Source organism: Methylomonas sp. LW13, assembly GCF_016865255.1.
Classification (GTDB): Bacteria; Pseudomonadota; Gammaproteobacteria; order Methylococcales; family Methylomonadaceae; genus Methylomonas.
Genome location: NZ_CP033381.1, coordinates 4,728,310 through 4,785,133 on the forward strand (window position 1 = coordinate 4,728,310; position 56,824 = coordinate 4,785,133).

At 52.4% G+C, this 56,824-nt stretch carries 56 protein-coding genes and 1 tRNA gene (1 of these 57 cut by a window edge); 15 read left to right on the plus strand and 42 right to left on the minus strand.

Annotated elements, in window-relative coordinates; translation table 11 throughout:
• Positions 1 to 326 precede the first annotated feature (326 nt).
• Complete coding sequence (locus JL719_RS21455) at positions 327 to 1,208, minus strand: LysR substrate-binding domain-containing protein (protein WP_033157721.1); 882 nt, start codon at positions 1,206 to 1,208, stop codon at positions 327 to 329.
• 348 nt (positions 1,209 to 1,556) lie between these two features.
• Here JL719_RS21455 and JL719_RS21460 point away from each other — a divergent pair, with 348 nt between their 5' ends.
• Positions 1,557 to 2,333, plus strand: a complete 777-nt coding sequence (locus JL719_RS21460) for an ATP-binding protein (RefSeq protein ID WP_033157720.1) — start codon at positions 1,557 to 1,559, stop codon at positions 2,331 to 2,333.
• A 118-nt stretch (positions 2,334 to 2,451) separates the two neighbouring features.
• Here JL719_RS21460 and JL719_RS21465 read toward each other — a convergent pair whose 3' ends face one another.
• Positions 2,452 to 2,991: a response regulator gene (locus JL719_RS21465; protein WP_033157719.1), complete on the minus strand. Its 540-nt coding sequence runs from the start codon at positions 2,989 to 2,991 to the stop codon at positions 2,452 to 2,454.
• 94 nt (positions 2,992 to 3,085) lie between these two features.
• Positions 3,086 to 4,375, minus strand: a complete 1,290-nt coding sequence (locus tag JL719_RS21470; protein WP_033157718.1) for an ATP-binding protein — start codon at positions 4,373 to 4,375, stop codon at positions 3,086 to 3,088.
• 394 nt (positions 4,376 to 4,769) lie between these two features.
• Between JL719_RS21470 and JL719_RS21475 the strand changes: the two genes are divergently transcribed.
• Genes JL719_RS21475 through JL719_RS21500 form a run of 6 tightly spaced genes read left to right on the plus strand, consistent with a single transcriptional unit; the run spans position 4,770 to position 12,486 of the window.
• Positions 4,770 to 6,407, plus strand: coding sequence for an ASKHA domain-containing protein (locus JL719_RS21475; protein WP_033157717.1), 1,638 nt, complete (start codon positions 4,770 to 4,772; stop codon positions 6,405 to 6,407).
• On the plus strand, positions 6,407 to 7,072 hold the full coding sequence (locus tag JL719_RS21480) for a cobalamin B12-binding domain-containing protein (RefSeq protein WP_033157716.1): 666 nt from the start codon (positions 6,407 to 6,409) through the stop codon (positions 7,070 to 7,072). Before JL719_RS21475 ends, JL719_RS21480 begins: the two co-directional genes overlap by 1 nt.
• Positions 7,069 to 8,097 carry a uroporphyrinogen decarboxylase family protein gene (locus JL719_RS21485; RefSeq protein WP_033157715.1) on the plus strand — a complete coding sequence of 343 codons (1,029 nt, stop codon included), beginning with the start codon at positions 7,069 to 7,071 and terminating at the stop codon, positions 8,095 to 8,097. Before JL719_RS21480 ends, JL719_RS21485 begins: the two co-directional genes overlap by 4 nt.
• On the plus strand, positions 8,094 to 8,714 hold the full coding sequence (locus JL719_RS21490) for a DUF1638 domain-containing protein (protein ID WP_033157714.1): 621 nt from the start codon (positions 8,094 to 8,096) through the stop codon (positions 8,712 to 8,714). The genes JL719_RS21485 and JL719_RS21490 overlap by 4 nt, the downstream gene beginning before the upstream one ends.
• Entirely contained in the window at positions 8,711 to 10,363 is a 1,653-nt protein-coding gene (locus JL719_RS21495) for a sensor histidine kinase (RefSeq protein WP_051670152.1), read from the plus strand. Before JL719_RS21490 ends, JL719_RS21495 begins: the two co-directional genes overlap by 4 nt.
• Positions 10,360 to 12,486, plus strand: a complete 2,127-nt coding sequence (locus tag JL719_RS21500; protein ID WP_033157713.1) for an EAL domain-containing response regulator — start codon at positions 10,360 to 10,362, stop codon at positions 12,484 to 12,486. Before JL719_RS21495 ends, JL719_RS21500 begins: the two co-directional genes overlap by 4 nt.
• On the opposite strand, the gene JL719_RS21505 is transcribed toward JL719_RS21500, so the two are convergent.
• The 6 genes from JL719_RS21505 to JL719_RS21530 all read right to left on the minus strand — a co-directional run bounded on the left by JL719_RS21505 (position 12,487) and on the right by JL719_RS21530 (position 18,116).
• A complete protein-coding gene (locus JL719_RS21505) occupies positions 12,487 to 12,999 on the minus strand; it encodes a hypothetical protein (protein WP_033157712.1) in 513 nt (170 codons plus the stop codon). It abuts the gene before it with no gap.
• A 30-nt stretch (positions 13,000 to 13,029) separates the two neighbouring features.
• Positions 13,030 to 13,449, minus strand: coding sequence for a phosphate-starvation-inducible protein PsiE (locus tag JL719_RS21510; RefSeq protein ID WP_033157857.1), 420 nt, complete (start codon positions 13,447 to 13,449; stop codon positions 13,030 to 13,032).
• A gap of 9 nt (positions 13,450 to 13,458) precedes the next feature.
• Complete coding sequence (locus JL719_RS21515; RefSeq protein WP_033157711.1) at positions 13,459 to 14,490, minus strand: urease accessory protein UreH domain-containing protein; 1,032 nt, start codon at positions 14,488 to 14,490, stop codon at positions 13,459 to 13,461.
• A gap of 31 nt (positions 14,491 to 14,521) precedes the next feature.
• Positions 14,522 to 16,381: a multicopper oxidase family protein gene (locus JL719_RS21520; RefSeq protein WP_033157710.1), complete on the minus strand. Its 1,860-nt coding sequence runs from the start codon at positions 16,379 to 16,381 to the stop codon at positions 14,522 to 14,524.
• A gap of 102 nt (positions 16,382 to 16,483) precedes the next feature.
• On the minus strand, positions 16,484 to 17,410 hold the full coding sequence (locus tag JL719_RS21525) for a sulfite exporter TauE/SafE family protein (RefSeq protein ID WP_033157709.1): 927 nt from the start codon (positions 17,408 to 17,410) through the stop codon (positions 16,484 to 16,486).
• 13 nt (positions 17,411 to 17,423) lie between these two features.
• The gene (locus tag JL719_RS21530; protein WP_033157708.1) at positions 17,424 to 18,116 is read right to left on the minus strand and encodes an MBL fold metallo-hydrolase; all 693 of its coding nucleotides are present in this window, start codon (positions 18,114 to 18,116) and stop codon (positions 17,424 to 17,426) included.
• 297 nt (positions 18,117 to 18,413) lie between these two features.
• Here JL719_RS21530 and JL719_RS21535 point away from each other — a divergent pair, with 297 nt between their 5' ends.
• Positions 18,414 to 19,769, plus strand: a complete 1,356-nt coding sequence (locus JL719_RS21535) for a sigma-54 interaction domain-containing protein (RefSeq protein WP_033157707.1) — start codon at positions 18,414 to 18,416, stop codon at positions 19,767 to 19,769.
• Here the strand turns inward: JL719_RS21535 and JL719_RS21540 are convergent.
• From JL719_RS21540 to JL719_RS21550, 3 genes are read right to left on the minus strand one after another with little or no spacing between them, the layout of a single operon-like run.
• Positions 19,764 to 20,570: a F0F1 ATP synthase subunit gamma gene (locus JL719_RS21540; RefSeq protein ID WP_033157706.1), complete on the minus strand. Its 807-nt coding sequence runs from the start codon at positions 20,568 to 20,570 to the stop codon at positions 19,764 to 19,766. The genes JL719_RS21535 and JL719_RS21540 overlap by 6 nt on opposite strands.
• On the minus strand, positions 20,567 to 22,036 hold the full coding sequence (locus JL719_RS21545) for a F0F1 ATP synthase subunit alpha (RefSeq protein WP_051670150.1): 1,470 nt from the start codon (positions 22,034 to 22,036) through the stop codon (positions 20,567 to 20,569). Before JL719_RS21545 ends, JL719_RS21540 begins: the two co-directional genes overlap by 4 nt.
• Entirely contained in the window at positions 21,996 to 22,751 is a 756-nt protein-coding gene (locus tag JL719_RS21550; RefSeq protein ID WP_084153350.1) for a F0F1 ATP synthase subunit delta, read from the minus strand. Before JL719_RS21550 ends, JL719_RS21545 begins: the two co-directional genes overlap by 41 nt.
• Before the next feature lie 266 nt (positions 22,752 to 23,017).
• On the opposite strand from JL719_RS21550, the gene JL719_RS21555 reads away from it, so the two are divergent.
• Positions 23,018 to 25,126 carry an acyltransferase family protein gene (locus JL719_RS21555; protein WP_033157705.1) on the plus strand — a complete coding sequence of 703 codons (2,109 nt, stop codon included), beginning with the start codon at positions 23,018 to 23,020 and terminating at the stop codon, positions 25,124 to 25,126.
• A 34-nt stretch (positions 25,127 to 25,160) separates the two neighbouring features.
• On the opposite strand, the gene JL719_RS21560 is transcribed toward JL719_RS21555, so the two are convergent.
• The 17 genes from JL719_RS21560 to rpsU form a co-directional block, all read right to left on the minus strand.
• Complete coding sequence (locus tag JL719_RS21560) at positions 25,161 to 25,427, minus strand: F0F1 ATP synthase subunit C (RefSeq protein WP_020483596.1); 267 nt, start codon at positions 25,425 to 25,427, stop codon at positions 25,161 to 25,163.
• Positions 25,428 to 25,429: 2 nt separating this feature from the next.
• A complete protein-coding gene (locus JL719_RS21565) occupies positions 25,430 to 26,119 on the minus strand; it encodes a F0F1 ATP synthase subunit A (protein WP_033157704.1) in 690 nt (229 codons plus the stop codon).
• 111 nt (positions 26,120 to 26,230) lie between these two features.
• Complete coding sequence (locus JL719_RS21570; protein ID WP_033157703.1) at positions 26,231 to 27,310, minus strand: lytic transglycosylase domain-containing protein; 1,080 nt, start codon at positions 27,308 to 27,310, stop codon at positions 26,231 to 26,233.
• A 136-nt stretch (positions 27,311 to 27,446) separates the two neighbouring features.
• The gene (locus tag JL719_RS21575) at positions 27,447 to 27,722 is read right to left on the minus strand and encodes an AtpZ/AtpI family protein (protein ID WP_033157702.1); all 276 of its coding nucleotides are present in this window, start codon (positions 27,720 to 27,722) and stop codon (positions 27,447 to 27,449) included.
• Positions 27,719 to 28,135, minus strand: a complete 417-nt coding sequence (locus JL719_RS21580; protein WP_033157701.1) for a F0F1 ATP synthase subunit delta/epsilon — start codon at positions 28,133 to 28,135, stop codon at positions 27,719 to 27,721. The genes JL719_RS21575 and JL719_RS21580 overlap by 4 nt, the downstream gene beginning before the upstream one ends.
• Complete coding sequence (gene atpD, locus JL719_RS21585; protein ID WP_225892920.1) at positions 28,132 to 29,502, minus strand: F0F1 ATP synthase subunit beta; 1,371 nt, start codon at positions 29,500 to 29,502, stop codon at positions 28,132 to 28,134. The genes JL719_RS21580 and atpD overlap by 4 nt, the downstream gene beginning before the upstream one ends.
• Before the next feature lie 635 nt (positions 29,503 to 30,137).
• Positions 30,138 to 30,443: a hypothetical protein gene (locus JL719_RS21590; protein WP_033157699.1), complete on the minus strand. Its 306-nt coding sequence runs from the start codon at positions 30,441 to 30,443 to the stop codon at positions 30,138 to 30,140.
• A 101-nt stretch (positions 30,444 to 30,544) separates the two neighbouring features.
• On the minus strand, positions 30,545 to 31,459 hold the full coding sequence (locus tag JL719_RS21595; protein WP_225892921.1) for a CPBP family intramembrane glutamic endopeptidase: 915 nt from the start codon (positions 31,457 to 31,459) through the stop codon (positions 30,545 to 30,547).
• Complete coding sequence (locus JL719_RS21600; protein ID WP_033157697.1) at positions 31,441 to 32,169, minus strand: 16S rRNA (uracil(1498)-N(3))-methyltransferase; 729 nt, start codon at positions 32,167 to 32,169, stop codon at positions 31,441 to 31,443. Before JL719_RS21600 ends, JL719_RS21595 begins: the two co-directional genes overlap by 19 nt.
• Entirely contained in the window at positions 32,169 to 33,539 is a 1,371-nt protein-coding gene (gene bioA / locus JL719_RS21605; RefSeq protein WP_174843464.1) for an adenosylmethionine--8-amino-7-oxononanoate transaminase, read from the minus strand. Before bioA ends, JL719_RS21600 begins: the two co-directional genes overlap by 1 nt.
• Positions 33,540 to 33,592: 53 nt before the next feature.
• Positions 33,593 to 34,885 carry an adenosylhomocysteinase gene (ahcY, locus tag JL719_RS21610; RefSeq protein ID WP_033157853.1) on the minus strand — a complete coding sequence of 431 codons (1,293 nt, stop codon included), beginning with the start codon at positions 34,883 to 34,885 and terminating at the stop codon, positions 33,593 to 33,595.
• Between the two features lie 19 nt (positions 34,886 to 34,904).
• On the minus strand, positions 34,905 to 36,065 hold the full coding sequence (gene metK / locus JL719_RS21615; protein ID WP_033157695.1) for a methionine adenosyltransferase: 1,161 nt from the start codon (positions 36,063 to 36,065) through the stop codon (positions 34,905 to 34,907).
• A gap of 68 nt (positions 36,066 to 36,133) precedes the next feature.
• Positions 36,134 to 36,210, minus strand: a tRNA-Ile gene (locus JL719_RS21620).
• 33 nt (positions 36,211 to 36,243) lie between these two features.
• Positions 36,244 to 38,055: an RNA polymerase sigma factor RpoD gene (rpoD, locus tag JL719_RS21625; RefSeq protein ID WP_033157694.1), complete on the minus strand. Its 1,812-nt coding sequence runs from the start codon at positions 38,053 to 38,055 to the stop codon at positions 36,244 to 36,246.
• 76 nt (positions 38,056 to 38,131) lie between these two features.
• Positions 38,132 to 39,871 (minus strand): DNA primase, encoded by a 1,740-nt coding sequence (gene dnaG, locus JL719_RS21630; RefSeq protein WP_033157693.1) that lies wholly within the window; start codon positions 39,869 to 39,871, stop codon positions 38,132 to 38,134.
• 15 nt (positions 39,872 to 39,886) lie between these two features.
• Entirely contained in the window at positions 39,887 to 40,336 is a 450-nt protein-coding gene (locus JL719_RS21635; RefSeq protein WP_033157692.1) for a GatB/YqeY domain-containing protein, read from the minus strand.
• An 8-nt stretch (positions 40,337 to 40,344) separates the two neighbouring features.
• Positions 40,345 to 40,578: a 30S ribosomal protein S21 gene (gene rpsU, locus JL719_RS21640; protein WP_020483611.1), complete on the minus strand. Its 234-nt coding sequence runs from the start codon at positions 40,576 to 40,578 to the stop codon at positions 40,345 to 40,347.
• A 104-nt stretch (positions 40,579 to 40,682) separates the two neighbouring features.
• Here rpsU and tsaD point away from each other — a divergent pair, with 104 nt between their 5' ends.
• Complete coding sequence (gene tsaD / locus JL719_RS21645; RefSeq protein WP_033157691.1) at positions 40,683 to 41,693, plus strand: tRNA (adenosine(37)-N6)-threonylcarbamoyltransferase complex transferase subunit TsaD; 1,011 nt, start codon at positions 40,683 to 40,685, stop codon at positions 41,691 to 41,693.
• Here the strand turns inward: tsaD and plsY are convergent, their stop codons facing one another.
• Entirely contained in the window at positions 41,694 to 42,266 is a 573-nt protein-coding gene (plsY, locus tag JL719_RS21650; protein WP_033157690.1) for a glycerol-3-phosphate 1-O-acyltransferase PlsY, read from the minus strand.
• An 89-nt stretch (positions 42,267 to 42,355) separates the two neighbouring features.
• Here plsY and folB point away from each other — a divergent pair, with 89 nt between their 5' ends.
• Complete coding sequence (gene folB / locus JL719_RS21655; protein WP_033157689.1) at positions 42,356 to 42,709, plus strand: dihydroneopterin aldolase; 354 nt, start codon at positions 42,356 to 42,358, stop codon at positions 42,707 to 42,709.
• Between the two features lie 2 nt (positions 42,710 to 42,711).
• Positions 42,712 to 43,194 (plus strand): 2-amino-4-hydroxy-6-hydroxymethyldihydropteridine diphosphokinase, encoded by a 483-nt coding sequence (gene folK / locus JL719_RS21660; protein ID WP_033157688.1) that lies wholly within the window; start codon positions 42,712 to 42,714, stop codon positions 43,192 to 43,194.
• Between the two features lie 13 nt (positions 43,195 to 43,207).
• Here the strand turns inward: folK and JL719_RS21665 are convergent, their stop codons facing one another.
• Together JL719_RS21665 and JL719_RS21670 are read right to left on the minus strand one after the other, a co-directional pair.
• Positions 43,208 to 43,939: a pteridine reductase gene (locus JL719_RS21665; RefSeq protein ID WP_033157687.1), complete on the minus strand. Its 732-nt coding sequence runs from the start codon at positions 43,937 to 43,939 to the stop codon at positions 43,208 to 43,210.
• Complete coding sequence (locus JL719_RS21670; protein WP_308441618.1) at positions 43,940 to 44,239, minus strand: hypothetical protein; 300 nt, start codon at positions 44,237 to 44,239, stop codon at positions 43,940 to 43,942.
• A gap of 163 nt (positions 44,240 to 44,402) precedes the next feature.
• Between JL719_RS21670 and JL719_RS21675 the strand changes: the two genes are divergently transcribed.
• The gene (locus JL719_RS21675) at positions 44,403 to 44,816 is read left to right on the plus strand and encodes a hypothetical protein (RefSeq protein ID WP_033157685.1); all 414 of its coding nucleotides are present in this window, start codon (positions 44,403 to 44,405) and stop codon (positions 44,814 to 44,816) included.
• Positions 44,817 to 44,854: 38 nt separating this feature from the next.
• Here JL719_RS21675 and JL719_RS21680 read toward each other — a convergent pair whose 3' ends face one another.
• From JL719_RS21680 to JL719_RS21715, 8 genes are all read right to left on the minus strand, one after another.
• Positions 44,855 to 45,208 (minus strand): DUF2782 domain-containing protein, encoded by a 354-nt coding sequence (locus JL719_RS21680; protein WP_033157684.1) that lies wholly within the window; start codon positions 45,206 to 45,208, stop codon positions 44,855 to 44,857.
• Between the two features lie 162 nt (positions 45,209 to 45,370).
• Positions 45,371 to 46,768, minus strand: coding sequence for a hypothetical protein (locus JL719_RS21685; RefSeq protein ID WP_033157683.1), 1,398 nt, complete (start codon positions 46,766 to 46,768; stop codon positions 45,371 to 45,373).
• A gap of 79 nt (positions 46,769 to 46,847) precedes the next feature.
• Positions 46,848 to 47,132 carry a hypothetical protein gene (locus JL719_RS21690; protein ID WP_051670148.1) on the minus strand — a complete coding sequence of 95 codons (285 nt, stop codon included), beginning with the start codon at positions 47,130 to 47,132 and terminating at the stop codon, positions 46,848 to 46,850.
• Positions 47,133 to 47,209: 77 nt separating this feature from the next.
• Positions 47,210 to 49,225 carry a transketolase gene (tkt, locus tag JL719_RS21695; RefSeq protein ID WP_033157851.1) on the minus strand — a complete coding sequence of 672 codons (2,016 nt, stop codon included), beginning with the start codon at positions 49,223 to 49,225 and terminating at the stop codon, positions 47,210 to 47,212.
• 148 nt (positions 49,226 to 49,373) lie between these two features.
• Entirely contained in the window at positions 49,374 to 50,021 is a 648-nt protein-coding gene (gene hxlA / locus JL719_RS21700) for a 3-hexulose-6-phosphate synthase (RefSeq protein WP_033159367.1), read from the minus strand.
• A 220-nt stretch (positions 50,022 to 50,241) separates the two neighbouring features.
• A complete protein-coding gene (locus JL719_RS21705) occupies positions 50,242 to 50,823 on the minus strand; it encodes a UbiX family flavin prenyltransferase (protein WP_033159368.1) in 582 nt (193 codons plus the stop codon).
• 11 nt (positions 50,824 to 50,834) lie between these two features.
• On the minus strand, positions 50,835 to 51,779 hold the full coding sequence (pip, locus tag JL719_RS21710; RefSeq protein ID WP_033159369.1) for a prolyl aminopeptidase: 945 nt from the start codon (positions 51,777 to 51,779) through the stop codon (positions 50,835 to 50,837).
• A 68-nt stretch (positions 51,780 to 51,847) separates the two neighbouring features.
• On the minus strand, positions 51,848 to 52,750 hold the full coding sequence (locus JL719_RS21715) for a hypothetical protein (RefSeq protein ID WP_033159370.1): 903 nt from the start codon (positions 52,748 to 52,750) through the stop codon (positions 51,848 to 51,850).
• A 313-nt stretch (positions 52,751 to 53,063) separates the two neighbouring features.
• Here JL719_RS21715 and JL719_RS21720 point away from each other — a divergent pair, with 313 nt between their 5' ends.
• Together JL719_RS21720 and JL719_RS21725 are read left to right on the plus strand one after the other, a co-directional pair.
• On the plus strand, positions 53,064 to 54,167 hold the full coding sequence (locus JL719_RS21720; RefSeq protein ID WP_033159371.1) for an NAD(P)/FAD-dependent oxidoreductase: 1,104 nt from the start codon (positions 53,064 to 53,066) through the stop codon (positions 54,165 to 54,167).
• A complete protein-coding gene (locus JL719_RS21725; RefSeq protein ID WP_033159372.1) occupies positions 54,164 to 55,177 on the plus strand; it encodes a quinone-dependent dihydroorotate dehydrogenase in 1,014 nt (337 codons plus the stop codon). Before JL719_RS21720 ends, JL719_RS21725 begins: the two co-directional genes overlap by 4 nt.
• A gap of 81 nt (positions 55,178 to 55,258) precedes the next feature.
• On the opposite strand, the gene JL719_RS21730 is transcribed toward JL719_RS21725, so the two are convergent.
• Together JL719_RS21730 and JL719_RS21735 are read right to left on the minus strand one after the other, a co-directional pair.
• The gene (locus JL719_RS21730; protein WP_033159373.1) at positions 55,259 to 56,020 is read right to left on the minus strand and encodes an ABC transporter permease; all 762 of its coding nucleotides are present in this window, start codon (positions 56,018 to 56,020) and stop codon (positions 55,259 to 55,261) included.
• On the minus strand, positions 56,017 to 56,824 hold the 3' portion of the coding sequence (locus JL719_RS21735) for an ABC transporter ATP-binding protein (protein ID WP_033159374.1). Its footprint extends 137 nt past the window's final position; only the last 808 of its 945 coding nucleotides appear in the window; the start codon falls outside the window, past its right edge — the gene reads right to left on this strand; its stop codon occupies positions 56,017 to 56,019. The genes JL719_RS21730 and JL719_RS21735 overlap by 4 nt, the downstream gene beginning before the upstream one ends.

Sequence of the window (56,824 nt, forward strand, 5' to 3'; positions counted from 1 at the left end):
TATCTCCGTCTTCAAATAGTCCAAATATCAGGCTGTTATCAGGCGTAATAAGGGTTAAGGACTTTGCAAATATTAGACGATTTGTAACTTCACGTCGGGGATTACGCCAGTATGCCGCAGTAAGTACCTATCTCAGCTATTAAACGGACATACGAGACAAGGGCCGCCTTTTTTTCGGCTAAATACAAATTAACTTCTAGCGAATACCCGCAGCCGACAGGCTGCCATACAGAGCAAAAGACCATCAAAGGTTTTCGTGGAAAATGTCATTTGGCCGTCGGTTCACGAACTGCCATTAAAATAGTCGCCACGCCAGCGGTGTATACCTAAATGTCCTTAGCCGCATCCCGCACCAATCCGCTCAAGCGCCGAATCAGCTCCCCTCTGGCACTGGTTTTGCGCCAAACCATGCCTATGGTCCGGCTCGGCGCCGGCTCAGCGAATGGCAGATAACGTAGCCCCGGTTCGTCTCGCACTGCGATACGTGGCATGAAGGTGATGCCGGTACCGGCGCGAACCATTTGCCGCAAGGTTTCCAGACTGGTGGCGCGAAGATCCTGTTCTTCGTCGGCGCCGATTGTTTGGCAGATTTGCAAGGCATGCCCACGCAGGCAATGGCCTTCGTCAAGCAATAGTAAATGTTCGCCGTTTAGATCGTCTGGCTCGACTTGCGGCTTGGCCGCCAACGGATGACCGTCCGCCACCGCCAGTAAAAACTCATCGTCGAACAAGGCCTGGCTTTCCAGAAAATCCTCGTAAATCGGCAAGGCTAGCAAGGCGCAATCCATCTGTCCGCTGTGGAGTTGCTGTAACAATTGCTCGGTTTTTTCCTCGACCAGAATCAGGCGGATGCGTGGTAAATCCTGCTTGATTAAGGGTACCAATGGCGGAAACAAATAGGTCGCCAAGGTCGGAAACGCGCCAAAGCGCAGGTTACCGGCCAGCGGGTCCTGGGCTGTAGCGGCCAGTTCCTTGATATTGTCTTGCTCCTTCAAGATGCGCCTTGCCGACGCCACGATCTGCTCGCCCAACTCGGTAGGCAGCACTTTTTTATTGGTGCGCTCGAAAATCTGGATACCCAATTCGTCTTCCAACTTTTTTATCTGGGTACTCAAGGTCGGCTGGCTGATGCAGCAACGGTCTGCCGCCTGCACAAAGCTGCGCAAGTCGGCAACGGCGATTAAATAATGTAAATCCCGCAGATTCATAGCCACCCCGTAAATAGCCAATAGCTATCGTTTAAATGATAACAATCGATTATAAGTCGATCATCGCGCAGAAACGCGCCTCGGCAGCCAAAGCCGCGACTTAAAATAAAGTCTAAGCAGTCTTTGGTTACCCGCACAAGCGGCATATACTGGCTACAGTGGGCAGCCACATTTCCACAATAGCTATAACTTTCCCACAAAATCTGTGGATAACTCTGTTGGCAACCCGTTAAAAGCCACGCTAAGTTGTTGCTGTGCTTAGAGTGGCGTTAAATTGTCTAAAATTTATACAATATTCATTTCTTTACACAAACCGGCACTTCGACCGGCCCCAGCCAAGGATCACAGATGATAGATTGGAACCACACCTATGCGGCAATTTGGCGCCAGCGCCAGGCGTTTCTGCGTCCCGTTCGGCAAATCGATCCGATCCGGCTGGATCAACTGCTGGGCATAGAGCCGCAAAAGCAGCAAATGATAGACAACACGCTGCGCTTTCTGGCGGGACTGCCGGCGAATAATGCCTTGTTGTGGGGCGCGCGCGGCACTGGCAAGTCCTCGCTGGTGAAAGCCTTGTTGAACGAATATTTGCACGAAGGTTTACGAGTCATCGAAGTCGATAAGCAAGATTTGCTGTATCTGCCGGAAATCGTCGACGACATCCGAGAACACAATCAGCGTTTCATTATTTATTGCGACGATCTGTCTTTCGAGAACGGCGATGCCCTATACAAGCCGCTAAAGAGCGTGTTGGAAGGCTCTATTGAATTACCACCGGAGAATGTGTTGTTTTACGCCACGTCCAATCGCCGCCATCTGCTGCCGGAACATATGCGCGACAATCTGGACACCCTGCTGGTTGACAACGAGGTGCATTATTCCGACACCATAGAGGAAAAAATCTCGCTGTCCGACCGCTTCGGTTTGCGGCTGGCGTTTTACCCGCAACATACCCAGACTTACTTGGACATTGTCGACAGTTATTTCGTCGATTATCCCGGCAACCGTGAGGCTTTGCACAAGGCCGCGTTGGACTTTGCCCATCAGAATGCCGCCAAAAACGGCAGAACCGCGAAGCAATTTTTCAATGCCTTTAGTAATGACGAGCATACCGAACAGCTGTAACTCCGTTCTAAACAAAGCGGCTCTCGGACTGGCGGGAGCCCGCTTAATACTTTGGCCCCCGATTTCGCAGGATTAACGGTATCGCGGAAATAATTACCAATAGAGCCGGCAATACTGTCTATTTAAAATCTTCGTCATCGAGAATAATCGAGCCGTCCTGCGCCCAATTCACTTGGGTGATACCCGGCTCCTCGGCTTCCAGCGCTTTAATAATCGCTTCTTTTTCATTCAGGAGTATTTGCTGCGCCCGCACCTGATCGGCCAAGGCCCGGTTTTCCAACAACATCCGTTTGTGCGCCAGACCGTTCTCGACCACATTGACAATTTCCAGATTGCTCCAGGGCTTGTTGATAAAGCGAAACACTTCCGCCTCATTGATGGCGTGCTGGGCGCCTTCCAGATCGGCAAAGCCGGTCAACACAATGCGCACAGCATCCGGCTGCATGCGCTTGAATAAAATCAAAAAATCGATACCGTTAATACCCGGCATTCGGTAATCGGAAATCACCAAATCAAAGCTATGTTCCTCAGCTAACAACAGCGCTTCCTCGCCGCTGGTTGCGGTAACGGGTTCGTACTGTTTCAGCAACCGCGTCAGCGCTTTCAGCACGTTCGGCTCGTCGTCGACGATGAGTATTTTAATATCTGCCTGGTTCATGATTTTGCACTAACAGTGGTCTATTGATGACATAGTCTGGCAGGTAAAGCCCTGTCTGCAAGTTTAGTATTCAAAAACCGCCAGACGCACCGGACTATTCGGTAGACGCCGATTCCGGCGGCCGAATCGGCAGCCAGACTCGAAACCGGCTACCCTGCCCAAGCTGGCTGCTTACTTCGATTTTACCGCCATGTTTACGGACGATATTCTGCGAAACCGACAACCCTAGCCCGGTGCCCTTGCCGACCGGCTTGGTGGTGAAGAACGGCTCAAACAAACGCGGCAGGTTCTCCGGGGCAATACCTTTGCCGTTATCGCGGATTTCCACCCAGACATTCGGCTCCGTGCAACCGGTACTAATATGAATATCGCCTTTGGTATCAATTGCGTGCGCGGCGTTAATCAGTAAATTCATAAACACCTGATTCAATTGCGAAGGCAGGCAATAAATCTCCGGTATCTCGCCGTATTGCTTGTGCACGGTGCAATGGTACTTCAGCTCGTTGTTGATAATATTCAGCGTGGAATCCAACCCTTTATGCAAATCGGCCAATTCCCAATCGTTTTTATCGGCATGCGCAAAATCCTTCAAATCCTGAATAATGTCACGCACCCGCGATAAACCTTCCATGGACTCAGCAATCAATTCCGGAATATCGCCGCGCAAATAGTCAAGCTGCTTGGTTTGTTTCAGCGTGCGCAAATTTTGCAGCGCCTCCTCAGAAAAGTTTTTTTCGGCTAAAGCGGCGTTGTAAGCATCCATCACGCAAAAAACGTCGCACAAATAGCCGTTCAGCGTATTCAAATTAGAATTGACGAAACCAATGGGATTATTGATTTCGTGGGCAATGCCGGCAGCCAGTTGCCCTATCGCCGCCAATTTTTCCGATTGCAATAGTTGCAAATGTACAGACTGATTCTCCTGATGCCGGCGTTGCACTTCGGCTTCCAGATAGGTATTTTGGTTTTTTAGCCAATCACGGGCATGCTTCAGTTCCAGCTGGGTTTTGATTCTGGCCAATAGAATCGACAAATGACACGGCTTGTAAAGATAATCCACCGCACCCAGTGACAAACCTCGCTCTTCCTCCAAATCAGAGGTCAAGGCGGTCACGAATATCACGGGAATATCGCCGGTTTTGGGATCGGCTTTTAACTGGCCGATGACTTCATACCCATCCATATCGGGCATCATCACATCCAACAAAATCAAATCCGGCTTTGGCGCACCACCCGCCAATTGCAACGCACGCTGCCCGTTGGTCGCTACCAAAATCTGGTAATACGGGGCGAGAAACTGCCCGAAAACCGACAGGTTGATAGACTCGTCATCGACTAACAAAATGGTGGCTTGGCGCTCTGTCGATTGTTTATCGGATTCCATCTAAATTCCGTTGGCTTGGGTGAACCATGATCTGGATTGACTGCAAGCGTCTCAGGCAAGCCGATTCCGGTCACGAACCCGCTTTTTGGCGCATCGGCAAAGTTTACCCGATTGTTGATGACATTCCAGCATGAACAGTGTGCCGATAGCCTAAAGTGCCTTTTGGCACTGCTTATAACCGCATATCACGGAGTTTATGCCGTAAAAGCCAATCTGATAAAGACAAATCGCTTACGCCACAAGATTGGATCAGCGAAACCACCAATACACACTAAAATAAAAGGGGAAAACCACTGGCTGTTTTGCCCATGCCGAATAGATCAAACCCCATCATGCCAGGCCTCAACGAAAGCGAAAGCGCAATTGCTACTACTCCTACAGGTTTCCATCGCCTATGACCATCATCCCTCCCGATACCGGACTGCCGGCACACCCAGCTGGCGATATGCTGGCAACGGTCGGCAGTAACGATCAGACGTTACGCATACTGCTCAAATCCGATCTGTCGGTACGCCAAGTCCTCGACACCACCGATTTGCGCGTACGCGCTGCCTGCGGCGGTTTGGGCACCTGTGGCGCGTGTCTGATTCAAACCGTCGACGGCGAATTTAACCCACCGACGCTGGCGGAACGGCAAAAGCTGCTTCCTGAAGATTTGGCTGGCGGCATACGTTTAGCCTGCCAGTTGCGGGCACGCAGCGACTGCACGCTTTATCTGGACAATCCGGCGCCGCATTCCGCCTGGAAAAGTCTGGACCCCACCCCGCTTTATCAAGCCCACGCTAATCCTACCGTTTCCGAGTATGTCTACGGGGTGGCGGTAGACCTGGGGACAACACACATCCGCCTATCGTTGTGGAATCGGCAATCCGGCCGACGCATCGGCACCCGTTACAGCATCAATCCACAAGTCGCGCATGGCGCGGACATTCTGACCCGGCTGGATGCCGAGCGTCTGGACGATCAAGATTGCCGACGCATAGGCCGGGAAGCGCGCGCGGCCATCATCGACGGCATACGCGACATTCTCAGCCGCGATATGGGCGAAATAACGCCGATACTGGCGGAACTGGGCAAAGTATTAATAGTGGGCAATACCGCGATGTTGACGCTGATTTGCGGCAATAGCGGCGACAGCCTCTACCAGCCCGAGAACTGGCAAAGCCCTATCGCCTGTCTGCCCGTCGATGTCGATGCCTGGCGGCAGACATGGCGCACGCCGCATGCCGACATCGACATCGCCCAACCGCTGGCTGGTTTTATTGGTTCGGATTTACTGGCCGACCTGCTCGCTACCGGCATTACTGAACAATCGCAACCGATGCTGTTGGCCGACTTCGGCACTAATACCGAAATCGCCGTGTGGGACGGCAGCAACCTGTGGGTCAGTTCCGTGCCGGGCGGCCCCGCTTTCGAAGGCGTAGGTATGCGCAACGGTTTAACCGCAGAAGCCGGCGCGATTTGCAAAGTGTCGGCAAGCGGCTTACGGACGATAGGAGATGTCCAGGCGCGCGGCTACTGCGCCAGCGGCTTCATTGATGCCATTGCCTTGCTACTGGACCAAAAGCATCTGAAACCGTCCGGACGCTTCGCCGAACCGCTGTCCGAACAAGGCTTTTTATTGCAAACCAACATGCCCAAAAGTGCCATTTTTGCGAGCGACATCGATATTTTCCAGCGTGCCAAGGCATCGACAGCCGCTGCCATGTCACAATTGATGTCGTACGCAGGCTTGGCAATAAGCGATTTGAATCGTCTGTGGATTTGCGGAAGTTTTGGTCAACATTTGGACCTAAACAGCGGGTTTCGGGTTGGCTTACTGCCTCCTATACCCCCCGAACGGGTCAGCCTGCTGACCAATGCCAGTCTGGCCGGCTGCGAACAACTGCTGTTGAATCCGGCCGGGCCAAGTCTGTTAAACAATATTGTGCAACGGGCGCGCGTGGTCAATCTTGGCGGGGTTTTCGAATATGAAAACCGCTTTATCGACAATTTACGCTTGCAGCCCATGTCCATCGAGGAATTCGAATAATGCTCGACGCTTATATTCAATCCTATAACCAGGCGGTATTCGAAACCGATAAGCCGGCCGCCCTGGAGGTCGTCAATCACGCCTTAAACGACGGATTCAGCCCCGAGGATATCGTCTTCAAATTAGTCATCCCGGCCATCGAGTTGATGATGACCTTAATCGAAAAAGATCCGGACGCCAATCTGGCCCAGCATTTCATGACCGCGCAAATTGCGGCCGACGTCACCGAAAAAATGCTGGAGAAGTTCAGTAAACCCCCGGAAATGATAGGACGGGTCGTCATCGGCGCAGCTTACGGTGACCTGCATTCCCTGGGCAAACGGATCGTCAGCGGCTGCTTGAAATCACTGATGGTGGATGTGGTCGATCTGGGCACCAACGTCACAGCCGAAAAATTCGTCGATACCGCGGTATCCGAGAGCGCCCAAGTCATCGCGGTATCCGCAATGATGGTCCACACCGCCACCAGCGCAAAAGGCAGTCTGGGCGTGCGCAGTTTGTTACAGGAGCGTGGCCTGGAACAGCAAATCAAACTGGCGGTAGGCGGCGCTCCCTACCGTTTCGATCCTGAGTTGTACACCAAGGTCGGCGCGGATGCCTGGGCGCCGGATGGCGTCACCGCGGCCAAAGTCATTGTCGATCTGATTCGCGAGGTCAAGCCATGACACCTTTGGAAATCCTCACCGCAGCGATGACCGGCAGCCCCGCGCCGCGCGTTCCGGTTTTTTGCAATCTGCCCGATCACGGCGCACGGGAATTGGGCATGCCTGCCAAGCAATACTTCAGCAAGGGCGAATATGTGGCCGACGGCCAATTACGCCTGTTGCGGCGCTACGGCTACGACAACATCTGGAGCCTGCATTATGTCGGCAAAGAAGCGGAATTGCTGGGTTGCCGGGAAATCCTGTTTGCCGACGACGGTGCGCCGAATGTCGCTGACTTCGTCATCAAAAATCTGGACGACATTGCCAAACTCGAAATTCCCACCGACATTACACTTCACCCAGCCTGGCAATCGGTTTCCGACTGTCTAAAGATTTTGCAAAGTGAAGTCGGCACTACACATCCGACTTGCGCCTACGTCACGGCCTCGACCACGTTACCGGCCATCTTGATGGGTATGGATAAATGGATGGAGTTATTCCTGCTGGGTCCTTTTGATGTCCGCGACGAACTGCTGCGCAAATGCTCGGATTTCTGCCAGCAGGAATTCGCCGCCTTACGGGCCTTGGGCGCCAATGTATTGATTTACTCCACGCCATTTGGCTCGCCCTACTTCGTCAGCCGCAAGCAAATTGAGCAAACAGTACTGCCCTGGATGCGCCGCGACTTGCTGCCGGGCGGTAGTGAAGGCCTAGTTTATTACTGCGGCATGGCGGCTTTTAACGATGTGATCGATTTGGTTTTCGATGAACTTCACATCAAAATTCACCACATCAGCCCACTCGCCGACTTAGCCGAAGCCAAACGCCTGATCGGTAATCGCGGCCTGACCTGCGGGGTCATCGACGATATAAAAATGATTCACTGGAGCGTCGAGCAAACCCGCGCCGAAGTGCAGCGTATTGTCGAAATCGGCAAAACCGGCGGCCATTTTTTGTTCGGTAACGGCGTCATGCCAATGGCCGTGCCCGAGGCCAACATTCGGACCATGGTCGATGCAGCATTCGAATACGGGAGACTGCCATGAAAACCTTCGCGATACATCCGGAAAATCAAACTCCGCTGACCATGGTGGGCTGCGGCATTTTGCGTAAGGAAGTGGACGGACTAATCGCGAAAAATCACTGGAACGTGCATACCCATTATCTGGATTCAGCCTTGCACAATTACCTGAATCGTTTGTCGACCGAGCTGAATCAGGCGCTGGAAGAACGCGAGAAACTCGGTGAAAAAACCGTGGTGTTTTACGGCGGCTGCCACCCGTTGATGGAAAAATATCTGGAGGGCCACCACACTTGCCGCACCCACGGCCAAAACTGTATCGTCATGCTGCTCGGCTACGAGTTATTCATGCAGGAACTGGAAAAAGGCGCGTATTTTTTACTGGAAGACTGGGCCTTGACCTGGGAACCCATGATCACCGCCTGCTTCGGCGCAAACATGACGGTGATCAGGGAGATATTTCACAGTAGTCATAAATATATTCTGGCGCTGCGTACCCCGTGTAACGGCGATTTCAGCGCCGCCGCCGAAACCGCTGCGCGCTTCGTGGATTTGCCGCTGGCATGGATGGATGTCAGCCTGAAGCATTTGGAAACCGTTTTGGCGGATGCCATTCAACGCCGGCTTGCTGCGGAACAATGACCCAAGCGCCCTCCCATCAAGAGCTGCAGGACCAAATCAAGCAATTGGAAACCCGCGTCCGCAAACTTTCGGAAGAAAAAGCCAATCTGTATCTGATCCTGCACATGCTGGAGTTGTTAAACCCCATCGCCGGCGTCGAAGGATTGTTAGAGAGCTTAATGACTGCTTTGTGCGGCAGTTTGGGCGGCAGTAATGTCGAAATTTATTATCTGGACGCGGGGGCAATCCATTACGCCAATTTAGCCGGCGAACGCCAAATTATTGATCATATCGACGATCCCTTAATCAACGAAGTTTTTCAGCAGCGCCGCTTTGTCGAACAAGCCACGGATTCTGAGCACACGCTACTGCGCGGCATGACGCCGGCTATTGCCTGCACCTGGGTCATGCCCTTGCAGGTGGGCAAAGAATTAATCGGTGCCATCAAAATGACCGATATGTTGGGCTCCGCGCAAATGCGCGATTATCTATCGCCGTTTTTCTCGCACATGGCGCTGATATTGAGCAATGAAATCAAAACCCGCATCGCGGAAAGCGCGAACCAGGCCAAAAGTAATTTCCTGGCCACCATGTCGCACGAAATCCGCACCCCGTTGAACGGTATCTTGGGAATGGCGCAACTGCTGAGTCTACCTGACTGCGACCCAAGCAAGCATCAAGAATGCGCCCGCACTATCCTCGCATCCGGACAGACTCTATTAACCCTGTTAAACGATGTGTTGGATTTGTCCAAAATCGAAGCCAATCGGCTGGAGCTGGTTTACTCTGCCGCGCAGCCTCGGCAAATCATCACCGAAGTCCAGTCGCTGTTCGGGGAAAGCGCACATCAGAAAAACCTGCAAATCGAAACCGTCTGGCTCGGCCCAAGCGAGCAATGCTATCTACTGGATCAAATCAGAGTCAGGCAAATGCTGTCAAATCTGGTCAGCAATGCCATCAAATTTACTAATCAAGGCGCGATCAAAATCCAGGTAATAGAGTTGCATCGGCAAGGTTCGCAAGCACAACTGGAATTTTCCGTGTCCGATCAAGGCATCGGCATTGCCGCCGACCAACAGAGCCTGCTTTTCAAACCCTTTACCCAAATCGACGCCAGTTCGACGCGGCGTTACGCCGGCACCGGCTTGGGCTTATCCATCGTGCAACGCTTTGCCGGGCTGATGCAGGGCGAAGCCGGCGTGGAGAGTAGTCCGGGCAGGGGCGCCCGGTTCTGGTTCAGAATTCGCTGCGACCTGGTTGACTGTCAACTGCATAACCACAATTCCACTCAACAGCGCTTACCCGTCCCTTGCGCGGAGCTGTATTCCGCTGCAGTCAATGCCGAACATTATCGAGATGCGCCAGCCCATCCGGAACAACCCTTCTTTGCGGCAGCCGACCCGGCAATCAGTGCGGAAGACATCGCCTTGCTCCACCACAACCAAGAATTACGGCCGCTAATGGACGAACTCGATAACTTATTGGCCAAAAACATGTTCCATGCCATTAATCACGTTAAAGCATTGCAAAATTTACTGCGCGCTAGTGCGCTAGAACCACGGTTTTCCGAAATAGCTCAGTCGGTTAACGAAATGAAATTCGACCAGGCACGCCAGCAGTTGCGGCAGCTTTATTCAGCCTTGGGTTGGAATGGAGTACAAACCGAATGAACAGCAAACAATTGAAAATTCTCGCCATCGACGACACCCCCGCCAACCTGGCCTTGTTGGGTTTGGCATTGCAGGACGATTATCAAATTCAAATCGCCACCTCCGGCGCTAAAGGCTTGGAACTGGCGCTGGATGAGCCGCCTGATCTGATTCTGCTCGACATCATGATGCCGGATATGGACGGCTACGAAACCTGTCGGCGGATCAAGGCCAGTCCGCTGTTGAAAGACATTCCGATTGTGTTCGTGACCGCTTTGAACGAAATTCAAGCCGAGGCCTTGGGCTTTTCTTTGGGCGCCGCGGACTATTTGACCAAACCCATCAGCATCGAAATCGCCCGCTTGCGGATTCGCAATCTGTTGCAACGCGAACAATTTCGCCAAGAACTGCAACGCCGCGAGGCTGGGCAACGCCTGGCGGCCAGTGTATTTGCCCACACTCACGACAGCGTCGTCATTACCGACAGCGAGAACCGCATCATTGATGTCAATGCGGCTTTTAGTCGAATTACCGGCTACGCGCGCGAGGAAGTGCTGGGTAAAAATCCCAGTATTCTCAAATCCGGCCGGCAATCCGCGGAATTTTACAAAGCCATATGGCAAGCACTGAACGCACACGATCATTGGAGTGGCGAACTCTGGAACCGCAATAAAAAAGGCGAGGTTTTTGCTGCGCTGACCTCGATTTCGGTAGTGCGGGACGACGACGGCAAAATTCATCATTACATCGGTTTGTCGGCCGACATTACCCCGCTGAAGAACCATGAATACGATCTGGAACGCATCGCCCATTTTGATCCGCTGACCGGCATCCCCAACCGCGTATTACTGGCAGACCGCCTAGCCCAAGCGCTGGCCCACACACACCGCGCCGGCAACCATATGGCGGTATGCTATCTGGATCTCGACGGTTTTAAGCCGGTCAACGACCAATTCGGCCACGAAGCGGGGGATCAGTTACTGATAGAAATTTCCCTACGCATCCGCGACTGCCTCAGAGCCGGCGATACCGTCGCCCGCATCGGCGGCGACGAATTTGTGCTGCTCTTGCTGGACTTTAACGACACCCGCGAATGCGAGGCGGTATTGGAGCGCATGCTCTGCAAAGTCGCGGAACCGTTGAGCATAGATGATAACCAGGTCTGCGTATCGGCCAGCGTGGGCCTTACCCTATACCCTGATGACCTGACAAGCGCGGACACGCTGCTGCGGCATGCCGACCAAGCCATGTATGTCGCCAAACAGCGCGGCAAAAATCGCTACCACCTGTTTGATCAGGAACTGGACAGAATAGCGCTGGTCCGCGGCGAGACCTTAACGCAAATCGAATCCGCGCTGCTCAATAACCAGTTCGAATTGTATTTCCAACCCAAGGTCAATATGCGCCTGGGTAAAGTGCTGGGTGCGGAGGCTTTGATTCGCTGGCGGCATCCCGAGCGCGGCTTATTGTCGCCTGCGGCGTTTTTACCCGACATAGAAGGCACCGAACTGGTCATCGCCCTGGGCAATTGGGTATTGGCCCGCGCCCTGGACCACCTGCAAACGTGGCAAGACATGGGCTTGAACATTGCCATCAGCATCAATATCGCCCCGCGCCACTTACTGCACCAGGATTTCGTCGACACCTTGAAAACCGGCTTTGCCGCGCATCCGCAACTGCGCCCCCACTGCCTGGAACTGGAGATATTGGAAACAGCCGCACTGGAAGACATTGGCCGCGTCACCGCCGTAATGAAGGAATGCCAAAAACTGGGCGTCGGCTTTGCGTTGGACGATTTCGGCACCGGCTATTCGTCACTGACCTACCTTAAAGCCTTGCCGGCCGACACCTTAAAAATCGACCAATCCTTTATTCGCGACATTCTCGGCGACCCGGAAGATCTGGCCATCGTCGCCGGCATTATCAATCTCACCGCCGCCTTTCATCGGCAAGTAATAGCCGAAGGCGTCGAAACCGATGAACATGGCTTGCTATTGCTGAAACTGGGCTGCGATAACGCCCAGGGCTACGGCATTGCGCGGCCGATGCCTGCTGCAGATTTGCCCGCCTGGATCAGCCACTGGCATCCTAATCGAGAGTGGTTGGAAAAATCACGTCCCCAAGCCGGAGCCGCCGAAAAGTAACTATGGCTGATGACCACCATGATGCATAGCATGTCCACCGGGCACAGCATGGCGAGCGTGGTCGCTGAGTTGGGCATCGAAATAGCTGTGCACTGCCTCAATCAGCTGCTTATCTTCACTCCGATACTCTATCTCGGCACCGTTCGGCAATTCCCGATAGGCAAAACTGACTTTCCCGGCTGCCGACGCCAAGGCGTTTAGCCCCGGCATGTCATCCCCATGAATGCGCCGCGGCCCTGAAAAATCGCCAGCCGCAAAATGTGTAGCCAGTTGCGACAGATGACTGCGCACTAAGCCAATTTGTTGGCTGTCAGCGGCATCCTTAGCGATCACTTGTTGAATACCGCCGGTATCAGTCTTATTGAAAATATGCAGGGTTTTTTCCAGTGCAAACGGCATGACATGGCTGCCGCGCTCTTGCACTTCGTCCAAGCGCGATGGATCGACAGGTGGGATGGCCTGGACAGTAGGAACCGTTAACACCAACGCCGTAATCAGTAATGATTTGTTCATCTTAATCTTCCTTTATCTGTAACTGCCGGTTCAGGTATCGTCACTTGGCTTGCGAATAATCACGGTCGACAAGGCCAACAACAAAATGCCGCCGGACACCAGCAAAATGCCCATATCGGCCTGATGATGGGCTTGAATATCCGCGATCAACAATCTAGCCAGCGCGGTGATGGCAATGTAAATCAGACAACGCACTGGCATTAAGTTAGTTTTGAAATAGATGCCGACCATCGCACCCAATTCCAAATAAATAAACAACAGCAAAATGTCACCAATGGTGGCGTGGCCTTGCAGCATCATGCCGCCGTATGCCACCACCGCCGACCAGACAATACTGGCACCAATGACAAACAAGGCCAAATAATGAAACACTTCTATCAGCAAATTGCCTATTTCGTCCGCCAGCAATTTGGCCTGCTCGTTCAATTGTCTGAAACGCTGAATATCCAACACTTTACCTCACTGAACAGGCTGAGTATGAGCCGGCATTGCTACGGGCATCTGGCCTGCCTGGATGATTTTGAAACCGCGCTGCGCCATCATCACGCCCATCGCGATCACCAATATTGCGGAAACCTTTACCAGCTGGCGCATGAAAACCTGCGACAACAAGCTGGCGAAGAACCCAAACCCCAATAACGGCGCTAAAGTACCGAGACCAAACCAGAACAGCATCGACGCGCCCTGTAGCGGGTCGCCGCTGCCGGCGGCCATCACATACATAGCCTGTAACGGCCCACAGCCCAGCAAAAAACCGGTCAACAAGCCGGTACGCAACGCACTGCGCGGTTTGCGCATTTCATCGGCAAGCTGGCGATTGACAGCCTTGGGCATACGCAAGGTAAAGCGGCGCAAGATGGCAAAGACGTTGAGCATCTTCAGACCGTACAGCAACAGAAACAAGCTTGCCACCAAAGCCAGTCCGCCGCGCATTGGCGGGGTAATCGCAATAGTGGCGCCCAACAAGCCAAAGCCGGCGCCGAGTGCGCTGTAAGACAAGGTCTTGCCGATGGCGTAACTAAAATGCGCCAGCAGCTGGCGGGACTTGGTTTGACGGGGATCGGTGTAACCCACCACAAAACCACCGCACATACCGATACAATGAAAACCGGTGAGAAAACCGATACCCAACAATACCGCTTGGTCCATGTGCGGTGATATTTGTTGCATCACGCCGGGCATCAGACTCTTACCCCAGAACGTCACGCCGCCGACCGCCAGCAATAACAACAGAAAAATCAACAGGCCTTTCAGCTTCCCTGCGGCAGGCCGCGGCGTCAGTGCCACACCGTAACCCTTGGCACGAATGGCTTGGTCTATCGCCGCTTCGTCGGCAAGCTGGTCGTCGAATTGCACATCCACCGTCGCGCGCGCATAGCTGACATCCAGCGTTATCACACCCGGCAAATCGGCCAGCGCTAGGCGAATGGTGTCTTCACAACCAGGGCAATGCATGCCTTCGACTGTTAAATGCCTGTTGATTATCGTCATATCCCGCTCCCCGACAATTGGCGCTTTCCGGTTAGACCACCAGGAAATCGCGCATCATGCCCATATCTTCATGTTCCAGGTTATGGCAGTGGTACATGAATAAACCTTTAAAATCCTGGAAGGGCTTGATGATTTTGACCCGCTCGCCCGGCATCACCAACACCGTGTCTTTCCAGCCGCCTTCGATAAAACCCTCTTTAACCGTGGCGTAATCTGCGCTTTCGTTATTGGCGATGGTTCGGCTGAGGATTTGAAAATATTGGCCGTGCAAATGAATCGGATGGGCCATGGACATCATCATACCCATTCCGCCTCCCATACCGCTCATACCGCCCATGCCGCCCATCTGATGCCCACCGGCTTCTGCGTTATCGCCGCCGTGGCGCATGCCCATCATACCCATGCGCCGGTGCTCACCTTCGCCCTGGTTGTTATCACCATGCCGCATACCACCCATCATGCCCATACCGCCCATTTTGTGGGAACCGGCATCGGCCTTCTCGGCACTGCTGTGCTCGCCACCGGCTTTATCGCCGTGTCCGCCACCGCCATGCGCATGAAAAATTTCCAGCAATTGCACGGTATTTACGGGAATGCGCTCGCTCGGCAAAATATCGTTATAAGCATAAGGCCGGCCATTTAAAACCATGCGCATCGGCCCTTCCGAAATAGCGATGGGCACCGGTTTACCGGGATTGGCTGTGTCGTTTACGCTGTAATGGTTAATTTTCGCCAGGCTGTTAGGTAATTTCGGACTATCACTTTGCTGCCGGGTGACTTTCACCGTAAAAATCGGATAGTCGCTACCCACCGGTATGGCGCTAGCATGCATACCCATGCCGCCACCCATACGGCCATGATCGCCTTGACCACCGCCCATCATCCGTTCGGCCATGCCCGGCAATACGCCGGAAAAAGAACGGCTGCGCAACACCAACTGAGAGCCAACTTTACGCCCGCTGAAATCCGCCCAAATATCCAAACGCTCGCCGGGGGCCAGCATCACGTAAGGTTTATTGACCGGTGCTTCCAACAAACCGCCATCGGTGCCGATGACGGTGATAGGCGATTTGTCGTCCCAAGCCAGTTTGTAGATGCGCGCCGTTGAGCCGTTGAGGACGCGGAAACGATACGCTCGACTGGCGACGTCGAGCTGAAAATTGGCCAGACCGTTCACTAAAATCCGGTCGCCGTAAAAACCCATCATTCTGTCGTGCATGGCATGCACATATTGCAATTGATTATTCGCGTCGAACTTGCGGTCCTGAATCACGATCGGCACTTCGTATTCGCCGCCGGGCAGTTCCAGGCGCCGTTCTTCCTCGTCGTTAACCAAAATCGCACCCGCCAAACCGTGATAAACCTGCTTGGCTGTGGTGTTGTGCGGATGCGGATGGTAAATATTCATGCTGGCACGATTAAGCATTTCAAATTCGTACACAAACACTTGGCCGCTGTCTATCGTGTACAGCGGATGCCCGTCCACTTCCGCAGGTACATGCAAACCATGCCAGTGGGTAATACTCGGTTCGTTAAGCTGATTATGCAGATTGATTCTGATCTTTTGGCCCTTTTCGAAGCGCAGTATCGGCCCCAAATAAGAGCCGGGAATTTCCGCTAAAGTCTGCGCCGGTCCCTTCACCAACTTGGCAAAATATTGCTGCACGCGCGTGGGCTGGCCGGGCAAAATAGCCACCGCGTTTGGTTTGCAGATCAAGTCCAATTCAACGTCCGGGTGAAAATTGGCCGAGGCTTTGCGCGGCGGCATCGTCGGCATCTCGGCCATGTTTTCCATCGCTCTCAGCCATGCGGGCGCCGCAGCCCACGCCATTAATCCCGCTCCACTTTGTGCAAAAAAGCGCCGACGTGACGTATTGATTGAATAAGACATATACCCTCCTCAAACGATTTTTTATAGTTATACGCCAGGCGGTTGGCACCGGATGGCGGAATCAACGGCGTAGCACAACCGTCAATATTAGTCTAGCCTAATTCAAAGGTGATGGCGGGGCGACATTGGCAACGCTTCTCTGCGCGGCGTAGTGCTATGAATGCGGTTGCCTATCAAACCGAGCGCCAACAAGGCGGCCAATCCTGCCAAGCCTCGTCGCCAGGCACGTTCGTCATCCTGCCACAGCTCTAACGATGCCCATAGTTGCCAGCTCAGCGCGTTAAACAATACATAAACCGCCACCAGTATCACGAACCAACCAAACCCGCGGCGTAACGCGGTCGCGCTGATGAAGTTGGATAACCAGCCACCCAGAAAACTGCCCATTACCGCACCCACCGTCACCAGCGCCATCAACGGAATATCCAGTTGGGCGTGATTCGCGTAGCCGCTCAAGCCGGCGCTAGCGTTCATGACAATAACCAGTAACGACGTACCGATAGCCGCCGGCATCGGCAAACCCACCAGCAAGGTCAATGCCGGCACAATCAAAAATCCGCCACCGACCCCCACCAAGCCGGTCAGCCCACCGACCAAAACCCCGTCGAACAACAATCGCAATACCGGTGTTTGTAAAGGACACATCGGTAACGTCTGCTCAACAGCCGGCTGGCTTGGCGTTTTCTTGAAAATCATCGCCAGACCCGTCAACAATGTAATCGCGCCAAAAAACACCATGAGCCAGTCCCCGGAAAAATGGCCGGCCAAGCGGCCACCGCCGAATGCGCCGAGCATCCCGGCCAAACCGAATACCAGCGCGCTTTTCCAGCAGACATGGCCGCGCCGCGCATGCGGGATCAACGCCATCAGGCTGGAGACACCCACCACCACAAATGAGGTGACGATCGCGGTCTTGGGCGGTACATGCAGCACGTAAACCAGCATCGGCACCGTCAAAATCGAACCGCCGCCGCCCAACAAGCCCAACAGCAGGCCGATACAGATTGCCAAGATTAGCGTCAGGATCATCGGCTAACTCCGCCTATTCGGCCGGCGTCCCACAGGACTGATTGGCCGGCAGCGCCTGATCAATGAACTTGGGATACGCCAGCTTCAACTCGCTCATGATGCCGATAAACTCGGCGCGAGTGCGCCCCTGGCCCAAGCGGGTGTTTTTTGCCATTTCCTGTTTGATGGTTGACACGGTATTACCCTGGTAATCATGCCCCGGATACACCAGCGTATCAGGCGGTAATGTGAATAACTTGCCGGTGATGCTGTCATACAGCTGGCCGGCATCGCCTTGCTGGAAATCGGTGCGCCCGCTACCGCCGATCAACAAGGCATCGCCGGTAAACACCCGATCAGCCATCACATAACTGACGCAACCGCCGGTATGGCCGGGGGTATGCCGCACCTGAATATCCAGATCGCCCACTTGCAATAACACCCCGTCGGTGACCAGCAAATCGGCACACAGCGCGCCGGCATCCCGATGCACCACGCTCTTGCTGCCAAGTTTTTCCCGCAACAAACCGGCGCCGGTGATGTGGTCGGCGTGCACATGGGTTTCGAATGTGTAAATCAGCTTGAGGTTCAGGCTTTGCAGCAAATCGATATAAATCGGCAGCTCCGACGCCACCGGATCAATCAGGCAGGCACGACGGCTGCGTTCGCATCCCAACAAATAACTGTAGGTGGAGGTTTCTTTTTCGAAGAGTTGTCTGAAAATCATGACCCGCCTCATTAAGCGCAAAGTAAAAAGAATATAAGTGCTGTATATCAATACTCGTGCCAGTTTACCGGGAGTATTTATATCCTCACCGCCTACAAAACCAGCTCTTCGCAACATGAGCCAAATAGAGATATACCCTTGTTTTAACTGATTATTTTAGTTTTCTTATCTTAAAGAATTAAGTCGATAGGTTTGATGAAGCGACCTCGCGATGGCCAAGCTTGGCGTTTCAATATGAAATATTGAAACGATGCTGATACACTTGAAACATCACTGAAACAAAACGAGCTTGAACGCATGGCATCTTCTTCCCCCCTATTCAAACGCTGGCTCGGCCAAATCGGCGCCGATCAAGTCGTAGAAGTGTTGACCGATTTATTCGAAAGCGGCGCAGCCTTTATCGTAGACAGCAATAGCGACATTTTGCTGTGGAGCAAAGGCGCCGAACAATTGTTCGGCCTGAACGCAACCGAGACCGTAGGCAAGCCTTGCAAAACCGCGCTGAATTGCGACAGCGGCAACGATCCCTGCAACCTGGCCGAACTCGGCATCGTCAAGTCGCAAGAGGTGCGGATACATCGCCCGGATGGCCGGACGCTGAATTGTTATCGAACCGCGCGCGCCTTCTACGACAACAACGGCGGCTTCGCCGGGGCGATTGAATTTCTGCAACCGCAAAGCGACACAGCGCCCGAGCAAAAACCGGACGACAGCGACAGCTTTCACGGCATTCTGTCGCGCGACCCGGCCATGAAAGAGGCCATCAAAATCATCCGCAACGTCGCCGAAACTGAGGCCACCGTGTTAATCCGCGGCGAATCCGGCACCGGTAAAGAGATGGTGGCGCATGCCTTGCACCTGGAAAGCCCTAGGCACTATCAGCCGTTTTTGGCGATCAACTGCGCGGCCTTGACCCCCAGCCTGTTGGAAAGCGAATTGTTCGGCCACGTCAAAGGCGCATTTACCGGCGCGGTGCGTAATCATGCCGGCTTGTTTCAACGTGCCAACGGCGGTACTTTATTTTTGGACGAAATAGCGGAGTTGCCGCTGGAGCTGCAAGCCAAGTTGCTGCGGGTGATACAGGAACGTAATTTCACCCCAGTGGGCGGCGATAGCGCGGTCAGCGTGGATGTGCGGATTATTGCCGCCACGCATAGATCGTTGCGCGAAGAGGTTAAGGCCGGGCGGTTTCGAGAAGATTTGATGTATCGCTTACGGGTAGTGCCGATCTTTCTGCCACCGCTACGCGAACGTCGCCAGGACATCAGCCTGTTGCTGCAACACCTGATAGACCGGCATAACACCCAAGGCCATCGCCATATCGACCGCATCGCGCCGGAAGCGATGCGCCTGTTGCTGGATTACCGCTGGCCGGGTAATGTCCGGGAACTGAATAATGTCGTCGAATACGCCTATGCGGTAGGCCGCGGCAGCGAACTCGGCATAGGCGATTTGCCACCCGAGTTTCGTGAGCCGCTTAGACCGGCAGCAACGCTTGACCAGCATCTTGCACCGCGCCCAAAAAGTCAAAACGAAGCGGAATTGATCCGCGAAGCCTTGGAAAATAACCCGGACAATCTGGAACAGGCCGCGCAATTTGCAGGGATGAGCCGGGCGACTTTTTGGCGAAAACGTAAGAAATATGGCTTATAAGCCGGCAGCGGTGCCATGCCGCCCCACCATCAACTCGATTTCCTCGACGATTTCTTCCTGGCGCAGCCGGTTGCGTTGCCGTTGTAATTCTTCGCCGCCTCGCTCCAGATGCCGCAACGCGGTTTCCATCTGCATCAGCCGCATGTGGTTTTCGACCCGAATAGAGCGTAACAATAAGGCCAGCAAGGTATGAAACAGATAATGTTCGGCAACGCCTTGAGCCACTTCCGCTGCCGGCGCGAAAGTCAGCGGCGGGTTTAGCCGGGCGTGGCTGGCCACATTCGCCAGAGGCCAAAGACGTTGGCTGCGCGCCCCTTGTTCGTCACGAATACAAGCTATCAGTCCAAATTCGACGCCGCGCAGCTCTGCCACCGCCGCCAGAATACTATCTATCGCTGCCGGCGCATCCAGACCACCTTCGGCACCGCGCAGCCGTTGCAATGCGGCGCGTTCCTCAACCATTGAGTGCAGGCGTTCGCCAAGCAGAATCAGAGGGCCCTGCTGATCAGCATTTTGCTGCCAGTAACGGATCACGTCTTCGTTAAAGCTGCCGCAAAAGCCGCGCACGGAACCGAATAACAGCCAGATGTCTTTCGCGGGCGCGCTTAAAGCCGGCTCCGGCAAGCTGTCGGCTAAATCGGCCAAGGCCGTTTCCAGCGACTGCACGACTTGTTGTTGCGCGGCTTCACGCTTACCCACTTTCCGCAGCTCGGCCAAGGCAAAACTGCGCATGGCGCCGAGAATGCCGGACAAATCGTCGAACAAGGCTAAGCGCGCCTCGACTTCCCGGCGCTGGCTCATGTTTTATCCGCCAAGAGTTGCCGCAACACTGACAACCATTGCTTTTTCGGCGAATCCAAACTCAACGTATCCGGCAATTTTGCCAGTAGCCCGGCCAATACGCCGGCCGCCTGTTCCGGTTTGAGGTTTTCCAGCAAACCCTCGCCATAGGCCAGCAACCAGGCCAGATGCGCGCGTTCGGACAAAGGTTGCAGCCGGTCCTGTTTCAATATTTCCCGAAGCAAACGGCCGCGTTGCAGCTTTTCCTCGACACCGGCTTCCAAACGGGTGCCGAAGCGGGCGAACAACTCTAGTTCCAAAAACTGCAAATAATCCAAGCGGATATGCGCGGAAGCGGTTTTGATGGCCGGATGCTGGGCCTTGCCGCCAATACGCGACACCGAACGGCCAATGTCGACGGCCGGCAGCATGCCCGCCGCGAACAGCTTGCTCTCCAGATAAATCTGGCCGTCGGTGATCGAAATCAAGTTGGTGGGGATATACGCCGACAGCTCGCCCTGGCGGGTTTCGATAATCGGCAAGGCGGTCATGCTGCCGCCGCCATAGGCCGAAGACAACACGGTGGAGCGCTCCAGCAGCCGGGAATGCAGATAAAAAATATCGCCCGGATAGGCTTCCCGGCCTGGCGGCCGTTGCAATAGCAGCGATAGCTCGCGATAGGACTGAGCGTGGCGCGTCAAATCGTCGTAGACCACCAAGGTGTCACGGCCCATGCGCATCCAGTGCTCGGCAATCGCGCAGCCGGCAAAGGGCGCCAGATAGCGAAAACCCGGTAAAGCGTTGGCCTCAGCGACCACCACCACGGTATAGGCCAGCGCGTCGGCCTGACGCAGCGCTTCTAGGGTACCGGCGACGGAAGAACGCGGCTGGCCGATCAACACCATCACGCACAATACGTTGCGACCGCGTTGGTTCAGCACAGCATCCAGGGCCAGCGCGCTTTTGCCGATGCCGTCGTCGCCGATGATCAACTGGCGCTGGCCCTTACCGATGGGAATCAGCGTATCGACGATCTTACAGCCGGTGTATAAAGGTTCGGAGACGAAATCGCGCTCGATGATGGGCGGCGCGGCAGCTTCCAATGAGCGAAACTGGCGCAATTCCGGCGGCGGTAAACCGTCCAGTGGACTGCCAAGCGGATCGACCACCCGTCCCAATAAAGCATCGCCCACACCCACTTCTAACTTACGGCCGATATGTTGCACCGCCATGCCGGCGGTGACGCCACGGTTTTGCGACAACAGAATCGCTCCCAACACTTCCCGGCCCAACTGAAACACCAAGCCGGTGCTGCCGTCGTCGAAACCGATTAGTTCGTCCAGCCGCGCCGTCGGCAAGCCGCGGATCCAGGCGATGCCATCGCCGATGCCGGCCACACAGCCGCGCTCGGATAAGCGCAAGCCGAATTGGTAGGGTTTAACCGACTCAACCATGATTGGCTTGGCGCCGGAAAAACGCCAATTCATCGGCCAGATTGGCGTGCAATTGGCATTCGCCGACTATGGCGCGCAGCCCGGCAATCAAGGCCGAGTCTTCCTTGAAGGTGATTTGCAAGGTTTGTCCAGCAGCAGTCGACAAGGCCTCCGTCACTCGCGCTTGATCGGCTTCGCTCAAGGGGTGCGCGCTAAGCACCTCGACCGCAGAAGCGGCAATCAGCATCGCCCCCGCTTTGCGCAGTGCAGTTTGTTCGCTATCCGGCATGTTAAGCAGATCCTGCAAAAATACCTCGACAATAGTCTGCGTCAATTGCGGCGAAGCCAATCGTTGCAATATAGCCGCGGCCTGCCCGTAAGCAGCGCCCGCCGCTTCCCTTACCAAAGCCGCTTCTCTTCCCGCAATCAGCGTCTGGTTGCGGACGCGCAATTTAGCTTCTTCGTCCGCCAGGTTTTGTTTCAAATTCTCTGTCGCGGTATTGCGCAACTGCGCTAATTCCTCCTCTAGTTGCCGGCGACTGGTCTCCTGTTCTTGATTCCAAGCGGCTAATCGTTGTTCGTATTGTTGACGCAGGGCTTCCGCTTGGTTGCGCAATTTTGCGGCCTGCTCGGTTTCGTCTTTGATGCGCTGCTGCCGGGCATCCAGCATGGCCAGTACCGGCCGGTACAGAAAGCGTTGCAGTATCCACACCAGGACCAGAAAGTTGAGGATTTCCAGGATGAAGGTTGTCCAGTCGAATTGCATCATGGATGGGTAACCCGTTTTGTTGGATATGAACTTGCGGCGTTGTTCCGAAAATACCGCCGATTTTTGGTTTCTCCGCTATCTTAAACCCCGCAATGGTTTCGATGCCTGAAAATTTAGCCTGCGTAGTTTGCCGTTTAGGCACGTCTTGAGGCTCGAATACTTACGGCTTAGAATACGGCCCGCCTTTCCAGGCTAGAGCCTGCCCGACCGCCTGGGCCAGAGCAGATAAGCCGGGAAACCCGAACCCACTTAGCTTTTTTTACCCTATGACCTCTTTGCAAGAACATCTGTCACACCCAAAGTATCGTCCGGATATTGACGGCTTGAGAGCCATTGCCGTGCTCTCGGTTATCGCCTTTCATGCCTTTCCCAGCAGTTTGCAAGGCGGTTTTATAGGTGTAGACATCTTCTTTGTGATTTCTGGTTATCTGATTTCGACCATCATTTTTCAGAACCTGGAAAAGGGTACTTTCAGCTTCACCGAGTTTTATGCCCGCCGGGTTAAGCGGATCTTCCCGGCACTGATTCTGGTGTTAGTCGCCTGTTACGTCTTCGGTTGGTTCGCGCTGTTTGCCGACGAGTACAAGCAGTTGAGCAAGCATATTGCCGCCGGCGCGGGATTCGTTTCCAACATTGTGTTGTGGAGCGAGGCCGGCTATTTCGACAACTCCGGCGAGACTAAACCCTTGCTGCATCTTTGGAGCTTGGGCATTGAGGAACAGTTTTACATCGTCTGGCCCTTGTTGCTTTGGTTTGCCTGGGAGCGGAACTTCAATCTGTTGACCATTACGGTTCTGATTGCCGTCGTCTCTTTCGGCCTGAATATCACAGGCGTCATCGCCCATCCTGTCGCGACGTTTTACTCGCCGCAAACCCGGTTTTGGGAACTGTTATGCGGTAGTTTGCTGGCCTGGATGACGCTCTACAAGAAGGACTCGTTCTCTGCTATCAAGCTCAAGCTCGACGGCTGGCTGGCTGGCGCGGTTTATCGAAACTCTCACGCCGCCGACGGCAAAACTCTGGCCAACGCGCTTTCCATTCTGGGCATACTGCTGCTGGCCTTCGGTTTTTTCATCATCAATAAAGATCTCAATTTCCCTGGCCGATGGGCGGTAATCCCGATGTTGGCTGCGGTCATGATCATATCGGCTGGACCAAATGCCTGGGTTAATCGCATCGTCTTATCCCACCCGCTGGCGGTCTGGTTCGGCTTGATCAGTTTTCCATTGTATTTGTGGCACTGGCCTTTGCTGTCTTTTGCGCAAATCATCGAGACCGACGTACCCAGTATGAATATTCGCGCCATTGCGGTGTTGCTGGCCGTGGCATTGGCTTGGCTGACCTACATACTGATTGAAAAACCGATACGTTTGGGCAGTCAAAGCAGAACCAAGACTGCGGTACTGCTGCTGCTGATGCTGGGTATCGGCTATGTCGGTTACGCCTCATATTCCCGGGATGGCCTGGAGTTTCGTAAAGCCGATGCGCAGACTAAAACCAAAATGTATGCCGACGTAAACGGCACAGTGCTCTACAACACACCGGAGGACTGGGTCGATGAGCGCTGTAAGACGGTATTGGAGGGGGCCAGTTACAATTATTTGATGTGCCGCTTTACCACCGCCACCCCAAAAATGCTGGTGGTCGGCGATAGTCACGCCGCGCAATTTGTCTACGACTCCATTTCCAAGGGCTCGAACGATCTGGCATTGGTCGGTGTCAATGGCTGCCTGCCATTCATCGATCTGGTGAGCATTAATCCGACGGAAGAATTTGCCGAAAAATCGACAAGATGCCGGGTAGTCGTTCCTATCGTGCTAAAGCTGCTGAAGGAATTCCCGTCAATTCAGCGCGTGGTGTTTGCGACCAGAGGCGCGATGTACATTGAAGGTTTTGGCTTCGGCAATACTGATTCTAAAAACCTCTATCGGATTATTAAAAGCCCGGATGATGTATTGACGGAAAATTACAATCAATTTGTTTCCGGCTATGTCGCAACCATCAATGAGATTTTAAAGCTGGGCAAAGCGGTGGTTTTTATTGAAGACGTACCGGAGATTGGTATAAGCGCTAAAAACTGTGTGGACGAGCGCCCACTGCGTATTACAGACAAAGCGCTGCCCGAGTGCGATGTGTCCAGAAAGTCTTTTGAAGAACGCAATATAAACTACAGACGCGCGGTCGATGCTATCAATGCCGCCACGCATAAGCGGATTAAGATTTTTCCCGCCTACGAATATTTATGCGATGAATCGACTTGCGGCGGCATGCACGATGACATGTCTTATTTTTACGATGACGATCATCTTTCCATGCGCGGCAGTAAATTTATTTTCGACAAATTTACCGAATGGTTGGACAAAGAGTCCAAGTAAACGATTGGAGCGTCATATAGCAATCTGCGTTGAGTTATTTTAAAAAATATTCAAGCAGCGGATTTCTAAACAACACAATCAGGGCCACCACCAAACAATAAATCGCCAAAGACTCTATCATCGCCAAACCAATAAATAAGGTTCGGGTGATGGTTTTCTCGGCTTCCGGCTGGCGGGCCAGGGCTTCCAGCGCGGCGGCGATGGCTTTACCCATTGCCAGAGCCGGCAGCATCGTGCCTAGGGCGATCACCAAACCGGCCACGCCGGTGGAAATCATGCTGAATAAATGGATGTCGTTCATGGCTATTCCTCGGGCATGGCGGATGTATCGGATTCGGCAGGTTCCAACGCACCGGCGATGTAAATCAGCGCCAGCATACCAAAGATATAGGCCTGTACCACCGCTTCGATTACATGCAGCATCAATAATGGCACCGGCACCAGAAAGCCGGCAATCAACAACACCAGCAAGGCCGCCATTTCCAGACTCATGATATTGCCGAATAGGCGGATTGCTAAAGCCAGGGTGCGGGTAAATTCGCTGATGATGTGAAACGGTAACAGGATGATACTGGGTTCGGCGTAATGGCGAAAATGTTTTCGCCAGCCGCGATCACGAATCCCGAACCAGTGAGTAGACCCAAACACCAGTACCGCCAAGGCGGCGGTAGCGGACAAGTCGCGGGTGGGCGCATGCAGTTCCGGAATTAAACCCACCAGATTAGCCACCAACACAAACAGCCACAAGCTGGCCACGAACGGCAGCACCCGCCGTACCGATGCCGCCGGTAACACTTCGGCAATCGCGCCTTCTATCGCCACGACCACGGCTTCGAGCAAATTTCGCAATGAAGATGGCTGACGGCTGAAGCGCAGCAACAAGACTAACACCACAAAACCCAGAATCACGCCCCAGGTAGTCACGACCGTGTTACTGATCGGCAGTGGGCCGAGTTGAAAAACAGTATCGGCTGCCGACTCGGCGTTATTCATGTCCGCACCTCGAATTAAACAAACAGAACAGCAATGTAGGTTGGGCTTCATTGCGTTCAGCCTAGCCTACCCTTTACGACAGCCTCGCTGGAATAAGCTTTAAGCGCTGATTTATTCAACGGCCAAGTATTGACCGGGAGCCAACGGACTTTCGTAGCGGACGCCTTCCCGGAAAAACTGCTCGGGGTTGGAAGCAATTTCGCGGGCGGCCAGGAATTGCGCATAGTAGTTGCGAGAGGCAAACCCGAAGGCTGGGCCGTCATAAGAGTCTACGATACGCACGAAGTCGCTGCCGACTTGGTTTTGTGCACGCTTCATCCCGCCGATGCCGTGGTTGTATGAAGTTACCGCCGCCGGCCAGTCGCCAAGCTTACCGTAAGCGTAACTCAGGTAACGGGCCGCGCCGTTGGCGGACACGAAAGGGTCGTAGCGCTGATCGACGCGATCACCGCCGGGCATGAAGGTTTTGGCGGCAGCCTTGGTAAATTGCCACATACCGACCGCGCCGGCGGAGGATTTGGCGGACGGTTGAAACGAGGATTCTACGTGCGGCAGATAAGCCAAGTCCTCAGGCAAACCGGCGTCGCGGAAGGTTTTTCTAAACTGCAAATCATAGCGGCCGCTGATCTCCAAGCCGCGTTTAAAACGCTCGCGAGTACCGCGTTGCGAACGCAATCTGTCGCTAAGTCCAGGCAACACGCTATTAAGCGATCTGCCGTTATTTTCCAGTTTGGCGATCAATTGCCGGTCGTTGGCATTCAACGCCGCGCCATAACGCACTTTACTTTCCAATTCCGCCAATTGTGCTTTCCAATACTCGCGGCGCTGGCTGATCATGTCTTTTTGCTCAGTTGTCAGGCCTTCCGCGACATAGCCTGGTAAGGTCATCACCTCGTAGACGACATCCAAATAACGGTCGTCATGAAACGCCACTTCGGAACGCTGCCAGACCGCATAGGTTTTTCGCCAGAAATCCACGGCCGGCTCCAACGCCGCCGGTTTTGGGAAAGTCCCTGTATAAAACGCCGGTTTATAGGGTGCCGGCTGGGGTTGATAATACGGTCGCTGTTGCACGATATTCGGCCTGACCGAAGCCATTTTCTCTCGCTTTACCGGCGAACTGCTGGTGCAAGCATTTAATAAAAATAAGGCTAATAAGGGAAGAGTTAAACGCAGCAAGGGTGGTTTCATTTTAGTCTGGTTATTGAGTGCAACGTTGATCGATGTAAAGTTTGCTACGCCGAAGAGCCGTAAAATATTCCTCGTGTATTTTCAATAAATAATAGCGCTCATTTCGAATTTTCGTGAAGAATAAATCCGAAAAAAATCAGCTTTTTTCCTGCAAAAATCGAAAAACATTATAAGCGCCAACCCCAATACCCAACACGATCAAACTGACAGTCCAGCGCACCGAATAACCAGTAGCCAATGTATCCAACCACCGTCCCAAATACGCACCGGCGACGATAGGCACTACAAACAGTAAACCCAATGTGCCGCCATAAAACAGCATGCCAACCCACGTCGCCGGGCGGCGAGTTTTATCTTCCAAGCGACGCAGATCGCGACGAGTGTGTTCGATTAATTTGTTGCGAAAACTCATGGCACTATTCCCGCTGATCCGCGACTACTCAATTCGGCTAGGCGCCGCACCAAAGAATGTTCAATTTCCGACAACGTCGCCCGTGCGGTATGTACTTCGGAATCGGCCTGGGCCATTTCCGCCGCGAGTCGTTCGCAGATGCTATCGCGGTCTTTGCCGAGAAAATAGCGCACCGTCGTCACGGTCAGTTGATTGTCGGCAAAGCGCAGCACACCGCTGGGCAAGGCCAAATAATGCCAGACATCGGCTTGATCGCAGAAACGGGCCAGCCCGTATCTCAACAAAGCCACACAGTGAATATGCCCCGCCAAAATCCCGAAACTGCCGTCGGCATCGGCGCCGATAAACTGGGTGACGGTATCGAAATGCTCGGCGCCACGACTATCCAGCAAAGTTAACGCAAACCCGTTCATGCCGACATTGCGCCTTTCATATAGCAATCGGCTTCGCTGAGCTGGTCATATTGGCCGTTCATAAATGCTTCGCAGTCGGTGATGGTTTGCGCCAGCGGCACGCGCACGCCCGGCATGCCGGTATGGTCGGCAACGGTGGTAAACGGTTGAGTCAGATAGCGTTGCAAGCGGCGCGCCCGTTCGACGATACGGCGATCCTCTTGTGAGAGCTCTTCGATACCGAGCATGGCGATAATATCTTCCAATTCTCGATAGCGCGACAAATGCTCGCGGACCGCACGCGCCACCTGGTAGTGCCGGTCGCCCAGGATATGGTGATCCATGATCCGGCTGCTGGAGCGTAAAGGATCGATGGCCGGATATATTCCTTTGGCGGCCTGTTGCCGCGATAAGATGACCACGCTATCCAGATGCCCAAGGATGGTCGCCACTGCCGGATCAGACATGTCATCGGCCGGCACATACACAGCCTGCACCGAGGTGATGGAGCCGGATTTGGTGGAGACGATACGTTCTTCCAGCGACGCAACTTCGGTCAGTAGAGTGGGTTGATAGCCGACCGTGGCGGGCATCCGCCCCAGTAAACCGGAAATCTCGCTACCGGCCTGGACGAAGCGAAAAATATTGTCCATCAAAAACAACACTTCGGTATCCAGCGTGTCGCGCAAATACTCGGCATACGCCAAAGCGGTGTAACCGACATGAAAGCGCACGCCGGGCGATTCGTCCATTTGCCCGTAGACCAGCAGAGCTTTGGGTAATACGCCGGCATCGGCCATTTCATGCCAGAGTTCGTGGCCTTCGCGCATGCGTTCGCCAACGCCGGCATAAACCGATACGCCTTGCATCGCCACGCTGACCGCGTGCATGAACTCCATCATCAGCACGGTCTTGCCGACTCCGGCACCGCCAAACAAGCCGGTTTTACCGCCACGCACGAACGGGCAAAGCAGATCAATGACCTTGATGCCGGTTTCCAAAATTTGCGAGGCAGGCAGCGTATCGGACAGTAAGGGCGGAGCGGCGAGAATATTGCGGAAATTAATGTTAGGTAAGGGCTGGCCGCCATCAAGCGGATCGCCGAACACATTGAGCATGCGCCCCAAACAACTGGGATCGACCGGCACATTTAAAGCGTCGCCACGATCAAACACCGGCATGCCGCGAAATAAGCCCGAAACCGAATGTAAAGCAATCGCCCGAATCAGCGTAGGCTCCAGATGCTGAAACACAACCAGAACATAGCGACCGGCACCGTTTACAACATCAAGCGCCTGACCGATTGGCGGCAGATATTCGCAACGCACATCGACCACCGGCCCGTGCGCGGCCTCAATCCGGCCCACCTGCTTCATCTCGCCTGTCATAGCAACTTGCTCCGACGCATAATCCCCCTAAAGCACTTGGAGTAGCATATTTTTAAAATTCTTGCGCCCCATAGCGAAAAAAGCTTGCTACGGAATCGTCAGTGCTTGGATAATCGCATTAGATATTTCGCATATTTGCACTATGTCGCAAGCACCGATTAGCGCTGGTACCCGGGGTTAGTTCAGGAACTTTGGACTTTATCACATTGCCCTAACAACGGAGTGTTGAGAAATGCCGGCGTTCCAACAGAAGGCAAGAAATATTCCGTTTATCCTCAGCAGCGATTTTTACGAGAAAGAGGGGGAAACATGAAACCAAAGGCAACGCAGTTAAGCTTTTGCTCAAGGTGCGGGGATGAAATTCCGCCAGACGAATTGCAATTTCTGCCAAATGCTTCGCTATGCGCTTTTTGCTACAACATGCAGCTGGAATATCGGGATATCCATCACTCAGGCATTAAAATACCCAAAACCGTCTTAACCTTAGTGCCGCAAAACCCAAAGACTCAAGACAGCAACGCGGCCTAACCGCTTCAATCCGGTAGCAAAACCCTTAAAGGCTGGTAGCCACCGGACTGAAACCCCTATCATCGCTAAACTTTATAAAAAGCATCCTGTAACGGTATACGGGTTGCCTACTGTTTTATGTTTTTATAACCCTCTTCACTTTCACGCATTATTTTTTGGCCTTCCTCAACCAGATTGCGGCCTTCGTCAATCTTTATCTGGCCCTCACGTTGCATCACTTGTCCGCGTTCGACCATTTGCTTACCTTCCTGCCAACGGCTACCCAACTGCGCAATGCCCTGACTATCCCGCAACATTTGTTCACCGGACAGAATTTTGTCCGCCTGCTTGGTCGGGGCGGCTGGCTCGCTAGCACAACCGGCGACCAGTAAAGTTAACAGAAGAACGGAAGTATTCGGTCTGACTCTGCGCATAAATATGTCCTCTTATGATGCACTGGAAATGATGGAGAGAAATATTGCAAAACACCATGGTATCTGGCAATCATTTTTTCAAGTTGGTATGGCGTTTTGATCTAATTGCCGCGTGCGGCTTTAGCTGGCCACTGGGTCCATACCCCATAAACAATTAGCGCGAATACCAACCAGCTACTAACCAAAGGGCCCACCACGCCGTCGTAATAGGTGTTGACCAGAAACAGTGAATCGGCTTGCAAATTAACGTTGAACAAATCTCTGCTCACCTTAATCTGCCAGACCCACGCGGCGTGACAACCGATACATAGACCCAGACTTTGCGGCACCCGACTTCTGAGGATTGCTAAAAATAAGCCAACCACAAATAAAGCCAGCAAGGCACTGATTATCTGCGGATTCAACCAATTGGCAAACGCTTCCGCCATTAATTTTAAACCACTGCCCGGCGTTAAATCGGCGTAAGCCAGTGGCGACTTACTTTTTAAAAAATGTAGCGCCGCATAATAGATTGAGCTAATTGTCACGGCTGCCATCATTGACATTTTCCGGCCTAAAGCCCCCAGCAGCAGGCCGCGAAATAGCATTTCTTCGCCGACCGCAATCAGCATCGCAAAAAACAAACCCAATCCGATTTTTTCAGCTATTTTGCCCACCGTCCAATGCCGGGTATCGTCCCAGATATGAACATCCAGCCAATACAGCGTCAACAGCACCGGCAGCAAGGTCAATAAGCCCAAGGCCAGACCTTGGCGCATTTGTTTGAAAAATATCGCTTTGGGCGCAAATCCCAAATCCGCCCAACTGAATTGCAGATAGTTCTTTAACGGAAAAATACTCAGCAGCAGCAACAGCACCAAGGTAATTTTGCTGATAACTTTTGCCAACGGCAAAATATCGCCGGCAAGCCACAGCAAACCGAAACCCAGCAGGCTCGCAATCGTGGCGGCAATGACCAATATAAGCAACGGCAGCAACGCATAGACAATCCAGCGGATCAACGAAAATCTCCCCATAAGGTTTGCACAGCGGTCAATGCCGATAACACCGCAGTCTCGGTACGCAAGATCCGGGCACCCATTCGCACCGGAACGAATCCTGCTGTCTTGGCAATTTGGCGTTCTTGCTCGCTGAAGCCGCCCTCGGGTCCGGACAGTAAGGTAACGCGGGAATTTACCGGCTTCAGGTCCGCTAGGGATTGCTCGGCATAGGGATCGAGAAACACGCTTAATCCTTGCTGTCCGATCACCCAATCTCTTAAGTGAGTAATCTCGCCAATTTCCGGACAATAAGTTCTTCCGGACTGTTCGGCCGCGTGCTGGACAATATGCTGCCAATGCTGTAAACGTTGCTGCTTTTTATCGTCGTTGAATTTGATCACGCAACGTTCGGTTACCAAGGGCGTTAAGCAGGTGACACCCAGTTCAACGGCTTTTTGTACCGCCCAATCCATCCGGTCGCCACGAGAAATACCCAAACCCAAATTGATCGCCAGCGGTGATTCGACATTGCGCTCAATAAACTGCTCGATTTCTACCCGCACGGTCTTCCGGCTGACTTCGCTGAAACGGCCCAGATATTCTCCGCCGTGGCCGTTAAACAGCACAATGCTTTGATCCTGCTTTAAGCGCAGCACACTGCGCACGTAATGGGCCGCATCGTCATCCAATTCGATACGGCCGCCCACATTGAGCGACTCAGCGACATATAAGCGCGACACTCGCATTAGTCCTGCACCGCCAGTTGGATACCGTGCCAGGCCACGTCTGCCATCAGTTGTATCTCCTGCTCGTTGATCACATAGGGCGGCATGAAATAAATCACATTCCCCAAGGGCCGCAGCAACACTCCCCGACTCAAAGCATAGCGATAAACGGCCAATCCGCGCCGTTGCTGCCAAGGATAGGCCTCGCGCGTATGCTTATTTTTGACCAATTCCATAGCGACGATCATGCCGGTTTGCCTTACTTCGGCGACGTTGGGATGCTCCTTAAATCGCTCTACGGCTTTAGTCAATAGCCCCGCCAAATAGCGATTGTTGGCAATCACATTTTGCTGCTCAAATATCTCCAGCGTCGCCAAAGCCGCCCGGCAGCCCAATGCGTTGCCGGTATAGCTATGCGAGTGTAAAAAGGCAGTGAGATTTTGATAGTCGTCGTAAAAAGCTTGATAGACCTGATTGCTGGTCAAGACTGCGGACAAGGGCAAATAACCGCCGGTCAGCCCTTTGGATAGGCAAATAAAATCCGGGCTGATTGTCGCTTGTTCGCAGGCAAATAAGGTGCCGGTACGGCCAAAGCCCACGGCAATTTCGTCGGCAATTAGATGTACCTGGTATTTATTGCAGGCTTCACGTAGCAATTTTAGGTACACCGGATGATACATGCGCATACTGCCGGCGCATTGCACCAAAGGCTCGATAATTACCGCACAAACTTCATCAGCGTGTCGCGCCAAGGCTTGCTCCATGTCCGCGAAACGGCGGGTGGAATAGGCTTCCCAACTTTCGCCATCTTCGCGATAGTAGCAATCGGGTCCAGCTACCGTGATCACATCCATCAACAACGGCGCGTAGGTGTCCTTGTATAAAGCCACGTTGCCAACCGCCAAAGCCCCCAGGGTTTCGCCGTGATAGCTGTTTTCCAGTGTGATGAATTTGGTTTTTTGCGTTTGTCCGAGATTGCGCCAATAATGAAAACTCATCTTTAACGCAATTTCGACTGCCGATGAACCGTTATCCGCGTAGAAGCACTTATCCAAACCCGGCGGCGTAATTTCCACCAACTTTTCCGCCAGTGTTAACGCCGCCTCATGGGTAAATCCACCGAGGATGACATGCTCAAGCGTTTCAAGCTGCTCTCGTAGCGCTTGATTGATAATGGGATTGGCGTGACCGAATAGATTTACCCACCAGGAACTGATTGCGTCCAGATAGCGGTTACCGTCGAAATCTTCCAGCCAGACGCCTTGGCCCGATTTAATCGGAATCAACGGCAACGCATCCGCCGCAGATGCCCGAGCATCGTGGTCTTTCATCTGACTACACGGGTGCCAGAGCACGGCAAGATCGCGCTGAACGATAGTTTGATTATTCATAGCTTGCATAAAAAAGGGGCTTGCGCCCCTTTCCGGTTAGATTGATCTAAGCCTTAATAACGATAATGATCCGGTTTGTAAGGACCCTCTACCGGTACATTAATGTACGCAGCCTGTTCTTTGGTCAATTCGGTTAGTTTTACGCCGATTTGCGCCAAATGCGAACGCGCGACTTTCTCATCAAGTTTCTTCGGCAATACGTAAACTTTGTTTTCATAGCTGGATGCGTTGGTCCAAAGCTCGATCTGCGCCAATACTTGGTTACAAAACGAGTTGGACATAACGAAGCTAGGATGGCCGGTGGCGCAGCCCAAATTCACCAGACGACCTTCTGCCAACACGATAATGCGCTTGCCGTCAGGGAAGATGACGTGATCGACCTGGGGCTTGATGTTTTCCCAGGTGTAGTGGCGTAAGGACGCAATATCAATTTCCGAATCGAAATGGCCGATATTGCAGACAATAGCTTGATCACGCATCGCTTTCATGTGATCGTGAGTAATGACCCCGACGTTGCCCGTAGCCGTAACAAAGATGTTGGCAATAGGCGCCGCTTCGTCCATTGTTACTACACGATAACCTTCCATTGCTGCCTGCAATGCGCAGATCGGATCAATTTCGGTAATCAGAACAGTGGCGCCCAAACCGCGTAGGGATTGCGCGCAACCTTTACCTACATCGCCATAACCGCAGACCACGGCAATTTTGCCGGCTACCATTACGTCGGTGGCACGTTTGATACCGTCGACCAAAGACTCGCGGCAACCGTAAAGGTTATCGAATTTGGATTTGGTGACCGAATCGTTAACGTTAAACGCCGGTACTTTCAGAGTGCCTTTCGCCACCATTTCGGTCAGACGCAACACACCAGTGGTGGTTTCTTCGGACAAGCCTTTCACATCCGCCATCAATTCGGGGAAGTTATTGTGCATCATCGTGGTCAGGTCCCCACCATCGTCCAGAATCATATTCGGACGCCAACCGTCAGGGCCAAGAATGGTTTGTTCGATACACCATTCCGCTTCCGCCTCGGTTTCGCCTTTCCAGGCAAAAACAGGAATACCGGCAGCAGCTATCGCAGCCGCTGCATGATCCTGAGTGGAGAAAATATTGCAGGAGGACCAGCGGACTTCCGCACCCAATGCCGTCAGCGTTTCTATCAATACCGCAGTTTGAATGGTCATATGCAAACAACCGGCGATACGCGCGCCTTTTAATGGCTGTTGCGCGCCGAACTCCGCACGCAAAGCCATCAAACCTGGCATTTCGGTTTCGGCGATATTAATTTCTTTACGACCCCATTCAGCCAGGGCTAAATCGGCAACTTTGTAATCGGCTTGGCTCATAATGTTTTCCTGATCCGGATTAAATGCCCGCAGCATCTTTCAATGCTTCGGCTTTGTCGGTTTTTTCCCAGCTGAAGCTGGCTTCGTTACGACCGAAATGGCCATAAGACGCGGTTGGACGATAAATGGGTTTTAACAAATCCAATTGGGCAATCAAGCCTTTGGGCCGCATGTCAAAGTGCTCACGTACGATTTGTACCAAGCGCGCTTCCTCGATCTTACCGGTACCGAAAGTTTCGATGCTGATGGAAGTAGGCTCAGCGACGCCAATCGCGTAAGACACTTGGATTTCGCAACGCTCTGCCAAGCCGGCGGCAACGATGTTTTTTGCCACATAGCGTCCCATATAGGCCGCGGATCTATCGACTTTTGACGGATCTTTACCGGAAAACGCGCCGCCGCCATGGCGGGCCATACCGCCGTAGGTATCGACGATGATTTTACGGCCGGTCAAGCCGCAGTCGCCTACAGGACCGCCGATGATGAACTGGCCGGTAGGGTTGATGAAATACTTGGTATCTTTGTGCAGCCACTCTTTCGGCAAGGTCGGCAGGATGATTTCATCCATTACCGCTTCTTCCAACTGTTTGCCGCCGATTTCTGGAGAATGTTGAGTAGACAGAACAACAGCATCAATAGCGACCGGCTTGTTATTTTCGTAACGGAAAGTCACCTGGCTTTTTGCATCCGGACGCAGCCATGTCAGGGTTTTATTCTTCCGCACCAAGGCTTGTCTCTCAACCAAACGATGCGCGTAGGTAATAGGGGCCGGCATTAACACGTCGGTTTCGTTGCTGGCATATCCAAACATTAAACCTTGGTCGCCGGCACCTTGTTCGTGATTTTCGGATTCATCAACACCCATAGCGATGTCGGCTGACTGTTTACCAATGGCATTCAATACCGCGCAGCTATTACCGTCAAAGCCGATTTCGCCGTTGTCGTAACCAATCTCGCAAACTACTTTTCTGACCAACTCTTCGGTATCCACCCAAGCATTGGTGGTAATTTCGCCGGCCAAAACCACCATACCGGTCTTGACCAGTGTTTCGCAGGCTACCCTGGAACGAGGGTCTTGAGCCAGCAAGGCATCAACAACAGCATCGGAAATTTGGTCAGCCACTTTATCCGGATGACCTTCCGAAACAGACTCTGAGGTAAAAAGGTAGTTTTTATTCACGGTTACACCCTCGCCAAAATTAAAACTTGCGCATATAAAAAAAGGCCGCGCAAACGGCCTGTTATCTGTGGTGGGCCCTGTAGGACTTGAACCTACGACCTGCCGATTATGAGTCGGAAGCTCTAACCAACTGAGCTAAGGGCCCTTAATTATCTAGCCTACGAACAATGAAAACGCCTTACTCGCCGTCAAGAAAACATCTCAACTGCTCTGATCTGGAAGGATGCCTTAATTTGCGCAGCGCTTTTGCTTCGATCTGACGAATCCGCTCACGGGTCACGTCAAACTGTTTACCAACCTCTTCCAGTGTATGGTCGGTGTTCATGTTGATACCGAAACGCATCCGGAGCACCTTGGCCTCTCTAGCTGTTAAGCCCGCCAATACATTTTGAGTGGACTCGCGAAGGCCGGCGATTGTAGCAGACTCTACCGGCGAAAGCATCTTGGAATCTTCAATAAAATCACCCAAATGCGAATCTTCATCGTCACCAATCGGTGTTTCCATTGAAATCGGCTCTTTGGCAATCTTCAACACTTTACGAATTTTGTCCTCGGGCATTTCCATGCGCTCAGCCAATTCTTCCGGCGTAGCCTCGCGACCCAGCTCCTGCAAAATCTGTCTGGAGACGCGATTCAGCTTGTTAATGGTTTCGATCATGTGTACCGGAATACGAATAGTTCTGGCCTGATCAGCGATGGAACGGGTAATCGCCTGACGGATCCACCATGTTGCGTAGGTAGAAAATTTGTAACCGCGTCGATATTCAAATTTATCGACAGCCTTCATCAGACCAATATTGCCTTCCTGAATCAAATCCAGAAACTGCAGGCCGCGATTGGTGTATTTTTTGGCAATAGAAATAACCAAGCGCAAATTGGCTTCGATCATTTCCTTTTTAGCACGTCTCGCCTTAGCTTCCCCTAGAGAGATACTACGACAAATACTTTTCAGAACCGCAATGCTCAGACCGTAGCGAGACTCGATATCGGCCAATCGCTGCTGTGCAGCCCTAATATTCTCACGGTGACTACTGAAAACCTCAGAAAAATTAGGCCTCGCAGCGATAAATTGATCCAACCACTCAAGGTTAGCCTCATTCTCGGCAAACGCATTGATAAAGTCCTTACGCGGCATTTTTGCTTTCTTGACGCAAACATCCAGTATGAAACGCTCTTCTTCGCGAATAGCTGAAATCAACTCTTCAGAAATGGATACCATTTTTTTCAAATACTGCGGCGTCCATTTAAACTCGCAAAATATTTCGTCTATCGCATCAAACAGTTTTTCGGTTTTTTCATGGCCGTAACCATGTTTTTTAACTGAGGTCGTCGCGGCTTTTAAAGCTTTTCTGAGCAACTCGACTTTTTGCTTAACCTCTTCGTAATCAACGGTTTTGCTCTCTTCTTCAGCATCCTCAGCAGGCTCTTCAATCTCGATACCGCTGACGTCAATATCCTCAACCTCAGTGAGATCGACAAAACCCAACACCAAATCGTTGAGTCGTACGCCGGAGTCTTCAACCTGAACGGAATCAAATGCTTCGATAAAAGTCTCGACAATAAACCCGGATCGGGCAATGGCCCCCACTACTTGGCGTTGCCCTTCCTCAATCCGTTTCGCAATTTTTAATTCTTCCTCGCGAGTCAATAACTCAACCGAACCCATTTCACGCATATATAAGCGCACGGGATCGGTGGTTCGGCCGAACTCGCTATCGACAGACGCCAAGGCTGCGACTTCAGCCACTTCCTCGTCGTCATCTGCAGTAACGACGGCATCTGAGGTTATCAGCGAGTCATCGTCATCCGGCGCCACCTCATAAACCTGAATCCCCATATCATTGATCATGCCGATAATATCGTCGATTTGCTCGGGATCGATAATATCGCTAGGCAAATGGTCGTTGACTTCCGCATAAGTCAAATAACCCTGCGCCTTACCTTTTGCTATCAGTTGTTTCAGTTGGGATTGCTGTTGTTCTTGATTCATTCTTTACTCACAATACGTTTTCAGCACCAAGCGCCGCAGAACAGGAAATTATAACGGCAAAAATTAATGCGGTCACCTAAGCCTTATCCCTTAAAAGCTTCCGCAGTATCTCTTTTTCTTCAATCATTAAGCCTTCTCGACCCTCCTTTTCGATCAATCGGGTTAGCATAGCTTCCTTGGCCTGTTTACAAAGTTGTTGCAACGCACCGCAAAACTCGGACTCTTCCCCGCCCACCGGTACATCGAGATCTAAACTAGCTAAAGCTTTTACAGCTTTTTCCTGGGATGTTCCTCGGAAAGACTCCAACAACATGGCGCTATTTTCCGGCTTTTCAAGGGCGATCCGTTGCAACACCTCTCTTAATAACTCCACTCCGGCAAAACTCAAATCATCGAGAATAACCCCCTCACGCTCAATCAAGCTTGCAAAATGCGGGTGTTGAAGCAACAACCCTAATACCTTGCGAGCCAAACTGATTCTTGGCGACGAGATGCCCTTTTTGCCAGCATAAAATTTAGACTTAAGTCTAGTCTGATTTTCGACAACATCCACGGCAATTCGGGAACCCGACAACTCTTGCAAACGGGCAAACATCATTTCCCTAAAAAACCCGGCAGGAACTTTTTCCAGCAAAGGCGTTGCTGTCGCTAGCAACTGAGACCGCCCCTCAACGGTTGTCAATTCCAATTGCCCGACAATATTCTCGAAAAAGTAATCAGACAAGACCTGCGCATTAGCAATTCGTTCCATAAATGCGGATAAATTTTCAGCACGCAACAGAGAATCCGGATCTTGCCCCTGTGGCAATAGCATTATTTTGATTTGCCTGCCATCACGCAAACAAGGCAAAGCAGCATCGGCAGCCTTCCAGGCCGCCTGCCTGCCGGCATTGTCACCATCGAAACAGAACACCAATTCAGAGGTAAATCGGAACAATAAATCGATTTGCGCTTTGGAAGTTGCAGTACCCAGCGCCGCGACCGCATTGGAAATGCCAAACTGAGCCAGGGCAATCACGTCCATATAACCCTCTACCACCAGTATCCGACCGGGCTTGCTATTCTTTTCTAAAAGCTCACAAAGCCCATAAAGCTCCTTACTTTTAGAAAAAACCGCAGTCTCAGGCGAATTCAGGTATTTGGGCAAAGCATCATCCAATACTCGACCACCAAACCCCACCACTCGCTTCCGTTTATCCCTGATCGGAAACATCAATCTACCGCGAAAGCGGTCGTAAACCTTGCCATCATCCCTGACCACCAGCATACCAGCCTCGATCAAATCCGCTTGATCGAAACGCGCCAACAGGGCGTCCCACTTATTTGGCGCATACCCCAAAGAAAAATCCCGCGCCACCTCACCACTGACACCCCGGGCTTTCAAATAATCTACAGCCATCCTACCCTCGGCATTTCCGCGCAATTGCTCGGCGTAAAACCCAGCAACTCCCGCCAACACCTCGTAAATGTGCGACACAGTTTTTTTATCCGGCCGCCCAGACTCGCCATCGATCAACTCCCTAGGCACATCCACGCCGGCAAAGGCTGCCAAATCCTCGACCGCCTCAACAAAGCCCAGATGGTTAAATTCCATCAAAAAGCCGATTGCATTACCGCTGGCTCCGCAACCGAAGCAATGATATATCTGCCGACCGCGATTAACTGAAAAGCTGGGAGTTTTTTCGGTATGGAACGGGCAGCGCGCCGTAAAATTGCTGCCGGACTTTTTAAGAGGGACGCGCGAATCGATTAGATCGACAATATCGACCCGCACCAAAAGATCATCTATGAACTGACGAGGTATCCTGCCGGACATCTTACCGACAAGATATTAAGCGATAAAACAGGCCTTGATTCTCGCACTGACATTCGCCATGTCAGCTCTACCTTGCATTTGCGGCTTAAGCAAAGCCATCACACCACCCATGTCTTTTACCGATGTGGCGCCCACTTTAGCGATAGCGTCGGCGACCATGCCATCGATTTCAGCATCGCTAAGCGGTTGTGGTAGAAAATCTTGAATAACCAACACTTCAGCTTCCTCGATTTCGGCCAAATCGTTGCGACTAGCGTCTCGGAACTGTTTGATGGACTCGCGCCGCTGCTTCAGCATTTTATCGAGCACAAGGATGATTCGCTCATCACTTAGCTCGATACGCTCGTCGACCTCAACCTGCTTGATAGCAGCCAAAATCATGCGGATTACACCCAGCCTGCCTTTTTCGCCGCCTTTCATCGCGGCTTTCATATCGTCCGTGATACGCTTTTTTAACGCATCCATTGTCTGCCTTAAATTTGTGGACGACCGCGACGCAGATTTTTCAGCGCATACCGTTCACGAGCCAGCTTTTTCAAATGACGCTTAACTGCCGCAGCACCTTTGCGTTTACGCTCGGTGGTTGGCTTCTCATAAAACTCGCGGCGGCGTACTTCAGCCAATACACCGGCTTTTTCGCACGCACGTTTGAAGCGACGAATCGCGATGTCAAAATGTTCGTTCTCTTTAACTTTAACTGATGGCATTATCAATAATCCGATTTATGTTAGTATCTTTTGACGCTATCGGCGATAGCAAGCCCGCCGAAAACGGCCGATTATACTCATAAAATTCTTTAATTCAAAAACTAATGTATGTTTTAGGCATAGAAAGCTCTTGCGACGAAACGGCTGTCGCCGTCTACCAGTCCAATAAGGGCTTAATTGCGCACACCTTATACAGCCAAATTGCCACGCACGCCGAGTATGGCGGCGTCGTTCCTGAACTAGCCTCAAGAGACCATATTCGCAAACTGGTTCCGCTAATCAAAGCGCTATTGAAAGAAGCCGAATTAACAGCCAATGACATTGAAGGCATTGCTTATACAGCAGGCCCCGGCTTGATGGGATCGTTGCTAGTCGGAGCCGCCACTGCTCAAAGTCTGGCTTGGACTTGGCAAATACCGGCTATTGCCGTGCACCACATGGAAGGACATTTATTGGCGCCGATGCTGGAGGATAATCCGCCCGCCTACCCTTTCGTCGCATTACTCATTTCAGGCGGCCATACCCTGCTTATTGAAGTCCGCGCGATTGGCGAATACCGCTTACTCGGAGAATCGCTGGACGATGCCGCGGGCGAAGCGTTCGACAAAACCGCAAAGCTATTAGGCCTGGACTATCCCGGCGGCCCGAAATTGGCTGAGTTAGCGCGCAATGGTCAAAATCGCTTCAAATTCCCCAGACCGATGACCGACAGACCAGGATTGGAATTTAGCTTTAGCGGCCTGAAAACCTTCACAATGAACGCATTGCACGCCACCGAGCAAACCGAGCAGGACAAAGCCGATATCGCTTTCGCATTTCAACAGGCCGTCGCGGAAACATTAAGCATCAAATGCAAACGGGCGTTACAACAGACGCAGTTGAAAACATTAATCGTAGCCGGTGGCGTGAGCGCCAACCACGAAATTCGGAGACAATTACAACAGATGGCCGCCAAAGAAGGGGCCGAAATACGCTTTCCTCGCCCGGAATTTTGCACTGACAACGGCGCGATGATTGCCTATGCAGGATGTCAGCGCTTAATGGCGGGGCAAACCCAAAACCTGGAAATTTTCGCCCGTCCGCGCTGGCCGATGGAGCAGCTAATCAGCCTTTGATCAAGACTCTTGCCCAGCCAATAAGCGCTGAATATTGCTTTTATGCCGCCACAGCAAAATCAGAGAAATAGTGGTAAAGGTAGTGGTCAATTTGACATCGCCAACAATCAGCCAAACATACAGAGGCGTTAATGTTGCCGCCACCAAAGCAGCTAACGACGAAATTTTGCCTATTTTGTAAACAACAAACCAGGTGGCAGCCACCACCAATCCCAATAGCCAAGCAACACCGAGCGTTACACCCAGCGACGTTGCCACACCTTTGCCACCTTTAAATTCAAAAAAAATCGGATAAAGGTGCCCCAAAAAAGCGGCAAACACGACCAAGGAAAGAACCAGAGTATCGACCGCCAACGCCTTCGCCAACAACACCGGTAATAGCCCTTTCAAAGCGTCACCGAGCAAAGTAATCGCCGCAGCCTTTTTACCGCCGATACGCATAACATTGGTTGCCCCCGGATTACCGGAACCGTTTTCCCGAGGATCCGCCAAACCCATCATCTTACAGACGATAATTGCACTAGACACCGACCCTGTTAAATAGGCCAAAGGCACCAACAACCAATCCATCATTTAATCAACCTCTCGTCAATACTTGTACAGCGGCGCTATTTACTCGATACTGCCGCCTCTTCAAGAAATATAATAACCGGAAAGCAACGATGGACATCATCTTTTTAGGCGGGCTTGAAATCGATACTGTGATAGGTATTTACGAATGGGAAAGGAAGATTAAACAAAAAATCATCCTGGACATTGAAATGGGCTTTGACATCCAAAAAGCCGCCGCCAGCGACGATATTGCCCACACACTGGACTATAAAGCCGTTTCGGATCGCGTTGTCAGCTTTGTCGAGCACAGCGAATTTTATTTAGTGGAAAAGCTGATAGAAGAAATTGCCGGCATTTTACGCAGCGAATTTGCGATTCCCTGGGTAAAAATCACCCTAAACAAGAAAGGCGCGATTAGCCGCGCTCGCGACGTCGGCATCATCATCGAACGCGGCGAAAGATAGTCATGCCTACCGGATATATCAGTATCGGCAGCAATATAGATAAGGAAATTCACATTCCAGCCAGCCTGCTCACGCTACGCGAATTGTTCGGAGAGCTGACCATTTCCAGCATCTTCGAAAGCGAGCCGGTAGGCTTTGTCGGCGACAGCTTTCATAACCTCGTCGTGCAATTCGAATCGGCATTATCCGCGAAAGAAGTCGCCAAATTGCTGAAGCAAATCGAACTGGACCACGGCCGTAGCAGGGAAAGTCAAAAATTCTCGGCCCGAACTCTGGATTTGGACTTGATTTTATACGGCGACCAAATCATCAGTGACGGCAGACTGCAAATTCCGCGCGATGAAATAGAACATTATGCCTTCGTACTGGAGCCTTTAGCGGAAATTGCGCCAAACGCTACACACCCGATAAGCAAGCGTTGTTACAAAGATCTGTGGCACGATTTCGACAAACACGATTTACGCCAAACCAAACTCGAGAAATAACGCTCTGTAAACTTCAGCGAAACAGTGTCCGTCCACCATCTACCGTCAGTACTTGGCCGGTAATATAATCGGCGCTGCCAACCAAAAACCTTACTGCTTTGGCAATATCGCCTGCTTCGCCGCGACGCTGCAAGGCCACTTTTTTTAAGATATCAACCCGCTCCGCTTCGGTCACATCTTGCTCGGGCCATAAAATGGCCCCCGGAGCCACTGCATTAACGCGAACTTCCGGCGCCATTTCCCTGGCCAATATCCGCGTCATCGCCACTAAGCCGGCTTTAGTCATGCTGTAAATCGGAAAGCCCGGCAAACCTGTCTCTGCGTGAATATCAGCGATATTAACCACACAGCCGTGCTTAGCCTTTAATGACGGCCATAACGCTTGCGTCAAAAAAAACGGCGCTTTCAGATTGCTAGCCATTGTCATATCCCAGTCCTGTTCCGTCACTTGCCCAAGCGGCACGGATTGAAACAACGACGCGTTATTCACCAAAACATCGACACCATCCCACTCAGCCACTGCATCTTCGACCAACTTCTGGACGCTGGTAAGCACCGATAAATCGGCGTTTAACACCCGTGCCGATTCGGCGCGCACGGCGTTCAACTCGGCAGCTAAACGTAAAGCGTCTGCATCGGAGCGGTTGTAATGCAAAATCACATTACAACCCTCGCCGTGCAGTAAGTGGGCACACGCCGCACCAATGCGTCTTGCCGCACCGGTTATCAGCACATTTTTGGGCATTTATTGCCCAGCGGCCGGCAAACTGGCGATCAATTTTTTCCTAATTAGATAGCAAGCTGCCAATGCGACGAATACGGGTAATTGGGTAAGTAAAAACTCAGTCACCGAATGCTTGGTTACCATGCCGGCCAATGGCACCACAATCAGCATTTTAGATAACCACCAAGTCAGCCAATACCCTATCAGACCGATCACAGACCAATTAATTAACGGGCCGCCATGATTTTTCGCCGCCATATAAAACCAAACCAAGGTCAAAATACCGCATAACTTAGCCAGAAATAACATCTTCTCCCCCATTTTATTGTTGTTAATATGCAAACTAAACCGTAACGCAATGTAAACCAATCCCGGCAGAAAGATCAAATCAATACCGTCAGACCCTTTATAGCTTGTGCTTCAAACTTGCAGGCTTAAAACATATAATCGCAGCCATCCTAAAACAAGAACATGAGGAACACCCATGCACGCACGTCTTTTTACCATCGCATTGCTGACTATCGGTTTCGGCAATTCTGCTTGGTCGCAATCCACACCCAGCCATGGCGGTCACGGCGGAACCAGCGGCGGCGCAGAGGGCAGCGGCTGCATCAACGCTAAAATTAGCCGCTACACGCCGGAACATTTAGCCACAGTCAAACCGGGTTCGGAGTTTTCATTTGCGGTTTCCGGCAGCAATGGGCCGGGCCACATTCATGTCAGCATTAAACAGCAACCTGTCGCGGTTCAAATTGAAGACAAGGACACGTTCTATTTGGTGAAAGGTAAACTGCCTGACGACCTTAAAAACACGGTCGTCAGAATCTCGGTGAAAGCCAAAGCAAAAGTCAGTAAATGCGATGCGGACGGCGGCTGGCTGCTAAAAATTGCCGAGTAATCTTAGGGCGTCATATTGGGAGGATACATTCAATAAGCTCAATTGAAATCCCACTCGAACAACGTCCACTTGTTGATATTGGTGTTTTCGTCCAAATCATTTTTTTTTACATCCATCTGCTCGTCGCCGTTGGTATCCAGCATGTAGTAAGCAGGGCCAACCTGGGGCTGAATTTTCACCATGTATAGTTTGCCGTTGCGGCGAAACTCCTGGATAGTATCTTTGCCTTTACGAATAATGGTAATGTCGGGCTCCATCTCTTCCCCGGACTGCACCGGAGCCGGTAAATCAGGCGGCTCCGGAACTGGCGCTAATTCGTTGGCATCAGGGCCTGCGGCAAAAGCAACGATCGGCAAAAACAGCATCAAGCTAAAACCCAATAAACGAGACATCAAGATCCCTGCAAAAAATTTGAATGTGGGTGGTCATGATAATACAGATTCGGTAAAGCCGCATAAATCCATGGCTTGCCGGCTCCCTTCGACACACTAAAACCAGCAGGTATAAAAAAACCGGCACTTCCAAAAGAAAGTGCCGGCTTCTTCAGGCAGGTACTAAGCCTGTTTACGTAAGTATTTCTCTACCCCAGTAGTTCTAGCCACGACCTCATCCTTGGACTGCAAGACTTGCTTTGCCATGTAACGCGCCACACCCGACACGCCAGGCGCATCCTTTGCTAGTGCGTCCTGTTTGGACATGTATCTGGCTACACCAGTGAGTTCTTTCGAATCCTTATCCAGCAACTCATGCTTAGTGACATATCGGCTAACCGAGCTCACTTCGGCAACAGGTTTTTGCGCTAATATTTGCTTGGCTAAATACTTGCTGACACCAGTAGGCGGCGGCAACTGTCTGGTCAATATTGCCTGCTTGGCAAGGTAACGGGCAACACCGGTTAAAGGCTCTGCCTGGCTTTGCAATTGCAACTGTTTAGCCAGATATTTGGCAACACCGGTTGGCTTTGGCGCTTGTTGGGCAGACGCAGCCTGCCTAGCCAGGTAACGCTCTACAGCGGAACCCTCAAATGCCAATTCCTCGGCCAATTCTTGCTGAGCATTTTGTTCTTGATTCAATTGGGCCTCCGCTTTTTCCTGTTGAGCTAGTGCTTCCGCTGCAACATATCGGGCAATCAAAGCCGCAGCTGCCGCTTTTCTATCCGCGGCCGCCTGCTCCGCCAAAAATTTAGCAACGCCGGTCAAAGGTGCCTGCTCTTTTAATAAGCGCTCCTGTTGAGCGACATACTTAGCCACACCGGTTACTAGTGGCGCATCTTTCGCCAACAAAGCTTGCTTGGTGACGTATTTGCTCACACCAGTTGCGATTGGCGCGTCTTTTGCCAAGACATCTTGCTTCAACACATACTTGGCAACGCCGGTAACCAATGGCGTCGAACCGCTCTGCATATTTTGCCGAATGACGTATTTAGCAACATTGGTCACCGCATGGTCTTCGCGATCATTTTTGGTAATGTATTTAGAAACCCCAGTCACCGGCGCTTCTTTAGACAAAATCGACTGCTTGATCAGGTATTTGGCAACTCGAGTAACCGGATTTTCCGCTTGTTGAGTCAGATATTTATCGACACCCGTCGCAACCGGCTCGCTTTCGATCACCTCTTCAACAAGCTCTTCTACTACTTCGGCAACTTCTTCAATTTCTTCTTCTACTGTTTCCTCGACAACCGGATCCACGACAGCCGCCTCTTCGACGGCTTGCCGAGCTTTTTCCAATTGCGCTTGCAAGGCTAGATATTTCGCCACCCCGGTCAACGGCTGACCGTTTTCGTCCAGCTCCGGCTTTGGCGGCTCAAGTTTTTGCAGATAACGGGCTACACCGGTCAATTGCGCGTCTTCGCTGTCGACACGAGAATAAGCTTCCGACCGACTATCACTACTGCTCGAATTGTCGAACAAAAAGCCGAATAAGCTATTCATCAAACTGTTTGTTGCCATTTGAGAATACTCCTGAATGTAATAATTGTTATGTGTCTAAACGACGAGTTCATCAAATTCACGGTATAGCCTAAAAATACTAGGAACCGGCCGCGCTGAATACTACTTTAGGCTGAAAACTGGCTGCCGGGTACTTGGCATCAACTTCTGACGTCGGCTCCTGCTTTGCTTCGGCGCAAGGCGCACTAGCATTACTGGTAGCGGCGACCGGAGAACTGGCCTTGGCTACCTCCGCAATAGCAGGATCTCTGTAGAGAACCTTAGGTTGAAAATCCGCGGCAGGATATTCCTGGGCACTGACAGCAGCCGATGCAGCAAACAGCAAGCCCGTTAAAAACTTCTTAATCAATTGCGTGTTTATCATGATTCCACCTTACTCTATTGATTAAAGACGGGCCTGCCGGCAAACTCGTCACCGACAGGCCTTTCACTTAGCGCCTATTAAAGCACAGCTTCCACATTAGCGACGACATTGTCCACGGTAAAGCCGAACTCTTTGAAGAGCTGACCTGCCGGGGCCGATTCGCCGAAACGGTCCAATCCTACGACTCTACCCGCGCTGCCGGCGTATTTCCACCAGCTGTCGGTTACTCCCGCTTCTACTACCACGCGCTGGGTCACGCTTGGCGGCAATACGCTGTCTTTGTAAGCTTGATCTTGCGCTTCGAAGACGTTGGTAGACGGTAGTGACACCACGCGGATTTTTTTGCCTTTCGCGCTCAATGCGTCAGCGGCTTTCAACGCCAATTCCACTTCGGAACCGGTGGCAATGATGATCGCGTCCGGCGCGCCGTCGCTGTCTTTCAGGATGTAGCCCCCTTTGCTGATCGCGTCAATTTGTGCGGCGGTGCGAGGCACGTGCGGCAGGTTTTGACGAGAGAAGATCAGGGTGCTCGGTCCATCTTGACGTTCGATAGCGGCTTTCCAGCAAACGGCCGACTCGACGGCGTCGCAAGGACGCCAGACGTGCATGTTGGGAATCATGCGCAGGGTGGCGGTTTGTTCGACCGGTTGGTGGGTCGGGCCGTCTTCGCCCAGACCAATGGAGTCGTGGGTGTAAACGAAGATGGTCGGGATTTTCATCAACGCGGCCATGCGCAGGGCGTTACGGGCGTATTCCGAGAACATCAGGAAGGTGGCGCCGTAGGGTTTGAAGCCGCCGTGCAGGGTGATGCCGTTCATGATGGCGGACATACCGAATTCACGCACACCGTAGTAGGCGTAGTTGCCGTCGAAGCCCGGTTGGTTGACGTCTTTGCAGCCGGACCACAGGGTCAGGTTGGAGCCCGCCAAGTCGGCAGAGCCGCCCAGCAGTTCGGGCAACAAGGGGCCAAAGCCGTTCAAGGTGTTTTGTGAGGCTTTGCGGCTGGCGATGGTTTCGCCTTTGGCATCCACCGCAGCGATAAACGCTTTGGATTTTTCAGCCCAATCGGCAGGCAGTTGGTTTTTGATCACGCGACGTTCAAATTCGGCCGCGAGTTCAGGATGTGCGGCTTTGTAAGCGGCAAATTTGGCGTTCCAGGCGCTTTCCAGCGTGGCTCCTTTGGCGTTGGCATCCCAACCGGCTTTGATGTCAGCAGGAATGTCGAACGGCGCATGCGGCCAACCCAGGTTTTCACGGGTCAAGGCAATTTCAGCTTCACCTAAGGCTGCACCATGGCATTCTTCTTTGCCTTGTTTGTTCGGCGAACCGAAGCCGATGGTGGTTTGGCAGCAGATGATAGAAGGCTTGTCGGTGACTTTTTTGGCTTCTTCAATCGCGGCTTTGACGGCGTCGGGGTTGTGGCCGTCGACTTTAGGAATGACATGCCAGCCGTAGGCTTCAAAGCGTTTCGGAGTGTCGTCGAGGAACCAGCCGGCAACGTTGCCATGACCACGGACTTCGCCGTCGATGGAGATGTTGTTGTCGTCGTAGAAGGCGATCAGTTTACCCAGTTTCATGGAGCCGGCCAGGGAGCAGGCTTCGTGGGAGATACCTTCCATCAAGCAACCGTCACCCAGGAATACGTAGGTGTGGTGGTCGACGATGTCGTGACCGGGACGGTTGAATTGGCCGGCCAGGGTGCGTTCGGCCAAGGCGAAACCGACGGCATTGGTGATGCCTTGTCCCAAGGGCCCTGTGGTGGTTTCCACACCTTCGGTGTAACCGTATTCAGGGTGTCCTGGGGTTTGCGAGTGCAGTTGGCGGAACTGTTTCAGTTCTTCGATCGGCAGGTTGTAGCCAGCCAAGTGCAGCAAGGAATAAATCAGCATGGAGCCGTGACCGTTGGACAGGATGAAGCGGTCGCGGTTGGGCCATTTGGGGTTGCTGGGGTTGTGTTGCAGAAAATCATTCCACAATACTTCTGCGATGTCGGCCATCCCCATCGGGGCTCCGGGGTGACCGGAGTTGGCTTTCTGTACGGCGTCCATGCTAAGTGCGCGGATGGCGTTCGCTAAGTCTCGGCGCGAAGGCATGTTTAATTCTCCTTTGAATCTGGTAGTGCGAGCCGGCTCGTGATCGGCCGTGCCCGGTAAAAACTGGGGGTTATAACGAACGAAAGGACGAGTGGCGCTAACCACCCGTCCTTATATTTCCTAACAAATAGGAATTGACAAAGCTGGTTTATGCAGCAGCAGCGTCAACCAGTTCGCGGATTTCGCGAGCAGCTGTTGCTGGGCATGGTGCGCCATAGATAGCAGCACCAACCACGATGATGTTAGCGCCAGCTTCAACGACTTGTTGAACAGTCGCTTGTTTGATACCGCCGGCAACAGAAATACGTACGCCCAAGCCCAAACGAGCGATGTCGTTCAAGTCGCCAAATGGGGTTTGGCCTGCCGCTTGTGCATCCAAACCGGTGTGAATACCGACGATTTGCGCGCCCAATTTAACAGACTCTCTCGCGCACTCTGCTTTGTCAGCCACGTTGATCAAGTCGATTTGGGTTTCGGCAGCGTGTTTTTTTGCTGCTTTGATAACGCCAGCGATAGTGGCCAAACCAGATACGCCCAGCACGGTGCAGATGTCTGCGCCTGCAGCGTAGAAAGCGCCTGCTTCGTATTCGCCTGCGTCCATAGTTTTCAAGTCAACCAACAACAATTTGTCTGGGTAACGTTGTCTCAGTTCTTTGACCAGGTTGATACCGTTATATTTAATGCAAGGAGTGCCGATTTCAAAAATATCGACATAAGGCGCTACTTTATCAGCCAATTCGACAGTTTGGTTGAAATCCAGTGAATCCAACGCCATTTGAATTAATGGTCTTGCCATATTTATGTGCTCCGATTGTTATAGTTACAGTTATTGTTTTAAGACCCACCCCCCAACCAAACACCATTTTCAGGTCTTTAAGTCGAGAGCGCCGCAAGCCTTTGTCGATGGGCATTTTTCGCGAGTGCGGCAACTCTAAATCAGAATAAGGCACCCTGTCAATTGAAGACCGACTATTTACCCGGCAAAAACCCCGTATTTAGTCGAGACCGATAAAAACTTAACCGCCCAGACCCGTCCAAGACTTGAATAGCCCCGTCGCGTCAACCCCAAACATATCCAGAATTCGCCCCACCCCCTCATCAACCATTGCCCGCACGGAATCGGTCTTGTTGTAAAAAGCCGGCATCGGCGGATAGATAATCCCGCCCATTTCCGTAACGCTGGCCATATTGCGGATATGCGCCAAATTTAACGGGGTCTCGCGGGGCACCAGTACCGTTTTGCGGCGCTCTTTCAACGCCACGTCCGCCGCTCTGGAAATCAAGTTATCGCCAAACCCATGCGCTACCGCCGCCAGCGTCTTCATCGAACACGGCGCAATCACCACGCCTTCGGTCTTGAAAGAGCCGCTGGCAATACAGGAAGCAATATCGTTTATGCCATGCGTAACATTCGCCAGCTCATACAAAGCAGCCCGATCCATATCCAGTTCGTATTTCAGGTTAACCAAGCCGGCGGACGATACCACCAGATGCGTTTCCCATTCGTCTTGCTCTCGCAATATTTGCAGCATCCTGACGCCGTAAATAGCCCCGGTAGCACCGGTCATGCCGATGACCAGTCGTTTTTTATTGCTCATAATGCCCTTGTCTACGCTAAAAGCCTGGCCATCTCATCAGTCGCGGATACTAACGCATCGATCATTTCGTCGCCCCGCGCAATGTGGCCGGCATTAGGCAGCACTACGTAACGAGATTGCGGTAAGGCCTGACGCAGGCGCCAACCGGCTTCTATAGGACAGGTCAAATCGTTTCTGCCGTGAATGATGATAGTTGGTATCGACTGTAACGCCGCACAGTTTTCCAGGATTTGATTTTCGCGGATGAAATAATCATGGATGGCATAAGACAATTCCATTTTTACTTGCCGTAGCATTTGCTCGCTAACCGACTCCATACTTTCCAGATAGTCATTCCCCAGCGCCACTTGCCCGCTCCAGGCTTGCCATTGTTGAGCAGCACGTTTAGCTACATCCTGATCGGCACCAAAAATCGCCTCCACCAATCGCTCCAGGACATTGGCATCCGGCAAATTGGGCAAAGCATCCAGCAAGATCTGCCAGCGTTCAGGGTAGATTTTATTGACGCCGTTTCCCAGAAACCACTCCATATCGGCCTGCCGCGCTAAAAACACGCCGCGCAAGATCATAGCCAGCACCTGTGTCGGATGCTGCTGAGCATAAAGCAAAGCCAACGTACCACCCCAGGAACCGCCGAATAACAACCAGCTATCAATCCGTAATTGCGTGCGGATACGCTCCATATCGGCCAGCAAATCCTGAGTGGTATTGCCTTGCAATTCACCAAACGGCTCGGATAACCCGCAGCCACGCTGGTCCATCAGGATAATGTGGTAGCGCTCGGGATCGAAAAACCGCCGATGATCCGGCTTGGTGCCGGAACACGGGCCGCCATGCAAAAAAATCGCCGGAATACCGGCCGGATTGCCGGATTGCTCGACATAGACGCGATGCTCGCTATCGGTTTCCAGAAAAAAGGTATGGAACGGCGAAATATCCGGATAGAGGGTTTTCATTGTTTTTCATCCATAAAAAAAGGGAAGGCTGTGACACCTTCCCTTTTGCATGCTAACTAAGTGTTAACTTAGAATTTGAAACCTAAGTAACCGCCAGCACTGAAACCGTCGGTAGGTGTACCGTCCAATTTGCTGGTGGAGTAGTGGTAACGCACGTCTGAACCCAATACGATGCCTCTGAAGATGTCATATTCGGCGCCAGCACCGAAGTTCATACCGGCATTCAACACGGAAACCGCGTTGGAAGGCACGCCCAGAATGTTGATATCCAGACCGACAGGAATCAACCAAGGACGGAATTTGCTGCCGTGCATGAATTTGATTTTTGGAGAAGCATTGATTCTCAAGCGAGCATCGGTTGCTTGAGTGTCATCAGTAATCGCCGTTGCATTGAGAGACGGTACATAGTAACCACTCGACACAGTGTTTGCACCAGTACCGTACTGAGCATATTCAATACCCAACTCAATAGCGAAAGAGGTGTCATCCACCAATCCGAACAAATCGTTGTTCACGTTAAAATCAAACGCACCACCGAAGTAAAAACCTTCGTTGTTTTGGTTGTTGGATAAGAATGCGCCATTATGGGTTGGAAAAACAGTACTTCCTCTAGCGTGATCCAAAGCTTGCCAACCGCCACGAACCGCCACCAAGTTATCTTTTGCAGACGCTTGTGCAGGAGTTGACTTAACAGACGCCATCCATTGATCCAACTCTTGAACTTTTGCATTCGCAGCAGTGGAGCTGGCAGATGAAGATTTAACGCGGCTCAATTCAGCTTGCATGGCTTGCATTTGCTCAGCCATTTGTTGCATTTGCGCTTCCAGAGCTTCGGTTTTTCTGGCGGCAGCGTCAGCGACGCGCTCGGCACTGGAACCGGCAGCTTGGGCTTGTGGGGCAATGAATGCTCCAGCCATTGTTAAAGACGCTGCGGCAACACCCAGCGCTAATTTGCTTTTAGTAAAACTCATTGTTGTTCCCCCCAAGGGTAATTATTGTTAAGACTGAATAGCTTTAAAGCAACACAGGATTTCTTCACGTGGGCAATAATAGCAGCAAAACACTAGCCTTACAAGTTTTAAGTCTATTTTTTTTACTCAAAAAATTTGTTTTATATCAATAAGATACAAATACTTTGTAAACTATAATCCATATTTGTCAAAAATTAACAACAGCCATTTGCTTTTTCACACACCCATAGACAATCGGCAAACCCTATCAAAATAAGCCGCCTTCGTGTTACCTTAAAAAAGCCTTCTTACACCCGTTTTCCTCGGCATTTGCATGACCACACACCTGGATATTCTGATCATCGGCGGCGGTATCAGCGGCCTATTAGCCGCTCGCGAACTGCGCCTGGCTGGCCGCGACGTCACCATCCTCGACAAATCCAAACCGGGCCAGGAATCCTCATGGGCCGGCGGCGGCATTTTGCTGCCGATTTATCCCTGGCGCCAAGCCGCAGCGATCTCTGATTTAGCGGTCAACAGCTTAAAAAAATACCCAGCCTTAAGCCGGGACCTGCTCGCCGCGACCGGTATCGACCCAGAATGGTATGACTGCGGCATGCTGATCTGCAAAAACCCGGACTACGCACAAGCCATAGAATGGTGTGAGCAGTACCGCATCGACTATCAGCCGGCCGCAATGGCCTTGACCGAGCCGTTTAACAGCGAACTCGACCAACCACTATGGCTGCCGGGAATTGCCCAAGCCCGCAATCCCAGATTATTAAAATCGCTCCACGCTTACTTAATACAAGCCGGCGTGAAATTTCTCGATAGTACCGAAATTCGCAAGACCGGCATCGCCAACCACCGAGTTGAGCGCATTGACACCAACAACGGTACCCACACCGCTCAACACCTGATCGTCAGCGCCGGGGCCTGGACCACCGATTTAATGCGGGATTTATTACCGGATTGGCCGGTAGACCTGCAAATCAAGCCGGTCAGAGGCCAGATGCTGCTGTTCGACGCCACGCCAACAACCTTGCCTTATATGGTATTGGACGGCGATCAATATTTGATCCCGCGCCGTGACGGCAAAATCCTGGCGGGCAGCACCGTGGAGCAAGCCGGCTTTCACAAAGTCACCACAGAAGACGCCAAGCAACAGCTTTACCAATTCGCTACCAAATTACTGCCGACCTTGAAAAACTATCCGGTTTGCCATCATTGGGCCGGTTTGCGTCCCGGCAGCCCGCAAGGCATCCCGACTATCGGCCAGCATCCGGACCTTGAAAATCTCAGCATCAATGCCGGCCATTTTAGAAATGGCTTGGTGATGGGCCCGGCATCCGCAAAACTGTTGACCGATCTGATATTGCAGCGCCCCACCGAAATTGACCCGACCCCGTATTCGCTAACTCGAGCAACCGCGCCATGAACCTTTATCCTTTGCTACGCCCCTTACTGTTCTCCCTGGACCCGGAAACCGCGCATCATGTCACGCTGGATTTGTTAAAACTGGCCCAGCGCAGCGGCTTGTCGGTTTTGAGCAAACCCAAAGTCAGCGACAAGCCGGTCGAAGTAATGGGCTTGAATTTCAAAAACCCGCTGGGACTGGCTGCCGGCCTGGATAAAAACGGCGATTACATTGATGCGTTGGCCGAGTTGGGTTTTGGCTTTATCGAAATCGGCACCGTTACCCCGCGCCCGCAACCCGGCAACCCCAAACCGCGGCTGTTCCGCCTGCCGGAACACCAGGCCATCATCAACCGGATGGGCTTTAACAACCAGGGTATCGATCATTTATTGGCGCAAGTCGGCACCTGCCGGTATCGCGGCATTTTGGGCATCAATATTGGTAAGAACGCCAATACGCCTTTGGAAAACGCGACTGAAGATTATTTGATCGGTCTAAGGAAAAGTTACGCAGCGGCGAGCTATATCACAATCAACATTTCCTCGCCCAACACCAAGAATTTGCGCCAGCTGCAGCAAGGCGACGAGATCAAGCAACTACTCAGCGCTTTGAAAGAAGAACAACTGAAACTTCAGACGGCGCAGGGCAAATACACGCCCATCGCGGTAAAAATCGCCCCGGATTTAACGGATGAAGAAATCAGCCACATCGCGGCATTGCTGGTGGAATTTGGCATGGACGGAGTGATTGCCACCAACACCACCATCGCCCGCGATAAAATCCAGGGGCATATCCACGCCAACGAAGCCGGTGGTTTGAGTGGTGCGCCGGTCAAAGATAGTTCGACTCGGGTAGTGAAAGGTTTGGCGACGGAATTGAACGGCAGACTACCGATTATCGCGGCCGGCGGCATTCTCAGCAGCGCGGACGCTCAGGAAAAACTCGCGGCCGGCGCCAGCCTGGTGCAGATCTATAGCGGCTTGATCTATAGAGGCCCGGCGTTGATCGAAGAGATACTGAGCGCCAGCTGATAAACCAAAGGGTACGCGGTGCGTACCCTAACAAGCTATTCCTTGGTGGAGTGATGAAGCGCCGTCTAGGTTGCTTCAGACTCAATTTCTGATCTTGTACCCGGTCTTAAATACCCACCAGACAAAAATCAAACACACGGCCAGAAAGCCAAACGTCATGCCTATGCTCATCGCCACATCCACGTCGGCCATGCCGTAAAAGCTCCAGCGAAAGCCGCTGATCAAATACACCACCGGGTTGAACAAGGTGACTTTCTGCCACAAGGGCGGCAGCATATTGATTGAATAGAACGCGCCGCCCAGGAAAGTCAGCGGCGTCACCACCAACATCGGCACCACTTGCAACTTCTGAAAACTGTCGGCCCACAGGCCGATAATGAAACCGAACAGACTGAAGGTCACGGCCGTCAGCAGTAAAAAGCCGATCATCCACAGCGGATGGGCGATCTCGTAAGGCACGAATAGTCGAGCTGTACCCAAAATCAGCAAGCCCAACAGCACCGACTTGGTCGCCGCCGCCCCCACATAACCCAGCAGCACTTCGATCCAGGACACCGGCGCCGACAGCAGTTCGTAAATCGTGCCGGCCCACTTGGGCATGTAAATACCAAACGAAGCGTTGGAGATACTTTCGTTGAGCAGATTCAGCATCACCAATCCGGGGATGATAAAGGCCCCGTAGCTCACGCTGTCAATGTCGCCCATCCGCGAACCGATGGCTTTGCCAAAGACAATGAAGTACAGCGAGGTGGTCAGCACCGGCGCCGCGATGCTTTGCGCCAGCGTGCGAAAGGTGCGGGCCATTTCGAAGCGGTAAATGGCGCGAATGCCGTAGATATTCATGATTGCGCCCCTTGTGATTGGTGAACCAGGCTGACGAAAATGTCTTCCAACGAGCTTTCGCTGGAGCTGAGGTCTTTGAAATCGATACCGTGTTCGCTCAGCCGGCGTAGCAGCTCGGCAATACCTGTCTCCTCTTCCTGGGTATCGAAGCTGTAGACCAAGCGTTCGCCGTCTGCTGTCAGCGTCAACGCCCAGGCGTCAAGTTCGGACGGAATCTCGGACATGGGCTGGCGCAAGGTCAGCGTCAATTGCTTCTTGCCGAGTTTGCGCATCAGCACCGCTTTGTCTTCCACGATGATCAGTTCGCCTTTATTGATGACGCCGATGCGGTCCGCCATGTCTTCGGCTTCTTCGATGTAATGCGTAGTCAGAATGATGGTGGTGCCGTTGGCGCGCAGCTCGCGCACCATCCGCCACATGTCGTGGCGCAACTCCACATCGACACCGGCGCTCGGCTCATCCAGAAACAATATTGTCGGCTCATGCGCCAGGGCTTTGGCGATCAGCACCCGGCGTTTCATACCACCGGAAAGCGACATGATTTTCGCGTCGCGCTTGTCCCATAACGATAAATCCCGCAGCACTTTTTCTACATAAACAGGATTGGGCGGCTTGCCGAATAATCCGCGACTGAAACTAACCGTGGCCCATACCGACTCGAAGGCGTCGGTATGCAATTCCTGCGGCACTAGGCCAATGGCGGCGCGCACGGCGCGGTAGTCTCGGACGGTGTCGTGGCCGTCGGCGATGATGGTGCCGGCACTGGCGTTGACGATGCCGCAAATGACGCCGATTAACGTGGTT

What these genes read in the sequence shown, in the direction of transcription:
- atpD (WP_225892920.1), bottom strand. Translation starts at nt 29,502, where the DNA reads ATGACAGGCGAGATGAAGCAGGTGGGCCGGATTGAGGCCGCGCACGGG.
- JL719_RS21475 (WP_033157717.1), top strand. Translation starts at nt 4,770, where the DNA reads ATGACCATCATCCCTCCCGATACCGGACTGCCGGCACACCCAGCTGGC.
- JL719_RS21565 (WP_033157704.1), bottom strand. Translation starts at nt 26,119, where the DNA reads ATGAATAACGCCGAGTCGGCAGCCGATACTGTTTTTCAACTCGGCCCA.
- JL719_RS21590 (WP_033157699.1), bottom strand. Translation starts at nt 30,443, where the DNA reads ATGCGCAGAGTCAGACCGAATACTTCCGTTCTTCTGTTAACTTTACTG.
- JL719_RS21495 (WP_051670152.1), top strand. Translation starts at nt 8,711, where the DNA reads ATGACCCAAGCGCCCTCCCATCAAGAGCTGCAGGACCAAATCAAGCAA.
- JL719_RS21465 (WP_033157719.1), bottom strand. Translation starts at nt 2,991, where the DNA reads ATGAACCAGGCAGATATTAAAATACTCATCGTCGACGACGAGCCGAAC.
- JL719_RS21720 (WP_033159371.1), top strand. Translation starts at nt 53,064, where the DNA reads ATGACCACACACCTGGATATTCTGATCATCGGCGGCGGTATCAGCGGC.
- JL719_RS21505 (WP_033157712.1), bottom strand. Translation starts at nt 12,999, where the DNA reads ATGAACAAATCATTACTGATTACGGCGTTGGTGTTAACGGTTCCTACT.
- JL719_RS21545 (WP_051670150.1), bottom strand. Translation starts at nt 22,036, where the DNA reads ATGAATTGGCGTTTTTCCGGCGCCAAGCCAATCATGGTTGAGTCGGTT.
- JL719_RS21600 (WP_033157697.1), bottom strand. Translation starts at nt 32,169, where the DNA reads ATGCGAGTGTCGCGCTTATATGTCGCTGAGTCGCTCAATGTGGGCGGC.
- JL719_RS21575 (WP_033157702.1), bottom strand. Translation starts at nt 27,722, where the DNA reads ATGAGTTTTCGCAACAAATTAATCGAACACACTCGTCGCGATCTGCGT.
- JL719_RS21560 (WP_020483596.1), bottom strand. Translation starts at nt 25,427, where the DNA reads ATGAACGACATCCATTTATTCAGCATGATTTCCACCGGCGTGGCCGGT.
- JL719_RS21665 (WP_033157687.1), bottom strand. Translation starts at nt 43,939, where the DNA reads ATGCCCAAAAATGTGCTGATAACCGGTGCGGCAAGACGCATTGGTGCG.
- JL719_RS21550 (WP_084153350.1), bottom strand. Translation starts at nt 22,751, where the DNA reads ATGATGCAATTCGACTGGACAACCTTCATCCTGGAAATCCTCAACTTT.
- rpoD (WP_033157694.1), bottom strand. Translation starts at nt 38,055, where the DNA reads ATGAATCAAGAACAACAGCAATCCCAACTGAAACAACTGATAGCAAAA.
- JL719_RS21570 (WP_033157703.1), bottom strand. Translation starts at nt 27,310, where the DNA reads ATGAAACCACCCTTGCTGCGTTTAACTCTTCCCTTATTAGCCTTATTT.
- JL719_RS21580 (WP_033157701.1), bottom strand. Translation starts at nt 28,135, where the DNA reads ATGAACGGGTTTGCGTTAACTTTGCTGGATAGTCGTGGCGCCGAGCAT.
- ahcY (WP_033157853.1), bottom strand. Translation starts at nt 34,885, where the DNA reads ATGAGCCAAGCCGATTACAAAGTTGCCGATTTAGCCCTGGCTGAATGG.
- JL719_RS21705 (WP_033159368.1), bottom strand. Translation starts at nt 50,823, where the DNA reads ATGAGCAATAAAAAACGACTGGTCATCGGCATGACCGGTGCTACCGGG.
- JL719_RS21715 (WP_033159370.1), bottom strand. Translation starts at nt 52,750, where the DNA reads ATGAGTTTTACTAAAAGCAAATTAGCGCTGGGTGTTGCCGCAGCGTCT.
- JL719_RS21515 (WP_033157711.1), bottom strand. Translation starts at nt 14,490, where the DNA reads ATGACGATAATCAACAGGCATTTAACAGTCGAAGGCATGCATTGCCCT.
- JL719_RS21670 (WP_308441618.1), bottom strand. Translation starts at nt 44,239, where the DNA reads ATGGGGGAGAAGATGTTATTTCTGGCTAAGTTATGCGGTATTTTGACC.
- folK (WP_033157688.1), top strand. Translation starts at nt 42,712, where the DNA reads ATGCCTACCGGATATATCAGTATCGGCAGCAATATAGATAAGGAAATT.
- JL719_RS21725 (WP_033159372.1), top strand. Translation starts at nt 54,164, where the DNA reads ATGAACCTTTATCCTTTGCTACGCCCCTTACTGTTCTCCCTGGACCCG.
- JL719_RS21535 (WP_033157707.1), top strand. Translation starts at nt 18,414, where the DNA reads ATGGCATCTTCTTCCCCCCTATTCAAACGCTGGCTCGGCCAAATCGGC.
- tsaD (WP_033157691.1), top strand. Translation starts at nt 40,683, where the DNA reads ATGTATGTTTTAGGCATAGAAAGCTCTTGCGACGAAACGGCTGTCGCC.
- JL719_RS21730 (WP_033159373.1), bottom strand. Translation starts at nt 56,020, where the DNA reads ATGAATATCTACGGCATTCGCGCCATTTACCGCTTCGAAATGGCCCGC.
- JL719_RS21635 (WP_033157692.1), bottom strand. Translation starts at nt 40,336, where the DNA reads ATGGATGCGTTAAAAAAGCGTATCACGGACGATATGAAAGCCGCGATG.
- pip (WP_033159369.1), bottom strand. Translation starts at nt 51,779, where the DNA reads ATGAAAACCCTCTATCCGGATATTTCGCCGTTCCATACCTTTTTTCTG.
- folB (WP_033157689.1), top strand. Translation starts at nt 42,356, where the DNA reads ATGGACATCATCTTTTTAGGCGGGCTTGAAATCGATACTGTGATAGGT.
- JL719_RS21555 (WP_033157705.1), top strand. Translation starts at nt 23,018, where the DNA reads ATGACCTCTTTGCAAGAACATCTGTCACACCCAAAGTATCGTCCGGAT.
- JL719_RS21460 (WP_033157720.1), top strand. Translation starts at nt 1,557, where the DNA reads ATGATAGATTGGAACCACACCTATGCGGCAATTTGGCGCCAGCGCCAG.
- JL719_RS21455 (WP_033157721.1), bottom strand. Translation starts at nt 1,208, where the DNA reads ATGAATCTGCGGGATTTACATTATTTAATCGCCGTTGCCGACTTGCGC.
- JL719_RS21470 (WP_033157718.1), bottom strand. Translation starts at nt 4,375, where the DNA reads ATGGAATCCGATAAACAATCGACAGAGCGCCAAGCCACCATTTTGTTA.
- plsY (WP_033157690.1), bottom strand. Translation starts at nt 42,266, where the DNA reads ATGATGGATTGGTTGTTGGTGCCTTTGGCCTATTTAACAGGGTCGGTG.
- JL719_RS21525 (WP_033157709.1), bottom strand. Translation starts at nt 17,410, where the DNA reads ATGATCCTGACGCTAATCTTGGCAATCTGTATCGGCCTGCTGTTGGGC.
- JL719_RS21680 (WP_033157684.1), bottom strand. Translation starts at nt 45,208, where the DNA reads ATGTCTCGTTTATTGGGTTTTAGCTTGATGCTGTTTTTGCCGATCGTT.
- bioA (WP_174843464.1), bottom strand. Translation starts at nt 33,539, where the DNA reads ATGAATAATCAAACTATCGTTCAGCGCGATCTTGCCGTGCTCTGGCAC.
- dnaG (WP_033157693.1), bottom strand. Translation starts at nt 39,871, where the DNA reads ATGTCCGGCAGGATACCTCGTCAGTTCATAGATGATCTTTTGGTGCGG.
- tkt (WP_033157851.1), bottom strand. Translation starts at nt 49,225, where the DNA reads ATGCCTTCGCGCCGAGACTTAGCGAACGCCATCCGCGCACTTAGCATG.
- JL719_RS21520 (WP_033157710.1), bottom strand. Translation starts at nt 16,381, where the DNA reads ATGTCTTATTCAATCAATACGTCACGTCGGCGCTTTTTTGCACAAAGT.
- JL719_RS21690 (WP_051670148.1), bottom strand. Translation starts at nt 47,132, where the DNA reads ATGATAAACACGCAATTGATTAAGAAGTTTTTAACGGGCTTGCTGTTT.
- JL719_RS21480 (WP_033157716.1), top strand. Translation starts at nt 6,407, where the DNA reads ATGCTCGACGCTTATATTCAATCCTATAACCAGGCGGTATTCGAAACC.
- hxlA (WP_033159367.1), bottom strand. Translation starts at nt 50,021, where the DNA reads ATGGCAAGACCATTAATTCAAATGGCGTTGGATTCACTGGATTTCAAC.
- JL719_RS21485 (WP_033157715.1), top strand. Translation starts at nt 7,069, where the DNA reads ATGACACCTTTGGAAATCCTCACCGCAGCGATGACCGGCAGCCCCGCG.
- JL719_RS21490 (WP_033157714.1), top strand. Translation starts at nt 8,094, where the DNA reads ATGAAAACCTTCGCGATACATCCGGAAAATCAAACTCCGCTGACCATG.
- rpsU (WP_020483611.1), bottom strand. Translation starts at nt 40,578, where the DNA reads ATGCCATCAGTTAAAGTTAAAGAGAACGAACATTTTGACATCGCGATT.
- JL719_RS21500 (WP_033157713.1), top strand. Translation starts at nt 10,360, where the DNA reads ATGAACAGCAAACAATTGAAAATTCTCGCCATCGACGACACCCCCGCC.
- JL719_RS21595 (WP_225892921.1), bottom strand. Translation starts at nt 31,459, where the DNA reads ATGGGGAGATTTTCGTTGATCCGCTGGATTGTCTATGCGTTGCTGCCG.
- JL719_RS21530 (WP_033157708.1), bottom strand. Translation starts at nt 18,116, where the DNA reads ATGATTTTCAGACAACTCTTCGAAAAAGAAACCTCCACCTACAGTTAT.
- JL719_RS21675 (WP_033157685.1), top strand. Translation starts at nt 44,403, where the DNA reads ATGCACGCACGTCTTTTTACCATCGCATTGCTGACTATCGGTTTCGGC.
- JL719_RS21540 (WP_033157706.1), bottom strand. Translation starts at nt 20,570, where the DNA reads ATGAGCCAGCGCCGGGAAGTCGAGGCGCGCTTAGCCTTGTTCGACGAT.
- JL719_RS21685 (WP_033157683.1), bottom strand. Translation starts at nt 46,768, where the DNA reads ATGGCAACAAACAGTTTGATGAATAGCTTATTCGGCTTTTTGTTCGAC.